This is a genomic window from Brevibacterium sp. 2SA (assembly GCF_005502845.1).
In the GTDB taxonomy this organism is placed as follows: Bacteria; Actinomycetota; Actinomycetes; order Actinomycetales; family Brevibacteriaceae; genus Brevibacterium.
In genome coordinates this window covers 115,344-173,014 of the sequence record NZ_SCMW01000002.1, presented here as the reverse complement: position 1 = coordinate 173,014, position 57,671 = coordinate 115,344, and the positions used below count along the sequence as shown (strand labels likewise).

The window sequence follows — 57,671 nt, the reverse complement described above, 5'->3', positions numbered from 1 at the left end:
ATGGTGCACGAGAAGATCGCGCTCTTCGGCGTCACGCTTGCCAGCGACAGACGGGTCGGCTACGGCACGATCGATGCGGCCGCGGCCAGGGACATGCTCATCCGCAACGGCCTCATCGACGGTGACTGGCGGGAGCGCTTCGGCTTCCTCGACCACAATGCCGCCGTCGTCGAGGAGGCCGAGGAACTCGCCTCACGGACCCGGAACCGTCGGGTCCTCGACCAGGACGACGCCCTCTTCGACTTCTACGATGCCAGGATCCCCGCCACCGTCACCTCGGCGGCGGACCTCCGGTCGTGGTGGAAGGGGCAGAAGCGGCGCGATCCGCACCTGCTCGACCTCACGACCGCGGTGCTGCTCAGCGACGACAGCGAGTCGCTGACCGCCTCGGTGGCGGAGGACTATCCCATGGAATGGGAGCTCGCCGAAGGGACGGCGGCGAAGCTGCGCTACTCGTTCGACCCCGGATCGACGGAGGACGGGGTCACCGTCGAGATCCCGGCAGCCGCCGTCCCGCTCGTCGATCCCGACGAGTTCAGCTGGCAGGTGCCGGGTCTGCGGGAGGAGCTCGTCGCCGCCTACATCCGGTCGCTGCCGAAGAACAAGCGGCGCTACTTCGTTCCCGCCCCGGATGTGGCGCGGGAGATCCTGCCCGCCCTCACCCCGTATCAGGGAAGTCTTCCCGAGGTGCTCGCCGCCCACCTCAGTGACCGTGCGGGCGGCGGCGGCCTCCAGGACCTCGTCCCGATCACCGTGTCGGCCGACGACTTCGATCGGGAGCGGATTCCCGCGCATCTGCGCATCCGCTTCCGCCTCGTCGACGGGACGAGGACCGTCGGCCTCGGTGAGGATCTCAGCGTCCTGACGAAGAGTGCGAAGCCGCAGGTGAAGAAGGCACGCGTGAAGGCTTCGGCATTCACCGAGAAGCGGGGACTGACCTCGTGGAGCGTCGGGCAGCTGGCCGATCCGGACACTGCCGAAGCCGGTGTCGTGCCCGGGCTCGCCGATCAGGGCGAGAGCGTCGACCTCGTCGCCTTCGACACCGCGGTGCAGGCGCGGTTGGCCAGTCGGGAGGCGGTCATCACCCTGCTCGGCCTCGGTGCGGGTGAGGCGCTGAAGTATCTGCGCGAGGGGCTGACGACGGAGGAGAAGCTCGTCCTCGCGGGGCATCAGAAGCGCTCCGATGAGCTGCTCGCCGCCATCGTGCGCGCCGGCGTGCGCGGCATCGTCGAGTCCGAGCTCGGACCTGCCGAGACGTCGTGGGTCGGCGATGAGGCGGCCTTCTCGCAGCTTCGGACTGCGGTGAATGCGCAGATCACCGAGGTGACGGCGACGCTGCTGCCTGCGGTCGTCACGGCGCTGCGCCGCGCCACCGAGCTCGAGAAGCTCATGTCGTCGGCGTCGTCGCTGACGATCCTCGCCAATCTCGCCGATGTCCAGGCCTGGACCGGATCACGGGTCAGTGCGGCGGCGATCGCGGCGATGACACCGGCGATGGTGAGCGCTCTGCCGCGGTGGGTCGAGGCGGAGAAGGTCCGCATCGGCGCCATGCAGGACTCACCGATGCGCGACCGTCAGCTCATGGATCGGGTGACCGGCAGCGCCGAGGCGGTGGCGAAGAAGCTCGCGGCCCGTTTCCCGGGACTGGGATCCGAGTCGTGGGACCGCTGGCTGGTCGCGGTGCCGAGTGAGTGGCGCGCGGTGCTCGTCCAGCTCGAGGAGCTGCGTGTCAGCCTCTACGCGAACGGGTTGGGCACTCCGCAGCCGGTCTCTGAGAAGCGCATCGCGAAGGCCCTGGCCCTCCTGTAGCGGGCCGCCGGTATCGCCTCGGTGCCCTCGACCCATCCCGCACGTGGAGTCGCATATACTCCGCGGGCACGGGGTGTGTGTCGTGCTGCGGCGAGGTCCCGGACCTACATCGGGGCGGGGTTGCCGCTGAAGAACCCGGCGAACAGCCACCACAGGGGCAGTGCCGCGGCGACGAGCAGCGCCGCAGCCGCCCAGGAGATCCGCCAGCGCCACGTGCGGCGGCGCGAACCGATGAAGAGGAACGCGATCCACAGCAGCACGCAGAGGGCACCCGAGAGGCTGAGGAAGACGATTCCGACGGTGTCCCACCCCGTGGTGCCGAGATCGAACATGTACTTCGCGATCTGCGCGATCGACAGGGAGAAGAGCACCGCCAGCGCGAGCAGCGGGACCCCGAGGACGCCGGCGATGATGAGCGGGGAGGCTTTCAGCCACCGCTCCTTCGGCTCCGACCGGCCGGCATAGTCAACGTATTCCTCAGTCATCGCCACTCAGCCTAAGCGGACTCTCCGAAAGGAGCCTGGGATCGCGGTCGACTGTGACTGATCGGACAGGGACTCCCAGCCCGATCGGCGGTAGGATATTTTGGTGACTTCTGGCCAATATTCTGACAAAGAGATCCGCACGCAGGCGGCGCGTCGCCGCACCTTCGCGGTGATCTCACACCCGGACGCCGGCAAATCGACGACCACCGAGGCGCTCGCCCTCCACGCGAAGGCGATCGGTCAGGCCGGAGCCACCCACGGCAAGGCGGGCCGCCGCGCGACCGTCTCCGACTGGATGCAGATGGAGCAGGACCGCGGGATCTCGATCTCCTCGGCCGCCCTCCAGTTCGAGTACCGCGACGCGGTCTTCAACCTCGTCGACACCCCCGGCCACGCGGACTTCTCCGAGGACACCTACCGCGTGCTCTCCGCCGTCGACTGCGCGGTCATGCTCATCGACGCCGCGAAGGGCCTCGAGTCGCAGACGATGAAGCTCTTCGAAGTCTGCGCCCACCGCAACATCCCGATCATCACCGTCGTCAACAAATGGGACCGCCCGGGCCTCGACCCGCTCGCCCTCATGGACGAGGTGCACGAGCGCACCGGCCTCCTGCCGACGCCGATGACCTGGCCGGTCGGCCATTCCGGTGACTTCCGCGGCGTCCTCGACCGCGTCACCGGCGAGTACACGAAGTACACGCGCACCGACGGCGGCGCGACGATCGCCGGGGAGGAGACCCTGTCGGCAGAGGCCGCCGCCGAGCTCGAAGGCGATGCGTGGACGACGGCGGTCGACGAATCCGAGCTCCTCGACATGGAGGACCAGAACCACGACCAGGCGACGTTCCTCGCCGGCAGGTCGACGCCGGTGATGTTCGCCTCGGCGGTGCTCAACTTCGGCATCCACAAGCTCCTCGACATGCTCGTCGACCTCGCCCCGGCCGCCGAGGCGCGCGAGGACAAGGACGACAACCCCCGGGACGTCGACGCCCCCTTCTCCGGGTTCGTCTTCAAGGTGCAGGCCGGGATGGACTCCAACCACCGCGACCGTCTCGCCTACATCCGGGTCTGCTCGGGCGTGTTCGAACGCGGCAGCGTGCTCACGCACTCAGCCACCGGCAAGCCGTTCGCGACGAAGTACGCGCAGCAGGTCTTCGGTCGTGACCGCGACGTCGTCGATGAAGCGTTCCCCGGTGATGTCGTCGGCCTCGTCAACGCCAGCGCGCTGCGCGTCGGCGATTCGCTCTACCTCGACAAGAAGGTCGAGTTCCCCGGCATCCCGACGTTCTCGCCCGAGCACTTCATGGTCATCCGCGCCAAGGACTCCTCGAAGTACAAGCAGTTCCGGCGCGGCATCGAACAGCTCGACCACGAAGGAGTCATCCAGGTGCTGCGCTCTGACCTGCGCGGGGACCAGGCACCGGTCCTCGGGGCCGTCGGTCCGATGCAGTTCGAAGTCGCCGAGGACCGGATGAACAACGAGTTCAACGCCCCGTGCTCGCTCGAACGCCTCAACTTCTCCCTCGCCCGGCGGACGACTCCCGAGTGCGTGCCGACCCTGGCCAGGGAACGCAATGTCGAGGTGCTCAGCCGCTCCGACGGCGAGCTGCTCGCGCTGTTCTCCGACCGCTGGCGCCTGCAGGGAGTGGAGAAGAACCACCCCGACCTCGTGCTCGAACCGCTCGTCGTCAGCTGACGAGGCCCGGGCGCGGACGGGTGCTCCGCGGTTTTGACGTGATCACTAAGATGGATATTCGGGTTCGCGCGCACGCGCAGCAGCCCGGACTGCGGGGAGACCCGAGAGGACAGAAGGAGAGTTCGTGGGAACGAAGAAGATTCGAGTCGCCATCGCCGGTCTCGGCAACTGTGCGTCGTCGCTGATCCAGGGTGTTGAGTACTACCGGGATGCTGCCCCCGGCACGAAGGTTCCCGGACTCATGCACGTGGAGTTCGGCGACTACCACGTCGGTGATCTCGAATTCGTCGCCGCGTTCGACGTCGACGGCAAGAAGGTCGGCACGGACATCGCCGAGGCGATCACCGCGAGTGAGAACAACACGATCACCATCGCCGAGGTGCCCCCGACCGGTGTGACCGTCCAGCGCGGTCCCACGCTCGACGGTCTCGGCCAGTACTACCGCGAGACGATCGTCGAGTCCGACACCGACCCCGTCGACGTCGCCCAGGCCCTGCGCGACGCCGAGGTCGACGTCCTCGTCTGCTACCTGCCCGTCGGTTCCCAGGACGCCACCGAGTACTACGCGCAGGCCGCGATCGACGCGAAGGTCGCCTTCGTCAACGCCCTGCCCGTGTTCATCGCCGGGACGAAGGAATGGGACGAGAAGTTCCGGGCCGCCGGGGTCCCCATCGTCGGTGACGACATCAAGTCCCAGATCGGTGCGACGATCACCCACCGCGTCATGGCGAAGCTCTTCGAGGATCGCGGCGTCGTCCTCGACCGGACCTACCAGCTCAACGTCGGCGGCAACATGGACTTCAAGAACATGCTCGAACGCCAGCGCCTCGAGTCGAAGAAGATCTCGAAGACCCAGGCTGTGACCTCGAACACCCACGCCGAGCTCTCCGCCCGCGACGTCCACATCGGCCCCAGCGACTATGTCGAATGGCTCGATGACCGCAAGTGGGCGTTCGTCCGACTCGAGGGCCGCAACTTCGGCGACGCCCCCGTCTCCCTCGAATACAAGCTCGAGGTCTGGGACTCCCCGAACTCCGCCGGCGTCATCATCGACGCTGTGCGCGCCGCGAAGATCGGCCTCGACCGCGGTGTCGGCGGTGCCCTGATCTCCGCGTCCTCGTACTTCATGAAGTCCCCGCCGGAGCAGAAGAACGACGACGCGGCGCACGAGGCCGTCGAAGCCTTCATCCGCGGAGACAGCGAACGCTGACCGTCCCCGCGCCGAACGCGACCTGCCGCACAGATGCCGGTCACCCCGACAGGGTGGCCGGCATCTGTGCATCCAGTCCGGCCGCACCATCGCCGGGTCATCCTGCCGCACGTCACATGACGGGCAGTCCTCATCGCGACCGGTCCGGCAGCCGGCCGAATCCTGGTATCTTGTCTCAGTGACTGCGCTCACAGGATGACACGATCCGCCGGGTGACGCAGTCGGCCGCAGAGCACCGAGGTGCCCGGCGGCGCACCGCCGACCCGACCCAGGAGACACCATGTCGACGAGAACAGCCGACACCGACACCCAGGCGCAGAACCCCGACCGACTGAGCTGGCTGATGCGCGTGCTCGTCGTCATCGAGAAGGCCGGCAACAAGCTGCCGCATCCCTTCTGGCTCTTCCTCTCCCTCGCCGTCATCGTCATGATCCTCTCGGCGATCTTCTCGGCCACCGGACTCAGCGCCGTCAACCCGGCCACGGGGGAGACGGTGTCGGTGACGAACCTCTTCACGACCGAATCCCTGCGGGAGATCGTCGGCGGGGCCGTGATGAACTTCGTGACGTTCCCGCCCCTCGGGCTCGTCATCATCGTCCTCCTCGGCGTCGCCGTGGCCGAACAGTCCGGTCTCATCCCGGCGATGCTGCGCGGCACGATCGCCGGGGCCTCGCCGAAGTGGATCACCTTCATCGTCGCCCTCGCCGGCACCGCCTCGTCGATCGCCTCCGACGCCTCGTACATGATCATGATCCCGCTCGGCGGGCTCGCGTTCCGGGCCGTGGGCCGCAACCCGCTCCTCGGCTGCATCGTCGCCTACGCGGCGACCTCCGGCGGGTACTCGGCGGCACCGATGGTCAACGCGATGGACACCGTCCTCGGTGGTCTCTCCACCTCGGCGGCGCAGATCATCGACCCCGACTACGTCGTCAGCCCCGTCGCGAACTTCTACTTCAACTTCGTCTCGATGTTCGTCGTCGCCGGTGCCATCACCCTCGTCACCGAACTCCTCCTGTCCAAGCGCGCCGACGCGATGGTCCTCGACGAACCCGACGAGGACGATCCGGAGGTCTTCGACGTCAAGATGGCCCTCGACGCCAAGGAGAAGCGCGGCGTCCTCTTCGCCGTCATCACGATCGTCGTCTGCGCGGTCGTCCTCTTCCTCCTTGCCCTGCCCGCCGATTCGTTCCTCCGTGACGACGCCGGCGGCTTCGGCCCCGAATCCGGACTCATGGCCGGCATCGCCGCGATCATCGGCTTCGGCTTCTTCATCGTCGGCATCGTCTACGGGTACGCGACCGGGTCGATCACGAAGATCTCCGACATCCCCGACATGATGGGCAAGGGGCTGCTGCCGTTCGTGCCCGTCATCGTCCTCTTCTTCGCCGCCAGCCAGTTCCTCGCGCTGTTCAAGATGTCGAGCCTCGGCGAGATCCTCGCGATCCGAGGCGCGGACCTCTTCGGCTCGCTCGAGACGAGCACTTTCGTCATCCTGCTCGGCGGCTGGCTGCTCGTCGCCCTCGGCGCGCTCTTCCTCACCTCCGGGTCGGGTCTGTGGACGCTCATGGCCCCGGTCCTCGTGCCGATGTTCATGCTCCTGTCGATCTCCCCGGAGACGACGCAGGCGCTCTACCGGATCGGCGATTCGACGACGAACATCATCTCCCCGATGTCGCCGTACTTCGTCGTCGTCCTCGGCTTCATCCAGCGGTACAAGAAGGACGCGGGCATCGGCACGCTGCTGTCGTTCACGATCCCGCTCTCGTTCACGATGTTCCTCTTCTGGGGTCTGCTCTTCTTCATCTGGTGGTTCACCGGCATCCCGTGGGGCCCCGGCGCGGCCCTGCACTACTCGATGAACTGAGCCCCCACCTCGCCGAGGCGGTCCACCGCTGGCCTGGGCACGCCGGGGACGGCCCGGTCCCGTCCCCGGCGGCGGAATACCCGGGCAGGCAGAAGTGTTGCAATCATGCAACGCTCTGTCCCCGGACCCCGCAGTCCTCAGTGGTCGTCCAGGTGGCCCGGCTAGACTGAGACGCGACGTTCGACTCGCACGACCGCGAGACCACTGCTCAGATCGAAAGGAACTCGACCGTGAGTAACCCCATGATGGACCGCACCATCAGAGAAGGCGTCCAAGCCGGACGCAACCAGCAGCCGGTCATGTCCGACCAGCAGCTCAACGACCTGTTCAACCAGCCGGCAGCGCAGGAGCGCAACACCGGTCGTCCCGTCGACGACCGGGCGATGACGTATGACGACGTCATGATGAAGACGGGCATCCTCTTCGCGATTCTCCTCGCCGGCGCCGTCCTCGGATGGTTCGTGCCCGTGCTCGCCTTCCCGGCGATGCTCATCGGCCTCGTCCTCGGTCTCGTCAACGCGTTCAAGCGCGAACCGAACAAGGGCCTCATCATCGGCTACGCCGCCTTCCAGGGCGTCTTCCTCGGCGGCATCTCCGCGATCTTCGAAGCCCAGTGGGACGGCATCGTCCTCCAGGCCGTGCTCGCGACGCTGTCCGTCTTCGGCGTCATGCTCGCCCTCTTCAAGTTCAAGGGTGTGCGCTACGGCTCGAAGATGATGAAGTTCATGCTCATCGCCGTCGGCGGTTACGCGGTATTCTCGCTCATCAACTTCGGCTTCGCGCTCTTCACCGGCACCGGCGGCGCCCGATCGATCGAGGTCTTCGGCATCCCGCTGGGCATCGTCATCGGCATCGTCGCGACCGTGCTCGCCGCGATGACCTTGATCATGGACTTCCAGATGATCGAGGAAGGCGTCAAGCAGCGCATCCCCGAGCGCTTCTCGTGGCTGTGCGCGTTCTCGCTCATGACCACGCTCGTCTGGCTCTACATCGAAATCCTGCGCCTCCTCTCCTACTTCAGGAACTGAGGCCTGCGCGCCGAATCCGGCGCGTAGGATGAGGACATGAACGACACGACGGCGGACCTCGACACCGAGGTCCGCCGTCTGCGTGTCCGCATCATCGGACTCACCCCCACCCAGCTCGCGCAGGTCGGGGAGTCCGCGGCGGGGACGCGGAGGCAGACCATCGCCGAGGCGCTCGCGGAGTTCTCGCGGATCGGCTCGGCGGGCCGCCCGGTGCCCGACATCGGCGACCACAGTCTCGCCGACCAGGTCGTCGTCCTCATCGACACCGGCATCGCCGCCGCGAAGGCCCTGCCGCCCGCACAGGGGCAGGAGATGCTCGAGCGTCTCCACACCGCCGCCGTCGACCTCCGTCGGAACCTGGCCTAGACCATGGCCGGCCGCCGCACGCTCGTCTTCGCCGCCGCCGGTGCGGTCGCCGCCCTCGTCTACTTCGGTGCCTCCGAGTTCCTTGCCGGGGTGCTCGGAGGCGCCTCGGCGCCGCTGCTCGTCTTCGGGCAGACGCTCATCCCGCTCATGCCGACGGTCCTCATCAAGGCCGCCATCGCGGTGTTCGGGACGCACGACAAACTCGCCCTCATCATCACAATCGCTGCCGTCGGCGTCGGCGGCGGCGGCCTCATCGGTCTGCTCGGGCGCACCCGACGCGGCCTCTCACTCGTCCTCCTCGCCGGCCTCGGTGTCCTCCCGATCGTCCTGCTCGTCACGACGGGCGGAACGCTGCTCGACGTCGCTCCCGCGCTCGGCGGCGTGCTCCTCGGGTGCGCGGTCTACCTCGGGCTGCTGCGCCTCGGCGCTCCGGAGGCGGCCCCGGGCGTACCCGCGCCGGAGCACACACACCTCGTCGGGGTCGGCACCGGCGGGACCGGACTGTCCGAGCCGGCGTCGCCCGCCGTCGACCCATCCACCGCCGCCGGTCCGGATCGGCGGATGTTCTTCGGCATCGCTGCGGGTCTGAGCGCTCTCGGCATCGCCGCCATCGCCGCCGGCCAGTCCGCGGCGGTGCTCGCACGGAATGCGGCAGGCACGGTCACCCGGCTCGTCCTGCCCCGCCCGGCCGCCTCGGCGCCTCCGATCTCCGACGGTGCCGACTTCGACGTCGAGGACCTCGCCCCGATCGTCACCCCGAATGCGGAGTTCTACCGCATCGACACGGCCCTCGTCCCGCCCGCGGTCGCCGCGGATTCGTGGTCGCTGCGCATCCACGGCATGGTCGACCGGGAGGTCACGGTGACGATGGAGGAGCTGCTCGCTCTCCCGCTCGAAGAGCACTATGTGACGCTGACCTGCGTGTCGAACGAGGTCGGCGGCGACCTCATCGGGAACGCGAAATGGCTGGGGTACCCGGTCCGCGAACTCCTCGCCCGGGCCGGTCCGCAGGCAGGCGCCGACATGGTGCTGTCGGGGTCCGATGACGGCTTCACCGCCTCGACGCCGCTCGAGGTCCTCACCGACGACCGTGCCGCGCTGCTGGCCGTGGGGATGAACGGGTCGCCCCTGCCGCGCGACCACGGGTTTCCCGCCCGCCTCGTCGTGCCCGGGCTCTACGGGTTCGTGTCAGCGACGAAATGGGTGACGAGTCTCGAGGTCACACGGTTCGCCGACAAGCAGGCGTACTGGACGACGCGCGGGTGGTCGACCCACGGACCCGTGCTCGTGGCCTCCCGCGTCGACGTGCCCCGGGCGGGGTCGACCGTGGCGGCACAGGACGGTCGCGTCGTCACCGCGGGCATGGCGTGGGCGCAGCACTCCGGGATCGCACAGGTGCAGGTGCGCATCGACAACGGCGAGTGGAACACTGCCGAGCTCAGTGAGGAGCTCACCGTCGACACGTGGCGGCAGTGGAGGTTCGTCTTCACCGGAGTCGCACCCGGGTCGCACACGGTGACGGTGCGGGCGACGGACAAGGACGGCAACGTCCAGATCTCCGACCGCAGGCCGGCGATCCCCGGCAGCGCGACTGGACTGCACGACCGGGATTTCCGCGTCGCCTAGGGCATCAGCCGGTGGCGTGGCTGCGGGCGAAGTCGACGTACCAGTCGACGATCGTCGGGTCGACCGCCGTCGTGCGGTTGACGGCCGCGGGGTCACCGCCCTGGATGACGCGCTTGATCGGCACCTCCATCGTCTTGCCCGTCCGCGTCTTCGGGATGCCGGGGGCTGCGATGATCTCATCGGGCACGTAGCGCGGGGACAGGCGGGTGCGGATCGCCTCGGTGATCGCCGACCTCAGGTCGGCGTCGACGTCCGTGCCCGGACGGGGCACGACGAAGAGCGGCATGTAGTAACCGCCACCGGGCAGTTCGGCACCGAGGACCATCGATTCGGCGACACCGGGCACCTGGTCGACGACATGGGTGATGTCGGCCGAGCCCATGCGGATGCCGCCGCGATTGATCGTCGCATCCGACCGGCCGTGGATGACGTATCCGCCGCCGGGGATCTTCGTCGCCCAATCGCCCTGTCGCCACAGGCCCGCGAAGTCGTCGAAGTACGCCGCCCGGTACTTCGCCCCGTCCGGGTCGTTCCAGAACATCACGGGCATCGAGGGCATGGGGGCGGCGATGACGAGCTCACCGACCTCTCCCTCGACGCTCTGCCCGTCGCCGTCGACGATGCGGGCGTCGACGCCGAGGTAGGGGCCCTGCAGTTCGCCGAGCCACACCGCCCCGAGCGGGTTCGACCCGAGGATGCCTGAGGCGACGTCCGTGCCGCCGGAGTCGGAGCCGACGAGCATGTCGGCCCTGATCGCCTCGTACGCCCAGGTCCAGGTCTCCGCCGGCAGGGGAGAGCCGGTCGAGATGATCGTGCGCAGGGAGGAGAAGTCGAGGTCGTCCTTCGGCACCACCCCGGCGCGGGCACCGATCGAGAGGACCGCGGCGCCTGCGCAGAAGAGGGTCGCACGCTCGGCGCTGCAGATGGCCAGGTGTCGATCCGGTCGCTGCCAGGTCGGGGCGCCGTCGTAGGTGATGATCGTGGCCCCGCGCATCATCGCGTCGATCATGAGGTTCCAGACCATCCACGTCGTCGAGACCGCGAAGTGGACGCGGTCGCCGGGGCGGACGTCGTACTGGAGGGCATTGGCCTTGAGCGATTCGAGGACGACGCCGCCGTGGGAGTGGACGATGCCCTTGGGCCGACCGGTCGTGCCGGAGGAGTAGAGCACCCAGAGCGGATGGGAGAAGTCGACCCGCACATACTGCGGCTGCGCCTCCTCGGCGATGATCTCGCTCCAACGTGCGCTCGGAACCGTGAGGGACGCGGTGTCCGCGTCGCTGCCGGGGCCTCCGTTCGCCTCGTGGTCGTCGGCGGCCGGCGGTGTGAGGGTGTCGATGAGGATGTGCTGGCGCACGGTCGGCAGGGCCTCGAGGATGGCCGGCAGCTGGGCCAGCTGGTCGCGGTGAGCCCCGCCGAATTCGTGGGAGTCGACGGTGAAGAGGACGCGCGGTTCGATCTGGGCGAAGCGGTCGGCGATGCCGTCGACCCCGAAGTCGGTGTTGACGACCGACCAGATCGCCCCGAGGCTCGCCGTCGCGAGCAGGGCGACCGGGGTCTGGGCGATGGCGGGCAGCACCGCGCACACGGTGTCGCCGGGGCCGACGCCGAGGCGGCGCAGATGGGCGGCGAGCGAGGCGACCTGGGCGCGCAGCTGCGCCCACGTCAGGGTCTCCCGCGCCCCGGTTTCGTGGAGGCCGACGACCGCCTCGGCGTCCGGGGTCTCTTCGGCCTGCCGGAGCAGGTTCTCCGCGTAGTTGAGGGCGGCATCGGGGAACCAGCGGGTCGCGGAGATCGACTCGCCCTCGCGGACGGGACCGGTGCCGCGTTCGCCGATGACGTCGAAGTGGGACCAGATGGCCTCCCAGAACTCGTCGAGGTGGGAGACGCTCCAGGCGTGGAGGTCGGCGTAGTCGCTCGTCTCCACCCCGTGCGTGTCGGCGAGCCAGGTCATGAACGCCCGGAGCTGCGAGTCCTCGACGCGCTGCGGGCTCGGCTGCCAGAGTTCGGTCCTGTCCATGCGTGACTCCCATCGGTCGGTCAAGACGATCGAGCACGATTCCTGACCGCAGAGGCCGTCGCACCGCGCTGAGCTGGTTCCATCTTGTCACGACGAGGGGCGGGTGAAGCGCAGGCTCGGGTTGGGCGGTAGTGTCGCTGACACAGACGCGCAGCGCGGAGCATGGTCTCCGACTGCTGCGCTCCGTCCCGCGTCACAAAGAGGTGGTTCTCGTGTTCGGTCTGCCGACGACGACCGTCGTCATCATCTTCGGCATCCCCGCGCTCTGGGTGGTCTACACCCTCGTCTTCGTGTTCCTCTCACGCCGCTGGGGTGCTGAGGACGCCGCCGGCGGCGCACCCGGTCCCCTCACCGACGGACCGGGCGGCCCCACCGGCACGGGCGGCCTGGGGCATGGAACCGGAGACCGGTCATGAATATCGAAACCTGGTTCCTCATCATCTATTTCATCGCCATGGCCGGAATCGGCGTGTGGACGGTGCGCATCGGGTCGCAGGGATCGGAAGGCTACCTCCTCGGTGGGCGCAGCCTGGGACCGGCGGTCACGGCTCTGCGACTCCAGTCCTCATCGATGTCGGGGTACATGTTCCTCGGCGCCGGGTCGCTCGGCTACACGCAGGGGTACTTCTCGCTGTGGTACGCGATGGGGGACATCGGCGGCGGAGTGCTCAACCTCTCGATCCTTGGCCGGCGGATGCGCAAGCTCTCCCAGATCCTCGGTTCGCTGACGTCGATCGGCTATCTCGAACAGAGGTACCCGTCGAAGTGGATCCGGTTGATTGCCGCCCCCATCGCCCTGTTCTGCATCTTCTTCTACGTCATGAGCCAGTTCATCGCCGGTGGTCGCGGCCTCGAGATGGTCACCGGGATTCCGTACGCGTGGGCCCTCCTCGTCGCCGTCGGCGTCATCGTCTTCTACACCTTCCTCGGCGGGTACCTCGCGGTCGCCTATACGGACTTCGTCCAGGCGATCATCATGTGCGTGGGCATGGTGTGGATTCTCATCGGCACGCTCCAGGCCGTCGGCGGGTTCACCGCCGGCAATGAGGCGGTCGGCGAGATCAATCCGAATCTGCTCACGATGTGGGGCCCCGGCGGCTACGCCGATGTCCAATGGGGCGTCATCGTCGGCGCTGTGCTCGTCTTCTCGATCGGGTACATGGGGTGGCCGCACGTCAACGTCAGCCACATGGCGATGAAGAAGCCGTCGGTGGCGCGGGCCGCGAGCCTCTACGCGACCGGATTCAACCTGCTCTTCATCCCCGCGCCCTACATCGTCGGCATCATGGCGCTCGTCATCCTGCCGGGCCTCGACAATCCGGAACTCGCCGTGTTCCAGGTCGCCGATGCCGTGCTGCCGAGCTTCGCCGTCGGCATCGTCATGGCCGGCATCATGGCCGCGATCATGTCGACCGCCGATGCCCTGCTGCTGCAGTCCGGGACGATCGCCAGTCAGGACCTCTTCCAGCGCTTCGTCAAACGAGACATGAGCGAGCGCGCTTCTGTGTGGGTCTCACGCTTCACCGTCCTCATTCTCGCCGCGGTCGGCTATGTCGTGGCGGTGGGCGATCCGCCCGCCGTCGCCGAGGTGGTCATCTTCTCCACGACCGTGCTCGGTGCCGCGTTCGTCCCCGTCTACGTCGCCGCCGCGTGGTGGAAGAAGGCGAATGTGCCCGGGGCGATCGCTTCGATGGTCGCCGGCACCGTGTCGTCGGTGGGGTGGCAGCTCAGCGGACTCGTCGACGTCACCGGCATCGACCCGATGGGTGTCGGGATCGTGACCTCGACCCTGGCGATCATCGTCGTTTCCCTGGCCACGCAGCGGTCATATCCGGTGCCCGCGCACATCGTCGAAGCGCTCGAGGAGACGGCGAAGATCGGACCGATTCCCGCACGGATGCTCACCGGGCAGAACGACGCGCTCTCCTCTCAGGTGCCCAAGGATGCGTGATCCGACGTCGTCTGCCGACTCCGCCGACCAGCCACCGAACCCAATGCGAGGGCCCGAACTCGACGAGGACGGGTCCGACGCGATCGAGTCCGGTGACGGTCGTCGATCCGCTCGAATCCTTCGGTTGACGGCCCCGGTCACTGCCGCCGAGGCGGTCGCGGTGTTCCGACGCAAGCTCCCTGGTGCGGAGGCTGAGGCCAGAGCCGAGGTCCACCCGTTCTGGTGGTGTGCGATCGGCGTGCGGACTCGCGGCAATTTCTCTCGGCGGGGACAGCCAGCCCACGGTGGCATCGTCCACGTCCTCGTCAACGCCGCAACGGGGAGAGCCGCAATTGCCGACTTCAGTCCGCGGACCGAACCGTTGACGATTTCGGATCGGCACAGCGCTTCAGCCTGGTCCCACCTCGTCGGCGACGACGCCGGTCGGGCCGACGCCGAGCGCGCCGCGCGCAACCTGGTGCGCACCAGCGTGACGCGGACCGTCAAGCTGGGCATGCGCATCGAGCTCGAACAGGCGGGACAGGCCGAGTTCGTGCTCAAACCGAATTGGCTGGTCACAGGCGCGAATTCGACGCACACCGCAACGTTTCTCGTCGACGGTCTCGACGCGTCGCACTACATCGTGCGGGTTGCGAAGCGGTGACCGCGGGAGCGCCGCACCTCGCGACACCCACCGGTCGTGAGGTGCGCGAATTCGGGAGCACACCCGAAGTCGCCGACCGCGTACGGGAAATACGGAATATACGGTAATGTACGGTCGAGAGTGAAGACCTATCGTCACACCCACCTGGGGGTCCCGATGACCATTGTCATCCCGCCGTCGTCGGCGGCCAACGAGGAGTCGCCGTATCGGCCCGGATTCGGCACGACACCGCCTGTGGCGGTCGGTCGCCAACCGGAGGTCAACGCGTTCGCGCGGGCGCTCGATCAGCGCGGCGGCACGGGACGCACCGTGTTCGTCACCGGCCAGCGCGGTGTCGGCAAGACGGTGCTGCTCAACATCTTCGAAGACGTCGCGGAGTCACGGCAATGGCTGACCGTCCGGGAACAGGCGTCGCCGGGATTCGTCTCCCGGCTCACGCAGGCCCGGCTGCCCGAAGCGCTCGAGGCCCACGACGCCCATGAGACGACGAAGTCGAAGATCGTCGGCTTCACGCTGCCCGGGGGTGCCGGTGGTCTGACCACCCGGACCGAGACGACGAGCGCCCTGCAGCCGGACTTCCGACACCACCTCATGTCCGTCCTCGAGATCCTCGACGCCCACGGCACCGGGCTCGTCATCGCCCTCGACGAGGTGCACCGGTCGAACCTCGACGAGTTCCGGGCCGTCACCGACGCCGTGGCGTATGCGATGTCCCAGGAGGCCCCGCTCGCGTTCGTCGCCGCGGGCCTGCCGGCGAGCATCGACACGATCGTCAACGACGAGGTCTCGACCTTCCTCCGCCGGGCCGACCGGATCAACCTCGGCAGCTTCTCCGCTGAGGACACGACACTCGCCCTCCGGCTTCCCGCGGAGGAGGCAGGGAAGGACTTCGACGAGGAGGCCCTCGACCTCGGCACGCAGGTCTCGCTCGGCTACCCGTACATGGTCCAGATCATCGGCGATCTGGCCTGGCGGGCGGCCGGAGAGGCCGACCGCATCACCCGCGCCGACGTCGAATCGGTCGTCGACGAGGCCAAGCAGATCCTCATCCAGCAGATCTACGAACCGACGCTCGCCGCACTCACCCCCGGGGCGCGGAAGTACCTGTCAGCGATGGCCGACGACGAGGACGTCTCGCACACCGGGGAGATCGCCGACCGCCTCGGCGCGAAGAAGCAGACCGCCAACGACTACCGCCGCATGCTCCTCGCCCACGGGGTCATCGAGGCGCCGGCGCACGGGATCGTGCGCATCGTCATTCCGCACTTCCGGGAGTACGTGCGCGACCGCACCGGGGACAGCTGACCGTCAGTGCCCGCGACGGGCGGGTCGGTGCGGGCACCAGGGCTCCAGGTGGGCGCCCCGACACCGAGGCGGTCGGCACTCAGCCCCAGGCCTTGGCGTCCGTGACGCAGAACGGATGACCGGCGGGGTCGAGGAGGACGACCCACGTGTCCCCGGGCTGCGGATCGGCCCGGGTGGCGCCGAGCTCGACGATCTTCGCGGCCGCAGCCTCGACGTCGTCGGCGGCGAGGTCGAAGTGGAACTGCTTGCGTCCATCGTCGGGCCAGTCGGGTCGCTGGTAGTCGGGGATCGTCCCGATGCCGAGCGCATTCGACGGCCCGGTGAGCATCGCATAGTTCTCGTCGGAATAGGAGATCGGCCAACCGAGGACCGCCGACCAGAATTCGCCGAGTGACGCGGCGTCCGGAGCGTCGAGGGTGACCATCGCGAGCGCCGCGACGGGGGCCTGGGAGGTGTCGGTCGGGGTCGAGTTCGTCTCTGTGTCAGTCATGTCTGCCATTCTGGTGTCATGGACGACGACGTCGCTAGGAAAAATCCGCCAAGTGCGGCGTCCGGCGCGCTCGCCTTCGGGCCTGCGAACCGACCGCCGGATCACTGGCTCGGGCGGGTGCTGCGCCCGAGGGAACTCCTCGATCACGCGCGCTACGCCACCGCGGTGCCCGATGAGGCGCTCAGCCCGTGGGTGGAGCGCTACTGGTCGGTGACATGGGATCTCGGGCCGGGGGAGCGGTACCGGGCGACGACGGTGTCGGAGCCGGCGGTCAACCTCACCTCCGAGTGGGGTCGGCTGCGGCGCGCCGATACACCGGGGCCGGGGATGTGGGTGACCGGTCCGGTGACGCGGACGTGCTTCGACGTCGGACTGTCCGGCCGCGGCGGGGTCGTCGGGGTGAAGTTCCGCCTCGGTGGGACGCTCGCCTTCGCCCGGGAGCGACCGGCGAGCATCCGCGATACAACGGTCCCTGCGGCGCAGTGGTTTCCCGGCATCGATGAGGATCTCGAGGTGCCGCAGGCTCTGCCCGCCGCCGCCGAGGTGCTCGACCGTTGGCTGCTCGCGCGCGGTCCCGTGGTCACGGACGGGTACGCCCGGGTCCGTCGCGCGCTCGCCCTCATGGCCGATCCCGCAATGACGAACCTCGGCAGGCTCGCCGCGGGCATGGCGATGAGCGAGCGCAGTCTGCAGCGTCTCTTCCTCGACCACTGCGGGGTCGGCGTCAAGCGGATCCTCATCAAAGCGCGGGTGAGCGACGCGGTGGCCGCACTCGATCGCGGGTGGGACGGCCCGCTCGGTGACTTGGCGAACGAGTTGGGCTGGTTCGACCAGTCGCACTTCACCACCGACTTCCTCCGCCACACCGGTTACCGGCCCGCCGAGTACGCGGCGGCATCGACGCGTCAGGCACCACAGACTGGGGCCGGCCGCGGAGAGGAGGTCCGTCTGTGAGCTCAGAGCCCTGATTCGAGCGTCCGCGACGGTGACCCCAGCCCGAGCGCCCGGTTCGTGGCGGCGGTGCTCGACGCCACGGCCTCGGCGTCCCAGGAATCTCGCTCGAGATCGGGAATCGCCCGTCCCAGCGTCGCCTTCCACCGGCGGCGCCACGGCGCCGGGAACGCGCGGCGCAGCAGATCGACCATGATCGGCACCGCCGTCGACGCACCGGGCGAGGCACCGAGGAGTCCGGCGATCGACCCATCGGCGGTCACGACGAGCTCGGTGCCCTGCTGGAGCACACCGATCCGCTGCGGATCCGGGGTGACGAGCTGGGCGCGCTGGCCGGCGGGGATGAGCTCCCATTCGTTCTGCCTCGCCCGCGGATAGTAGCGGCGCACCTGCGCGAACTTCCGCGCCGGGCTCGCGGCAAGCTGGCCGATGAGGTACCGGACGAGGCCGAGATTCTGCAGACCGGCAGCGGCGATGACATGGAGGTTGTCGGGACGCAGCGTCGTGAAGAAGTCACTGAGCCGGCCGTTCTTGAGCAGCTTCGTGCTGAAGGTCGCGAACGGTCCGAACAGCAGGTGCTCCTCGCCGTCGATGATGCGCTTGTCGAGGTGCGGCACGGACATCGGCGGAGCGCCGACCTCGGCCTGGCCGTAGACCTTCGCGTCGTGGCGGCGGACGACCGACGGCGTCGAACACCGGTAGAACGCCGCCCCGACCGGCAGCACCGCATACCCTCTGACCTCAGGGATTCTCCCTTTCTGCAGCAGGCGCAGGGCATAGCCGCCAGCCCCGACGAACACCGTGCCGGCGCGCAGCGAGAAGCGACGCGACCCTCCACCGGAGTCCGTGGGGTGCGCAGTGCCGGTGACGACCCAGCCTTCGCCGTCGCGGCGCAGCCCGGTGACCTCGTGCCCGGTGAGCACCTCGCCGGCCGCGTCGTGCCGGTCCCGCGTGTTCCCATCGGTCCCGGTGAACACTGCCGTCAGCGCTGTCGTCAATGCTCCGAAGTCGATGTCGGTGCCCCGCGGTGACCGGGCAGCGGCCATCGGCTCGTCCCCGGATTCTCTGCCGTCCATGGTCAGCGGCGCCCACTCGGCGATGACCTCGGGGTCCTCGGTGAACTCCATGTCGGCGAAGAGCGGATCGGTGCGCAGCGTCGCCACGCGCGTGCGCAGATAGTCGACGTCACGGTCACCGAAGACGAGATTGACGTGGGCCGCGGAGTGGATGAAGTCGGATGGGTCGATGAGACCCGCCTCGGCGAGGAAGGACCACCACTGGCGGCTGAGCTGGAACTGCTCGGCGATCGCCGCGGGCTTCCGTCCGTCCTGCGGATCGGGCATGTAGTTGAGCTCGCAGAACCCCGAGTGCCCGGTCCCGGCGTTGTTCCACGGATCGCTGCTCTCCGCGGCGATGGCGGAGGCCTTCTCGAGCATGACGATGCGCCATGTCGGTTCGAGGACGGCGAGCATCGAGCCGAGCGTCGCCGACATGATGCCGCCGCCGATGAGGACGACGTCGGCGGCGACGAGATCGGCGGTCGAGTCCGACCGAGTGCGGGTGGTCATCGTGGGCTCCTCGTGGTCGAGCGTGAGAACGGGCGGTGGGTTCTCCTCCACGATGCGCCCGTGCAGAATCATCCGTCCAATGAGCAGATCGATGGGTATGATCCGAATATGGATGAATTGGTCGATGCGCTCTTCCCGCAGCTGCGGGCCCTCGTCGAACTCGCCGATCAGGACGGCCATATGACCGATGCCGCTGCCGCGCTCGGGGTTCCCCAGTCGACGATGAGCCGACGCATCCACGGTCTCGAGCGTCACCTCGGCGTGCCGCTCATCGTGCCCGCGGGGCGCGCGGTCGTCCTCACCGCGCAGGCGCGGACCCTCGTCGCAGAGATCCGCAGGCCCCTGGCGGAGATCGGCGGGGCTGTCACCGACCTCGCCGAGGCGGCCGATCCCGACCGCGGCGTCATCCGGTTCGGCTTCCCGCTGACGATGGGTGCCGGGGTCATCCCCGACCTGCTCGCGGCCTTCAGTGCCGAGCATCCCGGCATCCGCCTCGACCTCAAGCAGGCCCACGGCGCCGTGCTCGTCGACGACCTGCGCAGTGGTCTGCTCGACGCGGCGATCATCATTCCGCCGCCGCGGCAGCTGCCCCACGAAGTGCTTGCGAGCCAGCTCATCGTCGCTGTCGTCCCCACCGGACACCGCCTGGCGAACCGGAGAACCGTGTCGCTGACCGAACTCGCCGAGGAGCGCTTCATCGCGAATCCCGAGTCCTACAACCTCCGCACCCTCACCGATGCGTGGTGCCTGCAGGCCGGTTTCGCGCCCCAGGTGAAGACCGAGGTCACCGAGTTCTCGACGATCCGCGAGTTCGTCAGCCGGGGCATGGGCGTGGCTCTCCTGCCGCGCAGCGTCCGCCCCGTCGACGGCCTCGCCGAGGTGGCCCTTCGCGGTTCGGGCTATGTGCGCGAGGTCGCCCTCGTCACCGCGGTGCGCCGACCCAGCCGGGTCGTCCAACGTCTCCACGACTTCATCGTCGACCGCGCAGGGGAGTGGACGGTCGCCGACGGGATCCGCCGGCCCTCCTAGCTGCGCCACTCCTTCGACCCGCTCACTGCACGGAACGAGCGGACGAGAGCGAGCGTCGCCGGGGACTGAACGCGTTCAGCGAGCTTGGCGAGCACGATCCGCCGCGGGGCGGGATTGCCGCGCAGGGCGACGACCTTGACGTCGGGCCCATGCGATCGCACCGCCAGGCGCGGTGCGATCGCGACGCCGAGCCCGGCGGCGACCATCCCGAGGAGTTCGGGGTAGTCATAGGCCTCGAAGACGACGCGCGGGTCGAACCCGGCGTCCCGGCAGATCCGGCTGAGCACCGAGGCGACCGGATGCGACGAGCGGGTGATCCACGGATCGCTCGCCACCTCCTCGAGCTCGACGATGCGGCGGCGGGCGAGCCGGTGGGTGGCCGGCAGCAGCAGCATCGTCGGCTCCCGGACCAGCGTCGTCTGGACGGGGATGTCGGCGCTGATCGGCGCCCATGGATAGTCCCACAGCGTCGCGAGGTCGACCTCCCGTCGCTCGAGCGCCTCGGCGATCCGGTCGAGTCGATAGCTCTTGACGGTCACCTCGATGTCGGGATGGAGGTCATGGAAGTGGAGGAGGACCTTCGGCATGATCGAGGCGGCGAACGTCGGGAACGTCGCGATTCTCACCTCACCGCGATCGAGCTGCGCGAACGCCGCCATATCGTTCTTCGCCGCGGCAAGCGCATTGTCGATCGTCATCGCATGCGCGCAGAGCTTGATGCCGGCATCGGTGAGCCGCATGCCCTTGGGATGCCGAACGACGAGCGGAAGCCCGACCTCGCGTTCGAGTTTGCTCATCTGCTGGGAGACCGCCGAGGTCGACAGGGCCAGTTCGTCGGCCGCCGCGGAGAGGCTGCCTGTCCGATAGACGAGAAGCAGGAGGAGAAGCCGGTCGACGTTATACGGCGCTGAACTCATGGTTTAAGAATAGCTTAGATCAAGTCAACTAAGTATTGATTGAACTTAATCAGCACCCGTGACACCTTGATTCCCATGCATCGCTGCAGTCCCCGCACTGCAGACGAACAGCCGAACAAACAGTTGCCGGCACCGCAGCCGGGTCGAGACGAATCGAGGACATCCAGGTGGACAGCCAACTCCACGGACAGTGGTACCGAGGCGGCACATCGAAGTGCTGGCTCTTCTCCGGCGACGAGATGCCGGCCGACCGCGCGCAGATCGCACTCGCCCTCACCGCGGCCTTCGGCTCCGGTGACGACCGCCAGCTCAACGGCATCGGCGGGGCGTCGTCGACGACGTCGAAGGCGGCGATCATCTCGCCCTCGGCGATCCCCGGCATCGACATCAGCTACCTCTTCGCCCAGGTGGGCATCGGGGCGACCGCCGTCGAATTCACCTCGAACTGCGGCAACTGCGCCTCGGCCGTCGCTCTCTACGCGATCCAGAACGGACTCGTCCGCCCCACCGGGGACCGCACGAGCGTGCGCATGATCAATGAGAACACCCGCTCGGTGCTCGTCGCCGAGGTGGCCACCCCTGACCGCCGGATCCCGACCGACGGCGTCGAGACCATTCCCGGCAGCGCGATGCCCGGCGTGCCCGTCAACGTCTTCTTCGACAACGTCGACGGCGTCTCGACCGGGGAGCTCCTGCCGCTCGGTCAGGCGACGACGGCGCTCGACGTCGGCACCCGCACGGTGACGGTCAGTGCGATCGACGCCGGGGCGCCGGCCTGCTTCGTCGCAGCAGATTCCCTGGGCATGACCGGCACGGAGACCCTGCCCGAGGTGCGTCTGCGGGTGCCGGAGCTGCTCGCCGTGCGCACCGCGGCCTCCCCGGCGATGGGGCTGAGCGTCGAGGGGGAGGAGGTCAGCCCCGCCGTGCCGAAGATCGGCATCGTCGCCGCCCCGCAGGACTACGTGACGTCGACGGGGGAGCGGATCGCCGCCGGCGACTGCGACATCCTCGTCCGGATGGTCTCGATGTTCGATCCGCACCCGGCGATCGGCATCACCTCGGCGATCGCCGTCGCCCGCGACGCCTTCGTCGAAGGCAGCCTCGTCCACGACATCCTCGGCGCCGACCACCCCATGCGGGACACTCCCACCGACGACGACCGGGAGGTGAGCATCCGCATCGGCACCCCCGCCGGTGTCGTCGCCTGCCGCGTCCAGCTCGACGCCGCCGGCCGGGTCATGCGCCTCGGCGTGCGGCGGGTGGCCCGCCGGATCGCCAACGCAGCCATCGACCTCCCCGACGTCGACATCGCCCTGCCGCTCGTCGGCTGAGGCCAGCACCGGAGGTGGGCCCGCACCCGCACGATACCGCCGCCCCAGCACCAGCGACACCCGTCGCACACACGGTGACCGACGCGGCCACCTCGGCGCCCAGAGCCCGGACCGACCGGACAGCGCCCAGCAAGTTCAGGCACGATCACACTGACAATGAAGTTGGAGGACACCTCATGACCCTCGTGCAGATTCTCATCCTCGTCGTACTGGTGGTGATGTTCATCGCTGCCACGAAATGGCCGATCAACATCGGGATCATGGGGTTCGTCGGCGCCTTCGTCTTCGGCACCTTCGTCTTCGGGATGGATGACAAGGAGATCCTCGAAGAGTTCCCGGCGAGCATCGTGCTCACGATCGTCGGCGTGACCTTCTTCTTCAGCATGGCCCAGCGCAACGGGACCATCAAGATCCTCGTCGACCTCGCGGTCAGGGCGGTGCGCGGGAGACTCGGCATCGTGCCGTGGATCTTCTTCGGCATCGCCTCGATCCTCACCTCGCTCGGCACCTTCTCCCCGGCCGCCGTCGCCCTGCTCGCCCCCGCCGCCATGGGCTTCAGCGCGGCCTCGGGCTACAGCGGAGTCGTCATGGGCGCGATGATCATCAACGGCGCCCACGCCGGGGCCTTCTCCCCGATCTCGGTCTCGGGCATCATCGTCCGCGACATCGCGAAGGAGAACGGGTTCGAGATCCACACGGGCGCGCTCTTCCTCGCCTCCTATGTCATCAACGTCATCGTCACGATCCTCACCGTCATCGTCATGAAGGCCCTCGGCCGGCTGCGCACCACCCCCGAACCCGAGGCCGTCACTGACGGCACGGACGACAACCTCGGCGCGGGCAGCAGCGGACCCGGCACGGGACGCGACGGCAGTGCGGGTCCCGGTCAGACGGACGGGGGCGGCGGTCTCGCCCTCAAGGCACCGGAGCAGGTGCGGACGTCGACCCTGACCCCGCAGGTGTGGCTGACGCTCGGACTCATCGGGGTCATGGTCATCGGCGCGGTCGGCTTCGAACTGCCCATCGGCTTCCTCGGCCTCACGTGCGGTCTCGTCCTCGCCTTCACCTCGATGCGCCATGCGGACACGTTCGTCTCCGGGATCTCATGGTCGACGGTGCTCCTCGTGTCGGGAATGATCGTCTACATCAGCCTCCTGACCAAGGCCGGAGTCATCGATTCGCTCTCGACGATGGCGGTGGCGCTCGGCGTGCCCCTGCTCGTCGCCGTCGTCCTCTGCTACGTCATCGGCATCAGCTCGGCCTTCGCCTCCTCGACGGCCCTGCTCACCGCGTTCATCCCGCTGTCGATCCCGCTGCTCGAGCAGAGCGATCTCAGCGCGACCGCGGTGATGGCGGCGCTGGCGATCTCGGCGACGATCGTCGACGTCTCCCCGTTCTCGACCAACGGCGCTCTCATCATCGCCAATGCCAAGGGCACGGCGGCGAGGACGATCTGGCGCGACCTCATCATCTACGGGGCGATCGTCGTCGCCCTTGCCCCGCTGCTCACGTGGCTGCTCCTCGTCGTCACCGGCATCATGTGACGCGCAGACGCCGCCGTCACCTGGCATCGCACTGCCCGTGCTGATCCCCTGGGACGGCGCAGCGGCCCGGAGGGGTCCGACCGAACGGTCGGGCCCCTCCTCCCGTCCCGCCGCCTCATTTCCCGCCACCTCGGCCATTGCGCCGGCAATCGCCGAGGTGGCGGGACGGGAGCCGCGCCCGGTCATGACGTGCGTCACTGTCCGTGTCAGGCCCGTCCCGTAGCCTCGGGAGCGTACATAGGATTGAGGCAGACGTGAGGAGGGAGACCGATGAGATTCATCGCCACCGGGGACTGGCAGCTGGGCATGACGGCCCACTTCCTCAGCGCCGAGGCGCGCCCCCGCTACCAGCGCGCCCGGCTCGACGCGATCCGCCGGATCGGTGAGCTCGCGACCGCGCGCGAGGTCGACTTCGTCCTCGTCTGCGGGGACGTCTTCGAATCCAATCAGCTCGACCGGGCCATCGTCTCCCGCACCTTCGACGTCCTCGCCGACTTCACGGTGCCCGTCGTCCTCCTCCCCGGCAACCACGATCCCCTCGATGCGTCCTCGATCTACGACTCCCCGTCGTTCGTCTCCCGGCAGCCGGCCGGGGTCCGGGTCCTCCGGGACTCCACCCCCACCGAGGTGGTCCCCGGCGTCGAGGTCGTCGGGGCTCCGTGGTTCTCGAAGCGACCGCTGACCGATCTCGTCGCCGCGGCCACGAAGAACCTCGCCGAGGTGCCCGCCGGGCAGGTGCGCATCATCGCCGGCCATGGTGCCGTGAGCTCGCTCGACCCCGACCGCGATTCGCTGGCGACCATCGACGAGGCGGGGCTGGAGAAACTGCTGAGGGAGGACCGTGCGCAGTTCGTCGCCCTCGGCGACCGGCACGCCACCTACTCTGCGGCCGAGCGGATCTGGTACCCCGGGTCACCCGAAGTGACCTCGCGGCGCGAGGATGATCCCGGCAACGTCCTCCTCGTCGACATCGACAAGGAGACCCACGCCGTCGACGTCGAGAAGATCCCCGTCGGGCAGTGGACGTTCACGGTCATCGAGGCCGATGTCGACTCCGACGACGATGTCGCTGCCCTGGAGACCCGCCTCGGGCAGATCCCGGAGAAGGATCGGACCGCGGTGTGGCTCATCCTCCGCGGCACCCTGTCGACGGCAGCGAAGGCCCGCCTCGACGAAGTGCTCGACCATGCCGGGGATCTCTTCGCACTCGTGTCCGTGTGGGAGCGGCATTCGGACATCGCCGTGGTCGCCGCCGATGAGGACTTCGCCGGGCTCGGGCTGAGCGGGTACCTTGAGGATTCACTCGATGAGCTCGCCGCACGCGCCACCGCGGACGACGCCGCGGCCCTCACGGCGCAGGACGCTCTGGGCCTCCTCTACCGATTTGCGAGGAGCGGAGCATGAGACTGCACTCGATCCGACTGCGGAACTATCGCGGCATCACCGACGCGAGGGTGGAGTTCTCCAACGGCGTGACGATCGTCGAGGGCCCCAACGAAGTGGGCAAGTCCTCGATCCATGAGGCGATCACCCACCTGAGGGAGGACAAGGCAAGTTCGAAGAAGGCGAGCATCAAGGACCTCCAGCCCATCGGCGTCGACGCGGGCCCCGAGGTCGAACTCCACCTGACCAGCGGCGACGTCGAGATGACGTACGCGAAACGGTGGCTGCGCAGCCAGTCGACGACACTGTCGATCCTCCGTCCGCACCCCGAGCAGCTCTCCGGCGATGAGGCCCATGAGCGCTTCGCAGCGATCCTCGCCGACACCGTCGACGTCGACCTCCTCGTCGCCCTCGACGTCGCGCAGGGAGAGAGCCTCGCACAGGCGCCGATGGCCCAGATCAGCGCCCTGCAGTCGGCGCTCGGGGAGACGGGCGTCGAGGTCGCCGACCACGATGCGTTCCTCGAGAGGGTCGACGCCGAATACGCGAAGCACTTCACGAAGTCGGGCCGGCCGACGGGGGAGTACGGTGAGCTGCAGAAAGCCGTGCCCCAGGCGCGTGAAGCACTCGCGTCCCTCGTCGACCGCAGCGAGAGCCTCGATGCGCTCGTCGACCGGCATGCGCGGGCAACGGCCCGACTCGAGTCCGTCCGGGATGGGCTGGCCCGGGCGCTGAGCGAACGCGAGGACGCCGACGCTGCGTTCGCCGCCGTCGCCGAGCTGCGCACCGCGGTCGACGCGGCCGAGGATCGCGCCGAGGCGGCCCGACGGGAGTCCGCGCTCGCCGCCGATGCGGTGGAGCGGCGCACGACCCTCCTCGCCGAAGCCACTGCCGCCGAGACAGCGGTCCGGACAGCGCAGACCGCTGCGGCCGATCTCGAATCCTCGCACGCGGAGAGGGAAGCTGCGTTCGAGGACGCCAAGCAGCTCCTCGGGGAGAAGCGGTCTGCGCTGGTCGACGCCCGGGAGCAGACGAAGAATGCCGCCCGCGATGTGGCACGCGCGAGGGCCCGCGGCGAGGTCACCGCGCTGAGGACTCGACTCGACGAGATCCGGACGCTCGAGGACAAGCGGAGCCGGGCACGGGCGGTCGTCGGGTCGATCGCTGTCACCACCGCCGATGTCGACCGTCTGGTCGGGCTCGGCACCGAGGTGCGCATCGCGACCGGCGCGAAGCGGTCGGCGGCCGCACAGGTGCGAGTCACCCGCCTCGGAGAGATCCCCATCGCCGTCGACGGCGTCGACATCGCCGCCGAGGAGACGGGCGAGGCCGCCGTCGTCGACGATGTGCGCATCGCCATCGAGGGCGTCGCCGATATCACCGTGAGCCCGGGAGCCTCCCCGGTCGACCTCGATCGTGCCGTGACGACTGCCGAACGTGCGCTCACCGCCGAGATGGAGCGCCTCGGTGTCGAGTCACTCGACCAGGCGCGGGCGCAGGCGAATCGCCGAGCGGATGCCGAGGCGATCGTCACCGAGACGACGGCGACGCTGACGGCGGTGCTCGGGCGGGACAAACGTGACGACCTCGATGCGAAGCTCGCGCGCGCCGAGGCGCTCATCGCCGGTGATAACGGCAGCACGGAGGACGCCCACGACAAGGCCGCCCGTGACGACCGGAGCGCCGACGGTGTCGCGTCCGTCGACGAGCTCGAGGAGATCGTGGCGGAGGCCGAAGCAGCGGCGGACGCGGCGCAGACAGCGGTCGCCGAGGCCGAAGCCGACCTCGAGCGCACCCGCGCCGTCCGTGACGATTCGCGGGTCGACACGGTGCGTGCGCAGACGACGCTGCAGGAGGCTCGGACGCAGTCTGAGCGGTTGCAGGCGGCGGTGGCCGCCGCGCAGGCCGACCACTCCGATGAGAGTCTCGACGCTGCCCGGAATGCGGCTGGGACACGGGCTGAGGAGGCCGAGGCGGCGTTCGGCGAGGCGAGAGCGGCCTATGAGGCGGCCGATCCTGAGACGCTTGAGGCCCGGCGCGACAACGCCCGCAAGGTCGTCGCCGACAACGAGGCGCAGCAGACTGCGGATCGGCAGGAGGTCGACCAGCTCACGGCGCTCATCGACGATCGCCTCAGTGAGGGCATCTTCGAGAAGGTCGAGGCGGCACGGGAGTCGCTCGAGACGGCGGAGGCGAGACTTGCCAGGGTCGAGCGGAGTGCGCAGGCGATCGCGCTGCTGCGCTCGACGGTCTATGCGCACAAGGCCGAAGCCCAGCGGAAGTATGTGGCGCCGTTCAAGGAGCAGATCGAGCGGCTGGGCCGGATGGTCTTCGGACCGACCTTCGCTGTCGAGGTCTCCGAGGACCTCGAGATCGCCTCACGGACGCTCGACGGCACGACCGTGCCCTTCGACTCGCTCTCGGGCGGAACGAAGGAGCAGCTCTCCCTCATCGGGCGCCTCGCTGTGGCCGCCCTCGTCGATCCGCGGACCGGTGCCCCGGTCATCCTCGACGATGCGTTCGGGTTCGCCGACCCCGAGAGGCTTTCCGCCCTCAACGTCATCCTCGGCCGGATCGGCGAGACCGCGCAGGTCGTGCTGCTCACCTGCCAGCCCGACCGGTTCGCCCGTGTCGGCGGGGCGTCCCGGGTGAGCCTGGGGTAGGTCGGTGGGGCCGGGTCGGTGCGATCTGGGGGTCGGCCCGGACATGGGATCAGCCGGCTGCGGCTCCACGGTCGCCTGAGGCTGCCTCCGTGGCCGCCTGCGCCGCCTCGGCGGCATCGGCGCGGATCGTGCGGCGCAGGATCTTGCCCGAACTCGTCTTCGGCAGCTCGTCGACGAACGTTACCTGGTGCGGAGCCTTGAACGAGGCGAGACGGTCACGGCAGTAGGCGATGATCTCCTCACGCGTCGCCTCGGCGCCGGGCTGCAGGGTGACGAACGCGGCGACGTCCTCACCGCGGTACTCGTCGGGAACACCGACGACGGCAGCCTCCTGAATCGCCGGATGGGTGTAGAGGACGTCCTCGACCTCACGCGGCCACACCTTGTAGCCGGAGGCGTTGATCATGTCCTTCTTCCGGTCGACGATGAACAGCCACCCGTCCTCGTTCATGTAGCCGACATCCCCGGTGCGCAGCTCTCCGGCCGGGATCTGATCGGACGTGGCCGTGGGGTTGTTGATGTACTCCGAGGCCACCTCGGGGCCCGAGATCGCGACCTCGCCGAGTTCGCCCGGGCCCACCGGCTCACCGGAGTCGTCGAGGATCCGCACCATCGTGTCCGGCTGGGGGAGTCCGCATGAGAGGTTGCCGCTGTCGGGATCGACCGGGGCCTGCAATCCGTACGGGACGCTGACCGCCTGCCCCATCGTCTCCGTCAGCCCGTACCCCTGGCCGATGTCGATGCCGAGCTTCTCCTTGAACTTCGTGACGAGTCCCTCGGGCAGTGGCGCGCCTCCGGACATGACGCGCTTGAATGAGGAGAAATGGTCAGCGGTGACGGCGGGGTGGGCGAGCATCGCCGTGTAGACGGTGGCCGGTCCCGCCATGTACGTCGGCCGCTCCCTGACGATGAGTCCGAGGAACGACTCCGGTTCGAACCGGTAGTTGAGGATGAGGCGCGCGCCACCGGAGACCGCGGCGATGAACTGGCAGATGAACCCGGTGATGTGGAAGATCGGGGCGAGTGTGAGGTAGCCGTCGCCGGGTTCGAACCACGAATTGCGCATGTTGTAGCGGGAGTTGCTCGAGACCGCCGCGTGCGTGCCCGATGCTCCCTTCGACCGACCCGAGGTTCCTGAGGTGTAGACGACGAGTGCTTCGTCCTCGGGCGCGACGTCGACGGGTGTGAAGTCCGAATCGAGGTAGGCGCCGACGACGGCTTGGAAGTCCGGCCCGCCGAGGTGGTCCGGCGCACCCGGTTCCGGACTGACCCCGGGGGTTCCGGGAAGGGCGTCGAACATCCCGAAGAGCTTCTCGGGACCGTCGACCTGGTAGCTGCGGTCATCGGCGAGCACGATGGTGGGAATGTCCGCGGCAAAGGGCCGGACGCGATCGAGATAGGCCGCCTTCGACACGACGAGCGCTCTGACCTCGGCGTCGGAGAACACGTGCTCGAGTTCCCCGCGGTACATCGGATTGAGGGGAACGACGACACCGCCGGCCTTCCAGATCCCATAGGTCGCGATCATGAAGGCCGGGGTGTTCTGGTCGTAGATGCCCACCCGGTCCCCGGGTGCGATGCCCTGGTCGCTGAGGTAGGCGGCGAACGCTGTCGAATACCGGTCGAACTCCGCCCAGGTCGGTGCGAACCCGAAGTACGTCAGCGCCACCTCGTCGCCGTGCGCCGCGACGGTTGCCGCGAGGTCCCGCAGCGTCGTCGACGTATCGAGGACGTGCGGGGTCGGGGCGATGTCGCCCCACGTCGTCATCCACGGTCGAGTATCGAACCAAGAGCTCATCGCGTCATCGCCTCCAGCGTCGTCGGCGGTCGCGCACGCGCATCGTCGGTGATGAAGTCCGCGCCGACCCTCCGAGTGAACATTCGTTCAGTGCCATTCACCCTATTGAGGAGAAGCCGGGTGCGTCAATGATTTTCTGTGATCGGCATCACAGGTTGATCGGGCTCTGGTGCCACGGCCTCAGCGTGTGCGGTGGCGCTGCGCGATGTCGCGGCCGATGAGTTCCTTCATCACCTCATTGGCTCCGCCGAAGATCGCCTGGATCCGGTTGTCTTTGAATACGCGCGCGATGGGGTATTCGAGCATGTAGCCGTAGCCGCCGAAGAGCTGGAGGCAGCGGTTGACGACTTCGATCTCGAGGTCGGAGCCGAGGTATTTCGCCTTGGCGGCGTCGACTGCGGTGAGTTCGCCGGCGTTGAGGGCCAGCGCGCACCGGTCGATGAACGCCTCGAGAGCGTCGACCCGGGTCTCGAGCTCGGCGAGTTCGAAGCGGGTGTTCTGGAAGTCCCCGATCGTTTGGCCGAACGCCGGTCGGTCGAAGACGTAGTCCGCCGTCCATGTCAGGGCGGCGCGCGCTGCAGCCAGGGTGCCCGAGCCGATGAGGAGGCGCTCGGTGGGGAGGTTGACCATGAGGTGGATGAAGCCGTTGTCGAGTTCGCCGAGGAGGGCGTCGGCCCGAACGCGGACATCGGTGAACGAGAGCTCCGCGGTGTCCTGCGCGTCCATCCCGAGCTTCCTGAGCTTGCGCCCGCGCTCGAAGCCCGGAGTGTCGGCGTCGACGATGAAGAGCGACGTGCCGCGCGCGGCCTTGGCCTCGGGGTTCGTGCGGGCGACGACGATGACGAAGTCGGCGTGGATGCCGTTGGTGATGAAGGTCTTCGCCCCGTTGAGGATCCAGTCGTCGCCGTCGCGCACGGCCTTCGTCGTGATGCCCTGGAGGTCCGAGCCGGCATTCGGCTCGGTCATCGCGATCGCGCCGATCATCTCACCGGTCGCGAGACCGGTGAGGTACTTCTCCTTCTGCGCCTGCGTTCCGAAGGCCATGAGGTAGCCGGGGACGATGCCGTCGGACACGCCCCAGCCGGCGGTGACGCCACCGACGCCTCGACGGGCGATCTCCTCCGACCGGACCATCTCGAAGCGGAAGTCCTCGACGCCGGCGCCGCCGAACTCTTCGGGAATGGCGAGCCCGATGATGCCGGCCGCCGCGGCCTTCTCCCACATGTTCCTGTCGACGAGGTGGTTCTCCTCCCACTCCTCGACGTGCGGCACGACCTCCCGGTCGAGGAAGGCGCCCACGGTGTCGCGGAAGGCTTCATGGTCATCGTCGTACAGGTTGCGCTTCACCGGGTTCGTCCTCCGTTGGTGCCGTGAGCGGGCCGCCTCCGCCTCGTCGCGGAGCTCGTGACTCCAGTCACTGATCGTTCGTTCAGTTTGGCACCCGCGGTGAGGACGGTCAAGCAGAGACGCACCGTCGGAAGGCTGAATCAGTCAGCGCACCGCCGCCAGCGCGGACGCGACCGTGTCCACGGTCCTCTGCGCGTCGTCTCCGGCGGCGATGAGCACGATGGTGCCGAGTGCCATGTCCGGCGGCGCACATGATCGCGGCAGGGGGCGTGACTCAGCGTGCCCGGACGCCAGATGCACTTCGTGCCAGCATCCGTGCGTGTCTCTGATGAACCCCTTGGCGCGAGCGAGCAGCGCTCGGTTGTGGGAGAGGATGGCGAGGATCTCGGCCGGATCCACAGCATCGAGTCCGTCAACCGTGCGTGAGCTGTGGATACCACCTGCATCGGGTGCCGACGCAGAGGAGCGGGGGACCGTGCCCGCCATGGGGCGGTCCTCGGTTCCGCGGAGCCGAACAGGGAAATCCGGGGGAATGTCGTCGAGGATCTCGGCGTTCGGGGCCAACCGCAGACTCGCCTGTCGGGTCCATGCGATGTCCGCGGCGGAGGCACGGTCCGATTTGGTCACGAGGACGATGTCGGCCCCGCCGATCTGGCGTTCGACGAGATCGGAGACGAACCGGTCGGACAGCAGTCTGCGGAGATTCGTCGCATCGGCGCAGACGATGATCGGACCCGGCGAGAAACCGGGAAAGCGCCGCCAGGCTCCGAGCACAGTGGGATCGCCGACCCCACTGACCTCGACGAGGACCTGGTCGACATCGTCGCGGTCGGAGAAGGCGCGCATCACGCGACTGAGGTCATCGGTGATCTGACAGCAGATGCAGCCGTTTGTCAGTTCGACGGTGTCCTCGGTCTGTGACGCCACGAGGGAGGCATCGATGCTGATCTCTCCGAAATCATTGACGAGCACAGCTGTGCGTCCGAGGGTCCCCGCCGCCAGCAGAGCGTTGATGAGCGTCGTCTTGCCTGAGCCGAGATAGCCGCCGATGATGCCCAGACGTGCGCTCATCAGCTGTCTGCAGGGTCGGCGATGCGGGAGTCGAAATGGCGGCCGCCGACGACGGTGCCGCGGACGTGAATATCGCCGATCCGGTCGGGGGCGACCTCGTACGGGTCGGCAGCGAGGATGGCGAAGTCGGCGTACTTGCCCGCCTCGAGCGAACCCACCTCGTGGTCCATGTGGAGCATATGGGCCGCTCCCAGCGTGATTGCCCGCACGGCCTCGTCGACGCTGATCGCCTCGCCGCCGCCGATCACCCGTCCGGTCTGGCTCTTCCGCGTCACGGCGTGAGTCATGGTGCGCAGCGGTCCCAACGGGGTGACCGGCGAGTCCGAATGCAGGGAGATCGGGACTCCCGCCCGCAGTGCGGTGGCGGCAGCGTCCATGCGTCGGGCGCGATCGGGACCGAGAGTGATGTCCATGTGCTGATCGCCCCACGCGAAGATGTGATTGGCGAAGATGTTCGCGCAGGCGCCCAGCGCTGCCAGGCGCCGGTACTGTGCGGCCGTCGTCAGCTGGGAGTGCGTGCACGTGTGCCGGTGGTCCGGCCGGGGGGATTCGGTGAGGACGCGCTGCAGAGTCTGGAGGAACAGCTCGGTGGCCTGGTCGCCGTTGCAGTGCACGTGGATGAGCAGTCCTGCGCGGTGGAAGACGCTGAACGCCGCGTAGAACTCCTCGGGGGTGACGTTCCACAGCCCATTGGGCTCATCCCCGAAATAGCCCGGCGCTTCAAGACGCGCGGTGAATCCCTGGATCGAGCCATCGAGCATGAGTTTGACATTGCCCAGACGCAAGTGCGCCGATGACTGTCCCGCAAGGTCGACGAGGCGCTCGGCATCATCGCTCAGTGACGGCCTCGGCGCTCCAACGCCCGCACCGAAATGGAAGACATTGAGCCGAGCCGGGAAGGTCTCGTCGACGACGCTGCGATAGAGGTCGACGCCGGCATCATCCATCAGCGTCAGTGACCCGAGGTCGGTCAGCGTCGTCGTCCCGGTGTTCACTCCCTCCTGTCCGAAGGCCCGCAGCGCCGCCGCGTCGATGCTCAGCGGACCGGTGCCCTCGGTCAGGTCACTGACCAGCGCCATCGCGGTGAACTCCCGCAGTTCGCCCGTCGGTGCTCCAGACGAGTCCTTGACCACGCCCGGCACCATCGTCTCTGCGCTGATGTCGTAACGCGACATGACCGCGGAGTTGACCACGCATGCATGCACGCTCGTGTGGATGACATGGATCGGCCGGTGCAGCGACACGGCGTCGAGGTCGGCTGCGGTGAATGCCTGCCCAGGGAAGTAGATGGGGTCGAATCCCCACGCGAGCAGCGGCTGCTGCGGATCGTCGAGCTCAGCCTCGGCGACCCTGAGCCGTTCGACGACTTCGTCGATGCTTGTGCAGCCGGGCCAGTGGTGTCCGCTGGGCTCTGTACGGTCGAGGTAGCCGACATACGTCTGCTTCCACACATTGCCCGTGCCGGCATGGGTGTGCGCTTCGACGAATCCCGGGAGGATGACAGCATCCGCGTAGCGCTCGTCGAGGACAGCCCCCGGGTAGGTGAGCAGCTCCTCGACGGTGCCCACCGCACGGATCCGCTCTCCGCGCACGGCCACGGCCTCAGCGGTGGGGTACGACGGATCGCCGGTGTGGATCCGCCGCGCGGGGTAGACGATGGTGTCCTCAGGATTCATTGCTCAGTGTCCTCGATTCGTGGTCGGCGGCCGATTCGTCGGTCGGTGTCTCGCGTCCCTCCAGCGCGTAGGCGGTGACGGACTCGTTGGCAGAGTGCCGAGACACCAGGCTGACGGTCACCAGGGTAATCGCTGAGACGAGAAGTCCTGGCGCGATCTCGTGCAGACCGAAGGGAGTGCCCGACAGCCTCCACACCACCGCCGCGGCGGCAGCCGCCACCATGCTGACGATGACCCCGGTCGACGTGGCCCGGCGCCAGAACATCGCCGCGAGGACGGGCATGACGAGCGTCGACGCGGTGAACGTCAGCGCCAGCTCGTAGATTGCGATGATGTCGTCGATGAGCAGGGCAATGACCAGCCCGAGCACCGCCATCGCGCCGACCGACATCCGCGAGACGAAGAGGATCTTCCGGTCCCCGGCACCGGGGTTGACCCACCCCTGATAGATGTCCTTGGAGATGTTGATGGCCCCGCTGAGGAGAAACGAGGTGGCGCCGGTGAGCAGCGCAGCGACGAGCGAGACCATGAGCAGGCCTCCGAGCCACGGCGGGAAGATCTCGGAGATGAAGCTCGTGTAGACGAGGTCAGGTTTGGTGTCGGCGGGAAACCGCTGGAGGGCGGCGATGCCGATGAGGACGGCGACGACGCTGACGAGGCCGGACACGATGAAACCGATCGTCACGGCCGAGTATCCGATCCTCGGCGTCCTGGCGGCGGTCAGCCGCTGCCAGGTGGTCTGCCAGACGATGTAGAAGGGCCCGAAGATGAGGAACCAATTGAGGAGTTCCATGCCGCCGATGCTGTCGAACTCGAGCAGCTGCGGGGGAGTGGCTGCCACGACCTCCGCCGGACCGCCGAGCGCGGCGATGCCGACGACGAGAGCGAGGACCACCCCGACGAGGATGACAACAGTCTGGATCGCGTCCGTCCAGGCCACACTTGGCAGTCCGCCGATCATGGTGAACGCGAGCGTGACGAGGAAGCCGAGGAGCACTCCCCAGAACGTCGAGATCGGCGTCACCGACGACAGCAGGGCTGCCATACCGACCAGCTGCATCCCGAATGTCGGAGTCATGTAGAGCAGTCCGGTGATGAGGGCAGGGATGAGGGCTGCGGCTTTGCCGAACCTGCGGGCGAAGAGCTCCGGCAGCGTATAGAGCCGGAGCCTGCGGATCGTCGGGCCGAGGACGATGACGGTGGCGATGGTGAAGCCGACGAAGGCGAGGCTGGTGATGAGGTAGGAGACACCGAGGGTGAACCCCTTGCCGGCGGCGCCGATGAGGGCCGCGGAACCGGTGACGGTGGCGATCACCGATCCGCAGATGGGGAAGAAGCCGAGACTGAAATCGCCCATGACGTAGTTGTCGGCCGTCTTGACGGTCTTCGACGAGCGGAGGCTGACGGCGAAGAGCAGGGCGAGGAACGCGAGTATCCAGACGATGTACCAATTCAATGGAGTCTCCCTACGGCGAAGGGGCGCACGGCCTGCTGCCGCGCGCCCCTGGTCCTCATCCTCAGACGTAGTCCTTGTACTTGTCGAGTGTGCGGACCGGCATCCGCAGTGCGTCGCGCCGGAACGGATCGCCGAGCTCCTTCGTGCACATGATCTCGATGACCGTGGTCCTGCCCTCGTTCATCTGCGCATCGACGGCTCGCTGCAGCGCAGGGCCGACGTCCTCGAGCCTGTCGACGACGATCCCATCGGCGCCCATGCTCTCGGCCATCGCCGCGAAGCTCTCCCCGTTGTCGAGCTCGCCGGCGATGAAGCGGCGACCGTAGAACTCGACCTGGTTCTTCTTCTCCGCACCCCACTGGCGGTTGCGGAAGACGACTGCAGTGACGGGGATGTCATGGCGGACGGCAGTGAGGACTTCGACCATGCTCATCGCCCATGCGCCGTCACCGGCATACGCGATGGCCGGGCGCTCCGGAGCGGCCCGCTTCGCGCCGATGATCGTCGGCAGCGCATAGCCGCAGTTGCCGAAGCTCATCGGGGCGAAGAAGCTGCGCGGTCGCTCGAACCGCAGGTAGCTGTGCGCCACCGAATTGATGTTGCCGATGTCCGTGGAGACCATGACGTCGGCGGGCATCGCCTTCTCGAGTTCACGCAGAACCTGACGCGGATGGAGCCAGTTGCCCTCCTCCTTCTCTGCTTCGTCGATGACATCGAGGGAGAACTCGTCCTTCTCGTGTGTCCAGGAGTCGAGCTCGGCCTCCCAGGCCTCCTTCTCCGCACGGATGAGATTCGCCCGTTCGTCCTTGGTGGCGTCGCTGACGACCGTTTTGTCGTTGAGGCGTGCGAGCAGCTCTGTGGCCACTGCCTTGGCATCGCCGCAGATGCCGACGTCGATCTTCTTCACCAGCCCGAGCATCTTGTGGTCGGCATCGACCTGGATGATCTTCGCATCCGTGGGCCAGTACTCGAACTGGTACTGCGGGAGCGTGCCGAACGGGCCGAGGCGGGTGCCGAGTGCGAGGACGACATCGGCCTGATTGAGCAGGGTCATTCCCGCCTTCGACCCCTGGTACCCCAGAGGGCCTGCCCACAGCGGATGGCTGGCGGGGAACGAATCGTTGTGCTGGTAGCTGTTGACCACGGGGGCGCCGAGGCGCTCGGCCAGGGCGATGCACTCCTCGACTCCGTCGGCCATCACGACTCCGCCTCCGGAGATGATCACCGGGTTCTTCGCCCGGGCCAGCAGTTCTGCGGCATCGTTGAGGCTCTTTTCGCCGCCTGCACCGCGATCGATGCGCTGGGGCTGCGGGATGTCGGGGGTCGCCTCGCCGTAGAAGTAGTCGCGGGGAATGTTGAGCTGCGTGGGCCCGATCTCCGACTGGGCCCGATCGAAGCAGCGGGCGGTGAACTCGGCCATGCGAGCAGGGTTCGTCACGTGGCCCTGGTACTTCGTGAACTCCTGGAACATCGGCAGCTGGTTGGCCTCCTGGAATCCACCGAGCCCGATCGAGTTCGTCCCGGCTTCGGGAGTGACGATGACGACCGGGGAGTGCGCCCAGAAGGCCGCCGCAATCGCAGTCACGCAGTTCGAGATGCCCGGGCCGTTCTGCCCGATGACCACTCCGTGACGGCCGGATGCGCGAGCGTAACCGTCGGCCATATGGGCTGCACCCTGTTCGTGGACGACCGGAACGAAGTCGATGCCGGCCGGCGCGAAGATGTCCATCGCGTCCATGAACGCCGATCCCATGATGCCGAACACATCGGTGACGCCGTTGGCCACCATGGTTTCGACGAATGCCTCCGAGGAGGTGATCTTCTGCGGTTTCGGAGCTTGTTCGGGTGCTTCGACCTCAGTCCGATCAGCGAGTTCTGTCATGCCAACTCCTCCTTGAGGTTGGGAAGACCACATCTTTGAGGTCTCGTTTATTCGTTCAATTCAGCTAAAAAAGTTGAACACCTAGAACACTAGGCGGAGGCGGGCGACCGCGTCAATACGTGTTCCGGTTATTAATCCGTTTGGTATGATTTTCCGAGACACCAAGGAGGGCGTGCTCATGGACAATCTTGCGGAACCGGGCCTCGGCACCGAACTCTCGCTCGTCGGGGAGACGCCGGCGCTGCGCCTCATCTCGCTGCTTGAGCTGATCTCGACGCGCGACGAGATCTTCACCCTGCAGTCCCTCGTCGTGCAGACCGGACTGCCCAAGCCCACGCTTCACCGAATGCTTCAGCAGCTCGAGAGCGCCGGTCTCATCACGCGGCACAGCGACGGCCGCCATTACGGAACGGGTGCGCGACTGCGGCGGATGGCCGAGGACATTCTGCTCAACGACACTCGGCACGGGGCTCGTCGTGCGATCCTGGCTCAGCTCGCCGAGGATGTCGAGGAGAGCTGCAATCTCACGACGGTCGCGGGCAGCGACGTCATCTATCTCGATCGTGTCGAGACGCAGCATCCCCTGCGGGTCCACCTCGAAGCGGGAGCCCGAGTGCCGATCCACGCATCGGCCAGCGGGAAGATGATCATGTCCCAGTACGGTGAGACTCAGCGCCGCCGTCTGCTGGCCGGTTCGCAGCTGCCGGCCTTCACCCCTCACACGATGACCGATCCGGACCGCATCGACGCGGAGCTCACCGAGATCAGGGAGCAGGGATTCGCCGTCGACCGCCAGGAGTACCTCGACGGGCTCGTGTGCCTGGCCGTGCTCGTCCCCGGGGAAGCGGGGCGGTCGAATCAGTGTGTGGCCATTCAGGCTCCGGTGCTCCGGAAGTCCGAGGAGGATCTCGTCGCTCTCCTGCCGCTGGTGCAGGCTGCGGCCGAGAAGATCTCCCGTATCGACGACATCGACCGCAGCACCGAGATCGCCTGATCTGACCACGAGTGCGTCGCCGGAGCGGATCGCCTCTCGCTTCGGGGAACACCAGACGAAGGGAGCGCCGACCATGCACACCGCCACGGATCCGCGCAGCGCCATGTCCGACCCACCACCGGCCGCGGCCACGACCACCTGGGAATCCGCACGTCAGCTCTTCGGTCTCGACGGCGACCTGCAGGTGCCGAGGCTGGCCGGCGAGGACAGCCTCGTCCCGGACATCGATCCGAACTACCGCTTCGACCCGGAGGTGACCAGAGCCATTCTCGCGGGGTTCACCCACAATTCGCGCGTCCTCATCCAGGGTCTGCACGGCACGGGAAAGTCCACGCACATCGAGCAGGTCGCGGCACGCCTCAACTGGCCGGTCATGCGGATCAACCTCGACGGTCAGATCTCCCGCACCGATCTCGTCGGCAAGGACCAGGTCGTCATCGAAGACGGCCATCCGCGCACCCGCTTCGAAGACGGAATCGTTCCGTTCGCCCTCGGCCGACCGATGGCGCTGATCTTCGACGAGTACGACGCAGGCCGGCCCGAGGTCATGTTCATCATCCAGCGGCTGCTCGAGCGGGAGGGCCTCTTCACGCTCACCGAACAGAACCGCGTCATCCGTCCGCACCCCCAGTTCCGTCTCTTCGCGACGGCGAACACCGTCGGATTGGGCAACCTCAACGGTCTCTACAGCGGGGTCAAGCGACTCAACCAGGCCCAGCTGGACAGATGGGGCATCGTCGCGAAGCTCGACTATCTGACGCCGCAGCGTGAGTTCGACGTCGTCACCGGCCAGGTGCCGGGATTCGTCGAGCGGTTCGGGAGGGAAACGGCGGAGACCATGGTCTCGGTGGCGAACATGACCCGCACGGGCTTCGCCGCCGGGGATCTCTCCGCTCTCATGTCTCCGCGCACCGTCATCTCCTGGGCGCAGAATGCGCTGATCTTCAATGACGTCGAACTCGCCTTCAAGTTCTCCTTCGCCAACCGCTGCGACCCGTCTGAACACGTCCTGCTCGGCGAATTCCTCCAACGCGGCTTCGGCACCGATCCCGCCGTGCTGACCTCGCTGTCGGTGGACTGAGGTGGACCCGTCGACCCGACCGCGAGTCGCGTCGGGAAACCGCGACGACGCCGCCCGATCCCGTTCGCGGAGCGCCGACGAGCAGCGACGCATCGACCGGACACTGGCAGGTGTGATGCGGGCACTGTCGGGAGACCCCGACCTCGACCGCTGGGGCGCCCGTCCCATCGGCGCCCACGGGAGACTTCCTCTCAACGCGCCGCATCTCTATCCCTCGGTGGCCGATGCCGGCCTCTCGTCCCTGCGCGGAGCCGCCGATGCGATGGCGCTGCGGATGCGGCACAGCGACCTCGGCGAGCACAGGTCAGCCCTTCCTGACTCGACGGCAGAACGGCTCGTCGTCGAGGTCCTCGAGCAGTTCCGGTGCGAGGCCCTGGCGGACCTGCCCGGGGTGCGACAGAATCTCGCGCAGCGCCACACCGAGTGGTGCCGGGAGTTCCTCGGTTCGCGGCTGCACGAGACCCACCAGGGGATCCTCCTGCTCACGATCACGGTGGTCGCGCGCTCGACGCTCACCGGAGAGCCGATCAGCGAGGACTGCGTCGACCTCGTCGAGGCGACGCGAGCGGATCTCGCCGCCGACATGGGTGGGCTCCTGGTCCGCCTGCGACGGACTCGGACGTCCCAATCGGCGTTCCTTCCCGCCGCACTCGACTTCGCCGCCTTCGTGGCGGCGCGCATGGCCGAGAACGAGGAGCAGTGGGGCCAGGGCGTCCGACCGCGCCGCGGGGTCACCGCGTCGGCGTTCTCGCTCGTTCTCGATGTCTCCGAGAGCCCCTTCGCCGCCCCCGGCGGGTCGTCGGAGTCGCCGGGAACGGCCGGTCGCGGCTACGCGATCTGGGACGCGAGCTTCGACACCACGCGTCACATCGCCGAGGTCGTCCGCCCGGCTCAGCTGCGTGATCTGCGTCGGCAGCTCGATGAGCAGACGCAGGACCGGCGAGCTCCGGTGGCGCCGATCATCAGTCGACTCCAGCCCGTCGTCGCCGCTCCGGTCGAGGTCTGCGATCTGGAGGACGGAGAATCCGGCGTCCTCGATCCGCGCCGACTCTCCCGTCTCATCACCTCACCGGGGGAGCGCCGTGTCTTCAGGGATGTGACGACGACAGGTCAGCCGGACACTGCGGTGGCGTTCCTGCTCGACTGCTCGGGGTCGATGAAGCCCCACGCCGCCGGAATCGCCGCACTTCTCGATGGTCTCGTCACCGCCCTCGATCGTCTCGACGTCGTCACCGAAGTCCTCGGCTTCACCACCGGTGCGTGGAACGGCGGACGACCGAAGACGTCCTGGCAGAGGTCCGGTTCGCCGACAGGCATCGGTCGACTCAATGAGATCGACCACCTCGTCTTCAAGGATTCCGCCACCACCGCCCGCCGGGCTCGCTTCGATCTGGCCGGCCTGCTCAAGCTCTCGCTGTACCGGGAGGGCGTCGACGGGGAAGCGGTGCGCTGGGCGCTCACGCGCCTCGACCGGGTCGGTGCCGCGCGCACCGTGCTCGTCGTCGTCAGCGACGGCAGTCCGGCAGACGGGGCGACCGCGGAGGCCAACGACGAGGACTATCTGGCGCGGGACCTCGTTGCGACGATCACGGCCGAAGCGCGTCCGGACCGTCACCTCATCGGAGTCGGCCTCGGATGCGACGTCTCCGACTTCTACCAGTCGGCGATCGCTCTCGACCCGGAGACGCTGGGAGATCGCGCCTCGACCCGCGCGGTCGTCGAGGCTCTGCGAACCGCGCTGGGACGCCACGGCGGTCAAGTCTGAGCGTGACCGGTTGCTCAGACATCACCGCCGTGGCGCTCGGACTCTCAGCCCGCGAGCATTCTCATCCCTCGCGTGACGTCCTGTCATCGGCCTGCGGCAGTGCGCCCTCACGGCGCAGCTCCGCGCGTTCTCTGAAGCGGGTCGGCGCCGGACGCTCGCTTCCGAGGACGAGCATGTCGACCTGAGCGTCCGTGAGGCGGCGGTTGTGCCTGATCCGGGAGACGAAGAAGACGATGCCGATGACGATCCAGACGGCCAGAGCGATGAGGGACTCTTTGCCCAGTGCTCCGGGCGAACCCGGAATGAGGAGCAGGCACATGAAGAAGATTGCAATGACGGCACCGAGACCGCTGAGGACCTTCTTCACCGTCGAATAGGTGCCCGGCAGGGCATCCGCGGCCGGAGTTTCACTGCTGGGACGGAAGATGCGGAAGGCGCACAGGCAGGTGTAGAGGTAGGCGATCGTCACGCCGATCGAGGACATGTCGACGACCCACGTCAGTGCGGCACGGCCGAACCATGGGCTGATGAGGCAGATGAGCATGACGGCGAGGATTCCGATGTGCGGGGTCTTGTACTTCGGGTGGAGACGGGCGAAGACCGGCGGAATCATCTGTGCCCGGCCCATGGCGAGCAGGATGCGACTGGCGGAGACGTAGAAGCCGTTGAGGCCGGTGCTCACCCCCATCGTGATGGCCACGGCTAGCAGGAACAGGCCGGAGCCGCCCATGATTCCGGTGACCGCCTCGGCGGTGCCCCACGCCGATCCGGACGTCGCGAGCTCCTGCCACGGTTCGGCGACCGCCACGGCGAAGACCATCGCCATGTAGAGGGCCGCGGCGGCGAGGATGGCGAGGATGATCAGCCGCATCGCCTTGCTCGGGGAGAAGTCGAACTCCTCTGCGGCTTGGGGGACATTGTCGAATCCGATGAAGGCCCACGGGGCGATGGCGACGATGGCGAAGATCGCCGCCGACGGGTCGACGCCGTCGGGCAGACTCGGCGACATGTTCGCCATGACGGAGATCGGACTCGCGAGCACGGCGATGAGGATCGCGGCGACGGCGACCATCATGATCACGCAGGCCCAGAACTGGATGCGGCCGGAGATCGCACTGCCGCGGATGTTGAGCAGGGCGAACACGATGAGCGCGGTGATTGAGATGAGGACCTCCGGCAGGTAGACGTCCCATCCGGCGACCGTGTAGAGATATCCGGTTTCGATGATCGAGGGCATGAGCGTGCGGAAGAGGAGCGCGAGCGCCGAGGCATTGAGGGCGACGATGCAGATGTAGCCCAAGGTGAGAAACCACCCTGCGAAGAACGCCTGCACGCGACCGAAGCCGATGAGCGCGTAGGCGAGCTCACCACCGGACACAGGAAAGGTGCGGATGAGGAAGCCGTAGCTGACCGCGATGACGATCATCAGGGCTGCGCCGATGCCGAAACCCGTGAGCACACCCAGCGGTCCGCCCGTGGCGAGCCAGTCCGTGGGAAGGATGAATGCTCCCCACCCGACCGCCGAGCCGAGGGCGATGGCGAAGACCCATTGCGGTTTGAGCGTCTTCGCAAGTCTTTCAGGCTGATTGTGGTCGTGGTGTGCGGTCATGGCTGGGGCTGTCTGTGGGGTCGAATGCTCTGTTGACTCGGACATGGAACCTCTTCTTCAATCACGAACGTGTGATCGTTCGGCGCGGTGAATGGGGGCGCTGAGGGCGGGTGCCCGTGGCGCCGGTGCGCCGCGCGGCCGCACGTTGAGTGGGATCTGCGCCGGAGTGCCGGTTGCGGCTCTGCGTCGTCAGATGCTGGAGGGCGGTGATGAGGGCGACATTGACGATGTCGGCTGCGCTGGCACCGCGGGAAAGGTCGTTGACAGGCGAGGACAAGCCCTGGAGCAGTGGCCCGAAGGCCTGTGCATGGGCGAGGCGCTCAGCGATCTTGTAGCCGATATTGCCGGCGGCGAGATTGGGGAAGATGAGCACATTGGCGTGCCCGGCCACGGTCGAATCGGGTGCTTTGGCGCGCGCCACGGAGTCGATCAGGGCAGCGTCGAACTGGAGCTCCCCGTCGACTTCGAGCTCGGGGTGATCGGCGCTCAGGGCGGCTGTCGCCGAGCGGATGATCTCGAGGTCGGGGTGATCGGCTGAGCCGGCGGTGGAGAACGAGAGCATCGCCACCGCCGGCGACTCCCCGGTGATCGAGGTGAAGGTGTCCGCGGTGGCGCGGGCGATCGCGGCGAGCTCGGCGGCATCCGGGTTCGGCACCACGGCGCAGTCGCCGAACCCGAGATACCGGCCGTCAGCGAGCTTCATGAGAAACGACGAGCTGAGCAGTGCGGTGCCCGGAGCCAGACCGAGGATCCGCAGCGCAGCGCGGATGACGTCGGCAGTGGGGCGAGTCGCACCGGCGACGACGACGTCCCCGATGCCGGCCTCGACGGCGGCCATTCCCAGGTGGACGGGATCGCTCAACCAGGTGTCGGCCGCTTCCGCATGTCGTCCCACCGCCTTCGCTCGGATGATGCCGCCGGCCGCGCCGTGGGCGAGGTCGGCGACGGCGATCGACGGGAGGACCCGCCGACTCCGGCCGCCTTCCGAACTGAGTGAGCAGACCGTGCTCGCATCGCCGACGAGCATGGGAGCCAAACCGAGGTCAGCGAGCGCACCGGCCGCACGCACCACCCGTTCATCGTCTCCCTCGGGGAGGATGATCCGGGGTGCGGGCAGCCCCGCGCCCTCCTCGCACACTCGTGAGACGAGCAGATCGTCGATGCCGTCCGGCGTCGCAGTCGGCTTCCCGGCGAGGTCGGGCGCGGCGTCTGCGACCGGTGAGCTGCTCATCGCTGCCTCAGACGGTGGTGAGCAGCGAGGCGCCGAGGTGGGCGTCGACTGAGCTCATGACGTGATCGACCTTCGTGAGCAGGTCGTCGAGGACGTCCTGGTCGGCGGTCAGCGGCGGTGAGAGCACGAGCATCGTCGCCCCGCGGTTGTCGGGCCGCGTGATGAGCTGAACCTCTCTCATCGCCGCGGGGATCACCTCGGTGAGAACGGTCTTCGACTCCTCCGGGGTGAGTTCGCGACCGGTCTCCCGATCACCCATCATCTCGATGGCATAGAAGAATCCGGCCCCCCGGTACTCCCTGATGCTGCGATGATCGTCGACGATCCGGTCGAGGCCGTTCTGGAAGTAGGGTTCGAGGCTGCGGACGTTGCCGAGCACGTTCTCGTTCTCGACGGCCGTCAGATTCGCCACGGCGACCGCGGTGCTCACCGGATGCCCGCCCCAGGTGGCGCCGTGCGTGAACAGGCCCGCCTGCGGTGAGGCCAGCACTTCTTCTGCCAGCGGTTTGCGGATGATGACGCCGCCCAAGGGCGCATAGCCGGAGGTGGAGCCCTTGGCGAAGGTGATGAGATCGGGGACGACGTCGAACTTGATCGAACCGAACCACTCGCCGAGGCGTCCGAATCCGGTGATCACTTCGTCGGCGACGAGAAGGATTCCGTGCTCGTCACAGATCCTGCGAAGCTCCTGCCAGTAGCCGTCAGGAGGAACGAGAGCACCGCGGGAGTTCTGCACAGGCTCGGCGAAGAGCGCGGCGAAGGTGTCCCCGCCCTCGGCGGTGATGAGCTCGCGGATGGCGCGGATCGAGGGAAGATCCGCAGCCGTGCCGCCTTCGGGGATCGTCTCCCCAAGGGTGTTGGGGACGTGGAAGACGCCCGGCATGAGATCGCCGAAAGGTGCCTTGTAGGCCGGAATCCCCGTCACGGCGAGGGCCCCGAGAGTGGTCCCGTGGTACGCCATGTCGCGGGCGATGATCTTCGTGCGCTGCGGTTCGCCCTGCGCGACGTGGTACTGGCGTGCGAACTTCACGGCGGATTCGACGGCTTCGGACCCGGAGTTGACGAAGAACACGGTCTCCAGGTCGCCCGGTGCGTGCTCGGCGATGAAGGTCGCCGCGTCGATGGCTGCTGGGTGGGCTGAGCCCCAGTTCGTCCAGTAGGCGAGTCGGCTCATCTGCTCGAAAGCGGCCTGTGGGATGTCCGTGCGCCCGTGTCCGATGTTGACGCAGAAGAGGCCGGCCAGGCCGTCGAGGTAGCGGTCGCCGTTCTCGTCGGTGAGATAGCTTCCCTCACCGCCGACGATGATCGGCAGACTGTCGTCGTTCCACACCTTCCCGGTGGTGAAGTGAGGGAACAGGTGCTTCTGTGCACGGCTTCTCATATCCGAGTTCGTCACGCGACTCTCCAATCCTGCAGTCGTGGCCGTCACGACGTTGTGCACGGCCGAGATCACCGATGGAAGTGATCCTGGTCTCACTCTGGTTCCGACGGGCGCGCGGCTGAAGTCCCAATCCGGTGGCATTTCTTTGGTACCAGCTGGGAGGAAGCATCTCAGCTGGTCAGAGGACTGCCGAGCAGGGATTCGAGCGCGATTCTCAACTCCTTGACACCGGAGGGGATTGCGTCCAGTCCGATGACGGAGAAGCCGAGGCGGAAATGGTTGCGCGAGCGCTGCGGTTCGAGGAAGTATGCGTCACCGCCTTCGATGACGACCCCTCGCCGCAGGCACTCGGCGGTCAGCTCGCGGGCGTCGAGTTCGGGCGGACCGGCGATCCATACGCTCACCCCGCCGGCCGGGAAGGGGATCGTCCACGGCAGTTCGGCTGTCAGCGCCTCGGTGAGGCACAGCCATTTCTGCCGCAGATGATTGCGGCGGCGAACGACGGTGCGCTGATACTGCCCGGATTCGATGAGCAGACCCATGGCGCGCTGCGTGTGCCCGGAGACGTGGCGGATGGAATAGCGGCGGTGGGTGCGCAGCCGTCGAATGAGCCCGGCATCGGCGACGATGTAGCCCAGCCGCAGACCGGGGGCGAGGAACTTGGAGAACGACCCGAGGTAGATGACATGATCGGACCCCGACAGTGCTTTGAGTGCAGGGGTGGGCTTGCCACGGTAGCGGAACTCCGAATCGTAGTCGTCCTCGATGATGAGCGAGTCGGCGGCGCGTGTCAGCGCGAGGAGCTGTCGCCGCCGTGCTGAGTCGAGGGTGACATTGCTCGGGCAGTGATGGCTGGGTGTGACGTAGAGGAGATCGGGCGGGCTGTCGGGAACGACCATTCCACGGCGGTCGACGGGGATGCCCTCGAGGCTCCCTCCCATCCGGGCGAAGGAGTGCTTGGCATCTGGGTATCCGGGATCTTCGACTCCGACGCGCATCCCGGGGCGGACGAGCATCTGCGCGAGAAGGTCGAGACCCTGTTGCGAGCCGGCGGTGATGAGGACGTTCTCCGCGCCGACGTGAATGCCGCGCGCCGGCAGGATTCGCTGACACAGCATGTCGACGAGCATCGGATCGTCCTCGTCGACGGCGTCGCGCACGGAGTGCCAGAGATGTTCGGGGTCCATCGCGGTGCGCAGCACCTTCGCCCAGGCGAGGCGGGGAAACTCCTCGGGATCGATCTGGCCCGCCACGAAGGGGAACGGACGGGAGCGCCAGTCTTTGGGCTTGACGATCTCCGGCAGTGCGGCGTCCGCCCCCACGCGCACCTTTGCGGCCCAGTCGATCGACTCCGCTCGATCCGGCACTCGCTCAGTCGTTTCCGTCTCTCCCTCGACGAGCTCGCGATTGACGAAGTGGCCGCTGCGCGAGCGGGCTTCAACGAGTCCGCTGGCGACGAGTTCCTGGATCGCCGCGTTGACGGTGTTGCGTGAGACTCCGATCTCGCGAGCCAGCGTCCGGGAGGACGGCAGGGGGGTGTCGAGGTTGAACGCTCCGGACATGATCTGATGCTCGAGGGCTTTCCGCAACTGCCGGTACAGGGGTTCATCGGCAGCGGCGCTGATCTCGATCGGCGATCGGATCTCGGTCCGGCGACGGTCGTGCTGATCGTCGGATTTCGCGCTCATCTCAGATCGGCTGGGACGGACTGTCCGCACCGTCGAGGGGATGGTACCGGGGGATGACGACCATGGGCACGGGCAGACTGCGCAGCATCTTGTTGGCTGTCGTTCCGAGGAAGATCGTGTGGCGCTGAGCCAGTCGGCTCGACCCGATGAGGACGATCTCTCCCTCGCTCCAGTCGAGGCTCTCGATCGCGGCTTCCGTCGAGCGTCCGCGAGCGATGTCGACGGAGACGTCGACGGCGCCGCCGACGCTGGCCGATGCCTCCTCGAGCACGCGCTCGGCGTGTTTGTCGGGGGCGTTCGCCGCGGGAACGGCGGCGCGGGCGTCGAGGGAGACGAGTGAGATGATCCGCAGAGGGACGCGATGGAGGACGGCCGAGTCGACGGCCACCTGGAGCACCGCCTCGGCGCCGGTCCGAGTGCCCAGCGCACACGTGATGCGGGTGAGATCGCTGGGCGGCAGGTAGCCTGCCGGAGCGAGGGCCACCGGGGCGGTGGCGGTGTGGAGAAGCGCGTTGGCGACGGATCCCACGGTGAAACGGCGGAACGGTCCGTGGCTGGCCGCTCCGACGATGATGAGATCGGTGCGCCCGGCGGCGGCCACCTCGAGGATCCCCTCCGCCATCGAGTCGGCGAAGTGGATCGTCGCGCGCGCTCGCAGGGTCTTCGGGATGAGGAAGAGGGACTTCGCCATCCACTCCTCCGCTTCGTCCGCCTTGAGGCGCTGGTACTCCCGCTCCTGAGGGGTGGCGGCATCATCCGGGCGCGCGCCGCTGATGACGTGGACGAGATCGATCTCCACCGCGCCGGGGTCATCGAGTGACTGCGCCAGAGTCGTCGCCAAGGAGATCGCGTCGCGGCCCCTGCTGTCCTTCGTCAGTCCGACTACATAGCGCATGGCTCACCCTCCGGCAGGTCGAAACGAGTCGGCATCGAGAACGTCGGTGTTCGCGCCGATGCTCGCCACTATAGGGGCGAGGGCGAATCGATCACAACCTCGTTCGGCATGAGAGATAAGCAAAGGCAACTTGGTTTCGAATTCTGTGGAGTTTCTCCGCGCAGCGTTCCGGTTTTTCGAGAGAGCGCGTACAGAGGGGCGAAGGCCTGCGCCTCCGCCCCTCTGTGCCGACCCGACCTCAGCGGCCTGGCCCGGTGATCAGCCGACGAACTCCTGGCGGATCGTGCCGATGCCCTCGATCGTCGTCTCGAGGACCTGCCCCGGCTGGATGAGCTTCGGCGGTTCGCGGGTGAAGCCGACTCCCGACGGGGTTCCGGAGAAGATGATGTCCCCGGGGTGAAGGGTGATGATCTCGGCGAGCTTCTCGACGAGAGAGGGCACGTCGAAGAGCATCTGACTCGTGCGTCCGTCCTGGACGACCTCTCCGTCGAGGGTGCCCGAGATCGCGAGATCGTCGCGGTTGGGCAGCTCATCGGGAGTCACGAGCCACGGACCCGTGGGGGAGTAGCCGGGGAAGGACTTGCCGAGCCCGAACTGCGGAGCCGGACCGTCGAGCTGGATCACGCGCTCCGAGATGTCCTGGCCGATCGTGACGCCGGCGACGTAGTCCCAGCCGGTGCCCGTGGCGATGTCGTGGGCTTCGCGGCCGATGACGATGACGAGCTCGGCCTCCCAGTCGTTGTCCCCCTCGGCGACGAGCTTGACGGTCGTGTAGGGCCCGGTGATCGAGGACTGGAACTTCGGGAACACGGGCGGCAGCTTGTCCGGGGTGTCGAAGCCGCTCTCCGTGACGTGCTCGGCGTAGTTGAGGCCCACTCCCATCGACTGCAGCGGTCGCGGGGAGACCGCTCCGAGCTGCGCAGGGTCGATGGTCACGGTCTCTCCGGTCGCCTCCGGCGCCCAGGCGAGGAAATCCTCCCACTGGTCGTAGACGTTCTGGATCTCGGGTCCGAATCGACCGTCACTGGCGGTGGCGACATCGATGCCCTGGTTGTCGGAGGTGACGATGACGGCGCGGGAGTTGTGGTTGGCGAGTTTCATGGGTGTCCTTCTGTGTCGGTGGCTTGATCGTGATGGCGGTCAGGCGCGAAGCTCAGCGCTGACGATTGGGAATTCCGTGATCGAGGATGTCTGCCGGCACCTGACCGTCCCACTGGTTGATCCAGTAGAGATCGTCGGGATCCCAATGGCGGGCCGGGCGATCCTTGTCGCGGATCGTCTCCATGTCGCAGTAGTACTCGATGACCGCGCCGGTCGGCTCCACGTAGTAGACGGCGACGTTGTCGCCGGCCCCGTGCCGCACCGGCCCCCAGGCCAGTCGCGCACCCCGCCGGGCCAGGCGGTCGCCGAGGCGGACGAGGTCGTAGACATTCCCGGCCTGCCAGGCGTGGTGATGGATGCCCGTCTTGTTCGAAGTGAAGATCGCGACCCCGTGATGGTCGTTGTTGCACCGCATGAAGAAGTGCTCGTTGCCGATCTGGTCGGAGACGGCGAAGTTGAAGACGTCCTTGAAGAATTCCGTCTGAGCCGGGGCGTCGAGGACCTGGATGTTCGTGTGGCCGAGACGGTCCGGCGCCGTCGTGCCCCGCTTGAGCATGCTGTAGTCGAGCTTCTCGGTGTAGATCTGCCACGTGAAGCCCTCGGGACCGACGAAGGCGAAGCCCTCCTCGATGTGGTCCTCGATCGGCTGCTCGGAGACGATCCGGTAGCCGCCGCGATCGACCTTGGCACGGATCGCCTCGAGCTCCGCGGAGTTCTCGACGACGAGTCCCTGATGGTCGACGGCGTCCTGGTCGGACTGCGTGTAGACGAGCTCGTGGTGCTTGTTCTGCGCGGTGAGGAACGCCTTCTTCGCCGTCGACTCCGTCTCGACGAGACCGAAGACGTCGACGGCATTGGAGATGGAGGCGTGGAGATCCCTGGTGAGCAGGGAGACGTAGCCGATTTCCGAGATGGATCCTTGTGCGGTCATGCCGTACTCCTCATTGAGCTAATCGATATAATGATTATGATGATTACGATATCAGCGAATCGTGGATAATCAAGAGTGACGTGACAAGGAGGTGGCGATGACTGCAACGAAGCAGATCGCCGAGGCGGCGGCGACGTCCGCCGGAACCGCGGCGAGCCGCACGGAGACCGCGACAGCGATGATCATCGCGATCGCCCAGCGCCATGCTGCGGGCACCCGATTGGGGACGAAGGAGACCCTGCGCACCGAATGCGGAGTGTCCGTCGGCACCTTCAACGAGGCGCTCGCCCTGGCCCAAGCGCGCGGATACGTGACGATGAAGCCCGGACCCGGAGGCGGCATCTTCGTCGACGAGCAGTCCGCCATCGCCAGACTCGGCAATGCGATGCTCGCCCTCGACACCGCCGAACCGTCGGTCCCCGACGCCATTCGCATCCGTGACGCCCTCGACCCGCTGCTCATCGACGACGCCGTGGCCTCCGCACAGGCGGCCGACATCGCCGGGATGCGCGGACAGCTGGAGAGAATGCGCGCTGCCCTCGACGCCGGCGAGCACCTCGAGTTCGCCCGGGCGAACTGGGCGCTCCACCGCGTCATCGCCGAGGCGTCGCCGAGCCAGATGCTCCGATCCGTCTACCTCGGCGTCCTCGGGCTGCTCGAGGACCACGCCGTGAGCATCGCCGGCAGCGCGGACGCCCCGCTGCCGGAGTACGTGCGGTCCCGCTTCGACCTCCACGTCGAGATCGTCGACGCGATCGAAGCGCGCAGCGGGGAGCGCGCCCGCGAGCTCATCGCCCTCCACAACCTCAACGGCTGACACGCCGTTCACCTGCCCAGTTCGCCCACCGGCTCAGCTGCCGGGGAGTTCGGCTGAGAGCTGTCGGCGGTGACGGAGGGGAGGGATGCCGAAGCGGTCGCGGTAGGTGCGGGAGAACTGCGCTGCCGACCGGAAGCCGCTGCTCGCGGCGACCTCGGCCATGCTCAGGCCCGCGGCGTGCGGATCGGCGAGCAGCCCGGCCGCCGTGTCGAGGCGGGCACCGAGCACCGCGCGGGGCACGCTCAGCCCCGCCTCGGCGAGGATGCGGGTCAGCTGCCGCTCCGAGACCCCGAGGTGACCGGCGATGCGCGCGGCACTCAGATCGGGCTCCCGGTGATGGTCGGCGATGACGGTGAGCGCCTCCTCGACGATGCCCCCGCCGGGTGCTGCCGCGGTGAGCACGCTGCCGAGCAGGTCGAGGAGGCGGCCCTCAAGAGGCGCGCCCCCGCCGAGGCCACGGTCGATGAGACCCTCGGCCACCTCGGCGAAGGCCCGGCCCGGGGCGGTCGGACTCGCGGAGTCGTCGAGGTCGAGAACGGTCGGGGTCGGCCACGAGGACCCGCCGGTGAGATCGGTGAGAGTGCGGCGGGGCAGTCGGACGACGAGCTCATCGACTCCGGCTCCGAGGCTGCGCGCGAACGCGGTGTCACCGTCGACGACGATGCCTCGGCCTGGCCCCAGCGTGAGCTGTCCTCCCCGATGGGCGAACGTGCTCGCTCCCCGCAGCGGCAGATAGACGAGTGCCCCTGACGCCGGGTGGCCGGCGATCTCGGCAGGCCCGCGCCGCACGGAGTGCGGAGTGCCCGTGACCTTGGCGATGCGCACCTGCGGGAGGTCGAGGGTCGAGGTCACCGCGCGGAAGGCGGCGCCGCCGGCGGAGACCGTGCGTAGCCCCACGAGGGCCGCGGCGTGGTAGGCCTCCCAGTCCTCGACACGGCGTGCGGGAGGCGCGGCGTCGGTGGAGAACCGCGCTCGCACCGGTGGGTCTCCCGCACTCGCGATCATGCCTCTCATCGTAACCGTGCCCGCGTGACCCAGATCTCAGCTTTTTGACGATTTCGGCCACGATCACCTCGGCGAGATGACCCCGCGCACCGGCCCGTGCCACCCTCGAGGCCAAGCGGAAACCACCGCACCACACGACAAGGAGAGTCACCATGGTCATCTTCGACGACGGAGTCGCAGAGACAGCCACCCCGGACGGGGACATCGTCGACACCGACGTCCTCATCGTCGGTTCGGGTCCGGCAGGCGCCTCAGCGGCGCTGTTCCTCTCGACCCTCGGGATCCCCAACATCATGATCACGAAGTACCGGTGGACGGCGAACACCCCGCGGGCCCACATCACGAACCAGCGGACGATGGAGATCTTCCGCGACGTCGGCATCGAGGATCAGGTCCTCGCCGAGGCGACCCCGCACGAGATGATCGGCGACACCGTCTTCTGCACGTCCATCGCCGGTGAGGAGATCGGTCGGATCCTCACCTGGGGAAACCACCCCGCCCGACACGCCGACTACGAACTCGCCTCGCCGTCGCTCAACTGCGACATCCCGCAGACCTACCTCGAGCCGATCCTCGTGAAGAATGCGACGATGCGGGGCACGCAGGCCCGCTTCTCCGCCGAATACCTCTCCCACACCCAGCATCCGGACCACGTCGACGTCGAGGTCCTCGACCGCCTGACCGGCCGGGTGCTGACGATCCGCGCGAAGTACCTCATCGGCGCCGACGGTGCCCGATCGAAGGTCGCCGCCGACATCGACCTGCCCATGGTCGGGGACATGGACATCGCCGGGTCGATGAACATCACCTTCACCGCCGACCTCGAGAAGCTCGTCGGGCACCGGCCCTCGGTCCTCTACTGGGTCATCCAGCCGGGATCGAACATCGGCGGCATCGGCGCGGGACTCGTCCGCATGGTCAGACCGTGGAACGAGTGGCTCATCGTGTGGGGCTTCGACATCGCGCAGGGGCCGCCGGAGGTCACCGAGGCCGACGCGCTGCAGATCGTGCGCAACCTCATCGGCGACCCGGACCTCGACGCGACGATCACCGGGATCTCGCTGTGGGGCAACAACGAACAGTATGCGAGCCGCCTCCAGTCGGGCCGGGTGTTCTGCGCGGGGGATGCCGTGCACAAGCACCCGCCGTCGAACGGACTGGGATCGAACACCTCGATCCAGGACTCCTACAACCTCGCGTGGAAGATCGCAGCCGTCCTCCGCGGCGAGGCCGGAGAGGAGCTGCTCGAGACCTACAGCGCCGAGCGCGCCCCGGTCGCCGAGCAGATCGTCACCCGGGCCAACAAGTCCGGTCGTGAGTTCGCCCAGCTCTTCGACGCCCTCGGGCTCACTCCGGACCAGACCGAGGAGGAGATGAACGAGGCGATCGCCGCCCGCAAGGACGCCACCGCCGACGGCGCAGCGATGCGCGCGAGGGTGAGGGAGGCGATGGAGGTGAAGAACTACGAGTTCAACGCCCACGGTGTCGAACTCGGACAGCGCTACGTCTCCACGGCCGTCGTCGCCGACGACCGGGAGCCTGCGGAGAACCCGCGCGATCCCGAACTCTACTACCAGGCCGGCACGGATCCCGGTGTGCGCCTGCCCCATGCCTGGGTCGGCAACTCGCGGGAGAAGCTCTCCACTCACGACCTCGCCCCGTACACCCGGTTCACTCTCATCACCGGGACGACCGGCGCCGGCTGGGAGGAGGCGGCGCAGACAGCCGGGCAGCGCCTCGGCGTCGACATCGGCACCGTCGTCATCGGCCCCGACCGCGACGTCACCGACCTCTACTTCGACTGGGATCGCCTCCGCGACGTCGCCGAGGACGGTGCGATCCTCGTCCGTCCCGACAAACACGTCGCGTGGCGGGTGCCGTCCCTGCCGGACGACGCCGCCGACCAGCTCACCTCAGCTCTCGCCGCTATCCTGGCGACGAGACCGGCAGACTCCGACGAAAGGCTCGGTGACATCGCATGACCCTCGATTTCACGCACACCACCCTCGGCCAGCGCGTCGTCTTCGGCACCGGGCAGGTCGCTGCCTCAGTCGCCGCGGAGGTCGAGCGCATCGGGGCCGAACGGGTCATGGTCATCGTCTCCGGATCCGCCGCGGACAAGGTCACCGACTTCACCGAGCACTTCCCGGTCGCCCTGTGGCACCGTGAGGTCGTCATGCACGTGCCCGCCGAGGTGGCTGACCGTGCCGTGGCCGCCGCCGAAATCGGCGACATCGACCTCGTCGTCAGCGTCGGCGGCGGTTCGGCGACGGGGCTGGCGAAGGCCGTCGCACTGCAGACGCGGATCCCCGTCATCGCCGTGCCCACGACGTTCTCCGGCTCAGAGGCGACGAACGTGTGGGGGCGCACCGAGAACGGCCGCAAGCGCACCGGGGTCGATGATGCGGTCCTGCCGCGCACGGTCATCTACGACGCCGAACTGCTGCGCGGCCTGCCTCACGACCTCGCCGTCGCCTCGGGCCTCAACGCCCTCGCCCACTGCATCGACTCGCTGTGGGCCCCGGCCGCCGACCCGATCAACCGGGCGCTCGCCGTCGAGGGCATCCAGGCGCTGAGCGAGGGGCTGCCGCAGCTCGGCGCGGAATCCTCCGCACTGGCCGGGCTCGAGTCCACGCTCTACGGCGCCTACCTCGCCGCCGTCGCCTTCGCCTCGGCGGGATCGGGCATGCACCACAAGATCGCCCACGTCCTCGGCGGCACCTTCAACCTCCCACACGCCCAGACCCACGCGATCGTCCTGCCCTATGTGCTCGCCTTCAACGCCCCCGCCGTGCCCGAGGCCGAAGCGCGGATGGCGGAGGCGTTCGGAGCCGAGACCGCGGTCGCCGGACTCCAGCGGCTGCGCGAGGCCGTCGGCGCCCCGCGGGCACTGTCGGAGCTGGGGTTCGCTTCCGGGGACATCGCCGAGGCGGTCGACCTCGCCCTCGAAGCGATCCCAGGTGACAACCCCCAGCCGGTGACGCGGGAGAACCTCACCGCGCTGCTCACCGCCGCCTGGCGCGGCGACGACCCGCAGACCATCGCTGCGCAGGGCCCGACAGCCGGGACCGCCGAGGCGTCCGGGGGCGCTGCCGGGCTCACCCCGGCCGCGGTCGAGGAGAGGCTCATCGACACCGTCATCTCCTCGTTCTCAGGCACCCCCGACGACCGCCTCCGGCAGCTGATGACCGCGGTCGTCACCCACCTCCACGGACTCATCCGCGACGTGCGGCTGACCGAGGACGAATGGAATCAGGCGATCGGATTCCTCACCGACGTCGGACACATCACCGACGACCGCCGGCAGGAATTCATTCTCCTCTCCGACGTCCTCGGCGCATCGATGCAGACGATCAACGTGAGCAACCAGCCGTACCGTGATGCCACCGAGGCGACGGTGTTCGGACCGTTCTTCGTCGACGACGCCCCGCTCATTCCCGCCGGCGGGGACATCGCCGGGGGCGGTGTCGGAGAGCCGTGCTGGGTCGAAGGCGTCGTCCGCGACACCGACGGCAATCCCGTGCCCGGTGCTCGCATCGAGGTCTGGGAAGCCGACGAGGACGGTCTCTACGACGTCCAGCACGATGACGACCGCGTCTATGGGCGGGCGCATCTGTTCTCCGACGACGACGGATCGTTCCGGTTCTGGGCGCTCACCCCCACCCCGTACCCGATTCCCGACGACGGCCCGGTGGGACGGCTGCTGGCGGCGACGGGGCGCTCGCCGATGCGGGCGAGCCACCTGCACTTCATGGTCACGGCCTCAGGCCTGCGCACGCTCGTCACCCACATCTTCGTCTCCGGTGACGAACTGCTGACCAGCGATTCGGTCTTCGGTGTCAAGGACTCCCTCATCAAGGACTTCGCGCAGCAGCCGGCGGGCACCCCCACCCCTGACGGCCGGGATCTCGGTGACGTGCCGTGGTCGCGCACGCGCTTCGACATCGTGCTCGCTCCCGCAGGCGTCTGACGACGGGTGCTGCCGCAGTTCACTTGGTGGCTCGTGCGCCGGTCTCGTCGATCCAGATCCACCCGTCGGGCAGCGGCGCCCACGCCGGGACCTCGCGACCGGATTTCGAGGAGTCGGCGAGGACGATGACGCTGCGGGCGCGCTCGGCGATGAGCTCCTTCGTCCGCGCCTCGGCGAGCGTCGGCTCTCCGATCCCGACGTCCGGGTCGACGGCGTCGGCGCCGAGGAACGCGACGTCGACGTGGAGGCGTGCGAGTGCGTGATCGCTCAGCGCTCCCGTCGTCCCGTGTGAGAGCGTCGAGACCTCACCGCCGACCATGGTCACACGCGGACCGTTCGGGTGTGCGAGCGTCAGGGCGATCTCGAGACCTCGCGTGATGACGGTGAGGTCATCGCGGTCACGGAGGCGCTCGGCCACCCGCACAGTCGTCGATCCGGCGTCGAGGAAGATCGTGCGGACCTGCCCGCTCAGGTGGCTCAGGGCGTGGGCGGCGATCGCGTCCTTCGCCTCGGCCTGGTGCTCCATCCGCTGACCGAGCGGGGGTTCGACGTACCCGGCGGCAGTCGCCCCGCCGATCGTGCGGATGACCTCGCCGGCCTCGGCCAGCTCCCGCAGATCCCGCCGGATCGTCGACTCCGAGGTCCCGAGTTCAGCGGCCAGACGCGGGATCGACCACGCCCCCGACTTCAGCCGGGACCGGATGTCGTCGCGGCGTTTGGCCGTGCCGCTGCGCACGGCCATCACCGCGGCAGGTACTCCGCGCGGATGCCGTCGACGAAAGGCGCATAGCCGATCGCCGCACGGTAGGCCGAGCGCATCGTGCCGGCATCGGCGAGTCCCCGTCCGGCGATGTCGAAGGCCGTGCCGTGGTCGACGGAGGTGCGCAGGATCGGCAGGCCCACGGTCACGGAGATCGTGCCGTCGAAATCGTACGTCTTCGAGGCGATGTGCCCCTGGTCGTGGTACTGCGAGAGGATCCCATCGAAGCGACCGGTCAGCCCCTGATGGAAGACGGAGTCGGCGGGGATGGGGCCGGCGACGTCGAACCGGCCGGCGGCGTTGACGGCATCGACGGCGGGGCGGAGGATCTCGATCTCCTCGTCCCCGAACGCCCCGTTCTCCCCGCCGTGCGGATTGAGGGCGGCGACGGCGAGGCGCGGAGCGGTGACCCCGTAGAGCTGCAGGGCCCGATGGGCGCGTTCGATCGAATCGATCTGCGTCTCGACGGACAGCGCGTCGATCGCCTTCCGCAGCGACATGTGCCGTGTGGCGAAGAAGATCTGGAGCTTGTGGTCGGGGACCTTCGCGTTCTCGACGACGAACATCGTGTCCTGCTTCGTCACCCCGGTGAGCTCACCGAGCATCTCCGTGTGCCCGAGGTGCTCAGAGCCGGACTGCCACACGGCCTCCTTGTTGATCGGTCCGGTGACGATGCCGGCGATCTCCTCATCCATCGCCGCCTTGGTCGCGACTTCGATGGCCGTGACCGCGGCCCGGCCGGCGCGCGCATCGACGACGCCCCAGTCGGGCAGGTCGTCACCGAGCACGCCGATGTCGAAGACGTCGATGACGCCCTCACCCGCCGAGGCGGTCGCGAAGTCGGTGATCGGGCGGAGTTCGACGTCGAGTCCGAGGACGTCGACGGCGCGTCTCATCACAGCGAGATCGGCGACGGCGACGCCGTGCTGGTCGTCGCGGGCGGAGAACTCCGCGAGCACCTGGGCGGTGATCTCCGGGCCGATCCCGACGGGATCTCCCACGGTCACGGCGAGGACGGGTGCGGTCATGTCATGCTCCTTCGGTGGTGCGGTCGGTGGTCGGCATCGGGCTCATCCCTGCCCGACCCGGGAGGTCGCCATGAGGTAGTCGAGGCAGAGGGCTGCCGTGTCGGCATCGCCGATGAGCCCGCCCTTGGTGACGATGGGCAGACCGTCGGCGCGTCCGCCGACGAGGCGACCGCCGACGGCGAGGGGGATGATCTCCCGCTCGAGTTCCATCCCGACGGCGCCCACGGCGCGCATCACCGCGGCAGTGACATCGCCGCCGGTGGTGTAGAGGCCGGTGACGGCCGGGGAGGTCATGATGAGCTCGGC

45 protein-coding genes and 1 pseudogene (2 of these 46 cut by a window edge) are annotated in these 57,671 nt (G+C 67.9%); 24 read left to right on the top strand and 22 right to left on the bottom strand.

All coding sequences use genetic code 11. The features are described 5' to 3' along the window. Positions 1–1,809: the 3' portion of an ATP-dependent RNA helicase HrpA gene (gene hrpA / locus FFS20_RS01915; RefSeq protein ID WP_137824249.1), read on the top strand. Its footprint begins 2,511 nt before the window's first position; the window shows 1,809 of its 4,320 coding nt (coding positions 2,512–4,320); the start codon falls outside the window, past its left edge; it ends in the stop codon at positions 1,807–1,809. Positions 1,810–1,913: 104 nt separating this feature from the next. Here the strand turns inward: hrpA and FFS20_RS01910 are convergent, their stop codons facing one another. Further along, positions 1,914–2,294 (bottom strand): hypothetical protein, encoded by a 381-nt coding sequence (locus FFS20_RS01910; protein WP_137824248.1) that lies wholly within the window; start codon positions 2,292–2,294, stop codon positions 1,914–1,916. 103 nt (positions 2,295–2,397) lie between these two features. Here FFS20_RS01910 and FFS20_RS01905 point away from each other — a divergent pair, with 103 nt between their 5' ends. The 6 genes from FFS20_RS01905 to FFS20_RS01880 all read left to right on the top strand — a co-directional run bounded on the left by FFS20_RS01905 (position 2,398) and on the right by FFS20_RS01880 (position 10,084). Then, positions 2,398–3,990, top strand: a complete 1,593-nt coding sequence (locus tag FFS20_RS01905) for a peptide chain release factor 3 (protein ID WP_137824247.1) — start codon at positions 2,398–2,400, stop codon at positions 3,988–3,990. 124 nt (positions 3,991–4,114) lie between these two features. After that, a complete protein-coding gene (locus FFS20_RS01900) occupies positions 4,115–5,200 on the top strand; it encodes an inositol-3-phosphate synthase (protein ID WP_137824246.1) in 1,086 nt (361 codons plus the stop codon). Positions 5,201–5,480: 280 nt separating this feature from the next. After that, positions 5,481–7,064, top strand: coding sequence for an AbgT family transporter (locus tag FFS20_RS01895; protein WP_137824245.1), 1,584 nt, complete (start codon positions 5,481–5,483; stop codon positions 7,062–7,064). 242 nt (positions 7,065–7,306) lie between these two features. Continuing rightward, complete coding sequence (locus FFS20_RS01890) at positions 7,307–8,092, top strand: Bax inhibitor-1/YccA family protein (RefSeq protein ID WP_137824279.1); 786 nt, start codon at positions 7,307–7,309, stop codon at positions 8,090–8,092. 36 nt (positions 8,093–8,128) lie between these two features. Continuing rightward, positions 8,129–8,458, top strand: coding sequence for a hypothetical protein (locus FFS20_RS01885; RefSeq protein WP_137824244.1), 330 nt, complete (start codon positions 8,129–8,131; stop codon positions 8,456–8,458). 3 nt (positions 8,459–8,461) lie between these two features. Then, entirely contained in the window at positions 8,462–10,084 is a 1,623-nt protein-coding gene (locus FFS20_RS01880; protein WP_137824243.1) for a molybdopterin-dependent oxidoreductase, read from the top strand. A 4-nt stretch (positions 10,085–10,088) separates the two neighbouring features. Here the strand turns inward: FFS20_RS01880 and FFS20_RS01875 are convergent, their stop codons facing one another. Next, the gene (locus FFS20_RS01875) at positions 10,089–12,104 is read right to left on the bottom strand and encodes an acetoacetate--CoA ligase (protein WP_137824242.1); all 2,016 of its coding nucleotides are present in this window, start codon (positions 12,102–12,104) and stop codon (positions 10,089–10,091) included. 203 nt (positions 12,105–12,307) lie between these two features. Between FFS20_RS01875 and FFS20_RS01870 the strand changes: the two genes are divergently transcribed. From FFS20_RS01870 to FFS20_RS01855, 4 genes are all read left to right on the top strand, one after another. Beyond that, positions 12,308–12,520 (top strand): hypothetical protein, encoded by a 213-nt coding sequence (locus FFS20_RS01870; protein ID WP_137824241.1) that lies wholly within the window; start codon positions 12,308–12,310, stop codon positions 12,518–12,520. Further along, a complete protein-coding gene (locus FFS20_RS01865; protein ID WP_137824240.1) occupies positions 12,517–14,055 on the top strand; it encodes a sodium/proline symporter in 1,539 nt (512 codons plus the stop codon). Before FFS20_RS01870 ends, FFS20_RS01865 begins: the two co-directional genes overlap by 4 nt. Before the next feature lie 238 nt (positions 14,056–14,293). Then, complete coding sequence (locus FFS20_RS01860) at positions 14,294–14,698, top strand: hypothetical protein (RefSeq protein WP_137824239.1); 405 nt, start codon at positions 14,294–14,296, stop codon at positions 14,696–14,698. Positions 14,699–14,854: 156 nt separating this feature from the next. After that, positions 14,855–16,003, top strand: coding sequence for an ATP-binding protein (locus FFS20_RS01855; protein ID WP_137824238.1), 1,149 nt, complete (start codon positions 14,855–14,857; stop codon positions 16,001–16,003). Between the two features lie 79 nt (positions 16,004–16,082). Here the strand turns inward: FFS20_RS01855 and FFS20_RS01850 are convergent, their stop codons facing one another. Further along, positions 16,083–16,493 (bottom strand): VOC family protein, encoded by a 411-nt coding sequence (locus FFS20_RS01850; protein ID WP_232623537.1) that lies wholly within the window; start codon positions 16,491–16,493, stop codon positions 16,083–16,085. Between the two features lie 18 nt (positions 16,494–16,511). Between FFS20_RS01850 and FFS20_RS01845 the strand changes: the two genes are divergently transcribed. Beyond that, positions 16,512–17,447 carry a helix-turn-helix transcriptional regulator gene (locus FFS20_RS01845; RefSeq protein WP_137824236.1) on the top strand — a complete coding sequence of 312 codons (936 nt, stop codon included), beginning with the start codon at positions 16,512–16,514 and terminating at the stop codon, positions 17,445–17,447. Positions 17,448–17,449: 2 nt separating this feature from the next. On the opposite strand, the gene FFS20_RS01840 is transcribed toward FFS20_RS01845, so the two are convergent. Next, positions 17,450–19,012, bottom strand: a complete 1,563-nt coding sequence (locus FFS20_RS01840; RefSeq protein WP_137824235.1) for a malate:quinone oxidoreductase — start codon at positions 19,010–19,012, stop codon at positions 17,450–17,452. 108 nt (positions 19,013–19,120) lie between these two features. Here FFS20_RS01840 and FFS20_RS01835 point away from each other — a divergent pair, with 108 nt between their 5' ends. After that, positions 19,121–20,041, top strand: coding sequence for a LysR family transcriptional regulator (locus FFS20_RS01835; RefSeq protein ID WP_137824234.1), 921 nt, complete (start codon positions 19,121–19,123; stop codon positions 20,039–20,041). Here the strand turns inward: FFS20_RS01835 and FFS20_RS01830 are convergent. After that, positions 20,038–20,958 (bottom strand): LysR family transcriptional regulator, encoded by a 921-nt coding sequence (locus FFS20_RS01830; RefSeq protein ID WP_137824233.1) that lies wholly within the window; start codon positions 20,956–20,958, stop codon positions 20,038–20,040. The genes FFS20_RS01835 and FFS20_RS01830 overlap by 4 nt on opposite strands. Positions 20,959–21,125: 167 nt before the next feature. Between FFS20_RS01830 and FFS20_RS01825 the strand changes: the two genes are divergently transcribed. The 4 genes from FFS20_RS01825 (at position 21,126) to FFS20_RS01810 (ending at position 27,879) form a co-directional block, all read left to right on the top strand. Further along, entirely contained in the window at positions 21,126–22,289 is a 1,164-nt protein-coding gene (locus FFS20_RS01825; protein ID WP_212743271.1) for a PrpF domain-containing protein, read from the top strand. A 176-nt stretch (positions 22,290–22,465) separates the two neighbouring features. After that, complete coding sequence (locus tag FFS20_RS01820; RefSeq protein WP_137824232.1) at positions 22,466–23,833, top strand: SLC13 family permease; 1,368 nt, start codon at positions 22,466–22,468, stop codon at positions 23,831–23,833. 270 nt (positions 23,834–24,103) lie between these two features. Next, positions 24,104–25,237 carry a DNA repair exonuclease gene (locus FFS20_RS01815; protein WP_137824231.1) on the top strand — a complete coding sequence of 378 codons (1,134 nt, stop codon included), beginning with the start codon at positions 24,104–24,106 and terminating at the stop codon, positions 25,235–25,237. After that, positions 25,234–27,879, top strand: coding sequence for an AAA family ATPase (locus tag FFS20_RS01810; protein ID WP_137824230.1), 2,646 nt, complete (start codon positions 25,234–25,236; stop codon positions 27,877–27,879). The genes FFS20_RS01815 and FFS20_RS01810 overlap by 4 nt, the downstream gene beginning before the upstream one ends. 49 nt (positions 27,880–27,928) lie before the next feature. On the opposite strand, the gene FFS20_RS01805 is transcribed toward FFS20_RS01810, so the two are convergent. From FFS20_RS01805 to xsc, 6 genes are all read right to left on the bottom strand, one after another. Then, entirely contained in the window at positions 27,929–29,677 is a 1,749-nt protein-coding gene (locus FFS20_RS01805; RefSeq protein ID WP_137824229.1) for an AMP-binding protein, read from the bottom strand. A 180-nt stretch (positions 29,678–29,857) separates the two neighbouring features. Further along, positions 29,858–31,024 carry an acyl-CoA dehydrogenase family protein gene (locus FFS20_RS01800; protein ID WP_137824228.1) on the bottom strand — a complete coding sequence of 389 codons (1,167 nt, stop codon included), beginning with the start codon at positions 31,022–31,024 and terminating at the stop codon, positions 29,858–29,860. Positions 31,025–31,168: 144 nt separating this feature from the next. Next, the gene (locus FFS20_RS01795; protein ID WP_137824227.1) at positions 31,169–32,095 is read right to left on the bottom strand and encodes a GTP-binding protein; all 927 of its coding nucleotides are present in this window, start codon (positions 32,093–32,095) and stop codon (positions 31,169–31,171) included. Continuing rightward, on the bottom strand, positions 32,095–33,771 hold the full coding sequence (locus tag FFS20_RS01790) for an amidohydrolase (RefSeq protein WP_137824226.1): 1,677 nt from the start codon (positions 33,769–33,771) through the stop codon (positions 32,095–32,097). The genes FFS20_RS01795 and FFS20_RS01790 overlap by 1 nt, the downstream gene beginning before the upstream one ends. Further along, positions 33,761–35,227, bottom strand: coding sequence for a sodium:solute symporter family protein (locus FFS20_RS01785; RefSeq protein WP_137824225.1), 1,467 nt, complete (start codon positions 35,225–35,227; stop codon positions 33,761–33,763). The genes FFS20_RS01790 and FFS20_RS01785 overlap by 11 nt, the downstream gene beginning before the upstream one ends. Before the next feature lie 61 nt (positions 35,228–35,288). Then, the gene (xsc, locus tag FFS20_RS01780) at positions 35,289–37,109 is read right to left on the bottom strand and encodes a sulfoacetaldehyde acetyltransferase (protein ID WP_137824224.1); all 1,821 of its coding nucleotides are present in this window, start codon (positions 37,107–37,109) and stop codon (positions 35,289–35,291) included. 178 nt (positions 37,110–37,287) lie between these two features. Between xsc and FFS20_RS01775 the strand changes: the two genes are divergently transcribed. The 3 genes from FFS20_RS01775 (at position 37,288) to FFS20_RS01765 (ending at position 40,949) form a co-directional block, all read left to right on the top strand. Beyond that, positions 37,288–38,103 (top strand): IclR family transcriptional regulator, encoded by an 816-nt coding sequence (locus tag FFS20_RS01775; protein WP_137824223.1) that lies wholly within the window; start codon positions 37,288–37,290, stop codon positions 38,101–38,103. Between the two features lie 73 nt (positions 38,104–38,176). Further along, positions 38,177–39,184, top strand: coding sequence for a MoxR family ATPase (locus tag FFS20_RS01770; protein ID WP_249356414.1), 1,008 nt, complete (start codon positions 38,177–38,179; stop codon positions 39,182–39,184). 1 nt (position 39,185) lies between these two features. After that, positions 39,186–40,949: a cobalt chelatase gene (locus FFS20_RS01765; protein WP_283202119.1), complete on the top strand. Its 1,764-nt coding sequence runs from the start codon at positions 39,186–39,188 to the stop codon at positions 40,947–40,949. Between the two features lie 61 nt (positions 40,950–41,010). Here the strand turns inward: FFS20_RS01765 and FFS20_RS01760 are convergent, their stop codons facing one another. The 7 genes from FFS20_RS01760 to FFS20_RS01730 form a co-directional block, all read right to left on the bottom strand. Beyond that, positions 41,011–42,558, bottom strand: a complete 1,548-nt coding sequence (locus FFS20_RS01760) for an APC family permease (RefSeq protein ID WP_137824221.1) — start codon at positions 42,556–42,558, stop codon at positions 41,011–41,013. Between the two features lie 61 nt (positions 42,559–42,619). Further along, positions 42,620–43,789, bottom strand: a complete 1,170-nt coding sequence (locus FFS20_RS01755) for a phosphotransacetylase (protein ID WP_137824220.1) — start codon at positions 43,787–43,789, stop codon at positions 42,620–42,622. 7 nt (positions 43,790–43,796) lie between these two features. Then, positions 43,797–45,170: an aspartate aminotransferase family protein gene (locus tag FFS20_RS01750; RefSeq protein ID WP_249356411.1), complete on the bottom strand. Its 1,374-nt coding sequence runs from the start codon at positions 45,168–45,170 to the stop codon at positions 43,797–43,799. 170 nt (positions 45,171–45,340) lie between these two features. After that, complete coding sequence (locus FFS20_RS01745) at positions 45,341–46,858, bottom strand: PLP-dependent aminotransferase family protein (RefSeq protein WP_137824218.1); 1,518 nt, start codon at positions 46,856–46,858, stop codon at positions 45,341–45,343. 1 nt (position 46,859) lies between these two features. Then, the gene (locus FFS20_RS01740) at positions 46,860–47,753 is read right to left on the bottom strand and encodes a universal stress protein (protein ID WP_137824217.1); all 894 of its coding nucleotides are present in this window, start codon (positions 47,751–47,753) and stop codon (positions 46,860–46,862) included. 258 nt (positions 47,754–48,011) lie between these two features. Then, positions 48,012–48,854, bottom strand: coding sequence for a fumarylacetoacetate hydrolase family protein (locus FFS20_RS01735; RefSeq protein ID WP_137824216.1), 843 nt, complete (start codon positions 48,852–48,854; stop codon positions 48,012–48,014). Between the two features lie 52 nt (positions 48,855–48,906). Further along, positions 48,907–49,785, bottom strand: a complete 879-nt coding sequence (locus FFS20_RS01730) for a VOC family protein (RefSeq protein ID WP_137824215.1) — start codon at positions 49,783–49,785, stop codon at positions 48,907–48,909. Between the two features lie 97 nt (positions 49,786–49,882). Between FFS20_RS01730 and FFS20_RS01725 the strand changes: the two genes are divergently transcribed. Next, positions 49,883–50,602, top strand: coding sequence for an FCD domain-containing protein (locus FFS20_RS01725; protein WP_137824214.1), 720 nt, complete (start codon positions 49,883–49,885; stop codon positions 50,600–50,602). Positions 50,603–50,635: 33 nt separating this feature from the next. Here FFS20_RS01725 and FFS20_RS01720 read toward each other — a convergent pair whose 3' ends face one another. Then, positions 50,636–51,607, bottom strand: a complete 972-nt coding sequence (locus tag FFS20_RS01720) for a helix-turn-helix domain-containing protein (protein WP_171006943.1) — start codon at positions 51,605–51,607, stop codon at positions 50,636–50,638. A 152-nt stretch (positions 51,608–51,759) separates the two neighbouring features. On the opposite strand from FFS20_RS01720, the gene FFS20_RS01715 reads away from it, so the two are divergent. The 3 genes and pseudogenes from FFS20_RS01715 (at position 51,760) to FFS20_RS18050 (ending at position 55,577) form a co-directional block, all read left to right on the top strand. Continuing rightward, positions 51,760–53,589, top strand: coding sequence for an FAD-dependent monooxygenase (locus FFS20_RS01715; protein WP_137824212.1), 1,830 nt, complete (start codon positions 51,760–51,762; stop codon positions 53,587–53,589). Continuing rightward, a pseudogene (locus tag FFS20_RS01710) lies at positions 53,586–54,650 on the top strand (maleylacetate reductase); the annotation flags it as partial. The gene FFS20_RS01715 and the pseudogene FFS20_RS01710, both read left to right, overlap by 4 nt. 84 nt (positions 54,651–54,734) lie before the next feature. Beyond that, entirely contained in the window at positions 54,735–55,577 is an 843-nt protein-coding gene (locus FFS20_RS18050; RefSeq protein ID WP_249356427.1) for a dioxygenase, read from the top strand. Positions 55,578–55,596: 19 nt separating this feature from the next. On the opposite strand, the gene FFS20_RS01705 is transcribed toward FFS20_RS18050, so the two are convergent. The 3 genes in view from FFS20_RS01705 to FFS20_RS01695 are tightly spaced (at most 42 nt apart) and all read right to left on the bottom strand, a layout consistent with a single transcriptional unit that may run on beyond the window. Next, a complete protein-coding gene (locus FFS20_RS01705) occupies positions 55,597–56,319 on the bottom strand; it encodes a DeoR/GlpR family DNA-binding transcription regulator (protein ID WP_137824211.1) in 723 nt (240 codons plus the stop codon). Next, positions 56,319–57,365: a 4-hydroxythreonine-4-phosphate dehydrogenase PdxA gene (gene pdxA, locus FFS20_RS01700; RefSeq protein ID WP_137824210.1), complete on the bottom strand. Its 1,047-nt coding sequence runs from the start codon at positions 57,363–57,365 to the stop codon at positions 56,319–56,321. The genes FFS20_RS01705 and pdxA overlap by 1 nt, the downstream gene beginning before the upstream one ends. A gap of 42 nt (positions 57,366–57,407) precedes the next feature. Beyond that, positions 57,408–57,671 carry the end of a four-carbon acid sugar kinase family protein gene (locus tag FFS20_RS01695; RefSeq protein ID WP_137824209.1) on the bottom strand. It continues 1,107 nt past the right edge of the window, so 264 of the gene's 1,371 nt are visible here — the last part of the coding sequence; its start codon lies off the right edge, out of view; its stop codon occupies positions 57,408–57,410.

What these genes read in the sequence shown, in the direction of transcription:
- FFS20_RS01855 (WP_137824238.1), top strand. Translation starts at nt 14,855, where the DNA reads ATGACCATTGTCATCCCGCCGTCGTCGGCGGCCAACGAGGAGTCGCCG.
- FFS20_RS01840 (WP_137824235.1), bottom strand. Translation starts at nt 19,012, where the DNA reads ATGACCACCCGCACTCGGTCGGACTCGACCGCCGATCTCGTCGCCGCC.
- FFS20_RS01850 (WP_232623537.1), bottom strand. Translation starts at nt 16,493, where the DNA reads ATGACTGACACAGAGACGAACTCGACCCCGACCGACACCTCCCAGGCC.
- FFS20_RS01895 (WP_137824245.1), top strand. Translation starts at nt 5,481, where the DNA reads ATGTCGACGAGAACAGCCGACACCGACACCCAGGCGCAGAACCCCGAC.
- FFS20_RS01845 (WP_137824236.1), top strand. Translation starts at nt 16,512, where the DNA reads ATGGACGACGACGTCGCTAGGAAAAATCCGCCAAGTGCGGCGTCCGGC.
- FFS20_RS01745 (WP_137824218.1), bottom strand. Translation starts at nt 46,858, where the DNA reads ATGAGCGCGAAATCCGACGATCAGCACGACCGTCGCCGGACCGAGATC.
- FFS20_RS01755 (WP_137824220.1), bottom strand. Translation starts at nt 43,789, where the DNA reads ATGAGCAGCTCACCGGTCGCAGACGCCGCGCCCGACCTCGCCGGGAAG.
- FFS20_RS01810 (WP_137824230.1), top strand. Translation starts at nt 25,234, where the DNA reads ATGAGACTGCACTCGATCCGACTGCGGAACTATCGCGGCATCACCGAC.
- FFS20_RS01775 (WP_137824223.1), top strand. Translation starts at nt 37,288, where the DNA reads ATGGACAATCTTGCGGAACCGGGCCTCGGCACCGAACTCTCGCTCGTC.
- FFS20_RS01720 (WP_171006943.1), bottom strand. Translation starts at nt 51,607, where the DNA reads ATGATCGCGAGTGCGGGAGACCCACCGGTGCGAGCGCGGTTCTCCACC.
- FFS20_RS01875 (WP_137824242.1), bottom strand. Translation starts at nt 12,104, where the DNA reads ATGGACAGGACCGAACTCTGGCAGCCGAGCCCGCAGCGCGTCGAGGAC.
- FFS20_RS01880 (WP_137824243.1), top strand. Translation starts at nt 8,462, where the DNA reads ATGGCCGGCCGCCGCACGCTCGTCTTCGCCGCCGCCGGTGCGGTCGCC.
- FFS20_RS01750 (WP_249356411.1), bottom strand. Translation starts at nt 45,170, where the DNA reads ATGAGAAGCCGTGCACAGAAGCACCTGTTCCCTCACTTCACCACCGGG.
- FFS20_RS01820 (WP_137824232.1), top strand. Translation starts at nt 22,466, where the DNA reads ATGACCCTCGTGCAGATTCTCATCCTCGTCGTACTGGTGGTGATGTTC.
- pdxA (WP_137824210.1), bottom strand. Translation starts at nt 57,365, where the DNA reads ATGACCGCACCCGTCCTCGCCGTGACCGTGGGAGATCCCGTCGGGATC.
- FFS20_RS01740 (WP_137824217.1), bottom strand. Translation starts at nt 47,753, where the DNA reads ATGCGCTATGTAGTCGGACTGACGAAGGACAGCAGGGGCCGCGACGCG.
- FFS20_RS01725 (WP_137824214.1), top strand. Translation starts at nt 49,883, where the DNA reads ATGACTGCAACGAAGCAGATCGCCGAGGCGGCGGCGACGTCCGCCGGA.
- FFS20_RS01890 (WP_137824279.1), top strand. Translation starts at nt 7,307, where the DNA reads ATGATGGACCGCACCATCAGAGAAGGCGTCCAAGCCGGACGCAACCAG.
- FFS20_RS01805 (WP_137824229.1), bottom strand. Translation starts at nt 29,677, where the DNA reads ATGAGCTCTTGGTTCGATACTCGACCGTGGATGACGACGTGGGGCGAC.
- FFS20_RS01735 (WP_137824216.1), bottom strand. Translation starts at nt 48,854, where the DNA reads ATGAAACTCGCCAACCACAACTCCCGCGCCGTCATCGTCACCTCCGAC.
- FFS20_RS01910 (WP_137824248.1), bottom strand. Translation starts at nt 2,294, where the DNA reads ATGACTGAGGAATACGTTGACTATGCCGGCCGGTCGGAGCCGAAGGAG.
- FFS20_RS01730 (WP_137824215.1), bottom strand. Translation starts at nt 49,785, where the DNA reads ATGACCGCACAAGGATCCATCTCGGAAATCGGCTACGTCTCCCTGCTC.
- FFS20_RS01885 (WP_137824244.1), top strand. Translation starts at nt 8,129, where the DNA reads ATGAACGACACGACGGCGGACCTCGACACCGAGGTCCGCCGTCTGCGT.
- FFS20_RS01790 (WP_137824226.1), bottom strand. Translation starts at nt 33,771, where the DNA reads ATGAATCCTGAGGACACCATCGTCTACCCCGCGCGGCGGATCCACACC.
- xsc (WP_137824224.1), bottom strand. Translation starts at nt 37,109, where the DNA reads ATGACAGAACTCGCTGATCGGACTGAGGTCGAAGCACCCGAACAAGCT.
- FFS20_RS01815 (WP_137824231.1), top strand. Translation starts at nt 24,104, where the DNA reads ATGAGATTCATCGCCACCGGGGACTGGCAGCTGGGCATGACGGCCCAC.
- FFS20_RS01795 (WP_137824227.1), bottom strand. Translation starts at nt 32,095, where the DNA reads ATGAGCGCACGTCTGGGCATCATCGGCGGCTATCTCGGCTCAGGCAAG.
- FFS20_RS01770 (WP_249356414.1), top strand. Translation starts at nt 38,177, where the DNA reads ATGCACACCGCCACGGATCCGCGCAGCGCCATGTCCGACCCACCACCG.
- FFS20_RS01705 (WP_137824211.1), bottom strand. Translation starts at nt 56,319, where the DNA reads ATGGCCGTGCGCAGCGGCACGGCCAAACGCCGCGACGACATCCGGTCC.
- FFS20_RS01715 (WP_137824212.1), top strand. Translation starts at nt 51,760, where the DNA reads ATGGTCATCTTCGACGACGGAGTCGCAGAGACAGCCACCCCGGACGGG.
- FFS20_RS01760 (WP_137824221.1), bottom strand. Translation starts at nt 42,558, where the DNA reads ATGACCGCACACCACGACCACAATCAGCCTGAAAGACTTGCGAAGACG.
- FFS20_RS01830 (WP_137824233.1), bottom strand. Translation starts at nt 20,958, where the DNA reads ATGAGTTCAGCGCCGTATAACGTCGACCGGCTTCTCCTCCTGCTTCTC.
- FFS20_RS01835 (WP_137824234.1), top strand. Translation starts at nt 19,121, where the DNA reads ATGGATGAATTGGTCGATGCGCTCTTCCCGCAGCTGCGGGCCCTCGTC.
- FFS20_RS01865 (WP_137824240.1), top strand. Translation starts at nt 12,517, where the DNA reads ATGAATATCGAAACCTGGTTCCTCATCATCTATTTCATCGCCATGGCC.